Here is a 40,763-nt window from a genome sequence, read left to right on the forward strand (position 1 = left end):
ATGCATATCTAAAAAAGTTGAATGCCTTAGTTCAAAACAAGGAAAAATCACGAAACAAGACAAAGTAAAAGTTGTCTATGAATTAAGGCATGAGTTTTCGTTAAAAGAACTTCTACTGCTAGCCAGTATTCCGCGTAGTACGTTTTATTATTGGATGAAAAATCTAGAACGTCCTGATCCAGACGCAGAGTTAAAAGTGCTGATAAAAGAAATTTATGAGGAACACGAATTTCGTTATGGCTATCGTAAAATTCGAGACGAGCTTACGAATCGTGGTTATAAAGTAAATCATAAAAAAGTTCAACGACTTATGAAAGAACTAGGGATAAAATCACTTGTGAAGGTAAAGAGATATCGCTCTTACAAAGGTGAAGTAGGTAAGATTGCACCCAATATTTTAAATCGAAATTTTCAAGCTGAAAAACCAAATGAGAAATGGGTTACAGATATAACTGAATTTAAATTATTTGGAGAAAAGCTATACTTTTCACCTATGTTGGACTTATATAATGGTGAAATAATTGCTTATACAATTGGTTCACGTCCAACTTATTCACTTGTATCAAATATGTTAGAACAATCTCTTGAACGTTTAACAGATTCCGATACACTACTAATTCATTCAGACCAAGGGTGGCACTATCAAATGAAAAAATATCGTAGTGCTCTTATTAAACATGGAATCACTCAGAGTATGTCACGAAAAGGAAACTGTTATGATAACGCAGTAATTGAAAGTTTCTTTAGTATCATGAAATCTGAACTACTCTATCTTAAAGAATTTAACAGTGTCGAACACTTTAAACAAGAACTAGCTAAATATATAGATTACTACAATAACAAACGAATTAAGGCAAAATTAAAAGGCATGAGCCCAGTAAAATACCGAGTTCATGCCCAACAGGCTGCCTAATTGAAGTAACCAGTCTAACTTTATGGGGTCACTACAATACCTGTTTTAGGTGGTTCGATCGTTATTGGCTTTGGTTATACGCCATTATTTATAGCTTTAATCCTCCATATCATTACGCTCGTTTTAGCGAAAAAAGCTGGTGTCCCTGCTAGTGGAAATATTTTTGGGATTGTTACTTCTTGTCTTGCATGGATTCCTATATTAGGTATGATTATGCATATTCTATCAGCCATCTTTATTTTAATTGGTGCGGCGACTCAACGTTCAAAACAGACAGATTTTTAAGTTTATGTTTTTGAAAAGCACAAGACTAACTTTAGGTTAGTCTTTCATTATTTTTAAGAAAGAGTGGTAAAATTGGTCTTTTTCTTAATCAGTGGTTTTTTTATACTTCTTATTCTAGGAATTGTTTTAATTATAAAGGGTTTTTTAGTAAAAGGACTAATATTGATTAGTGCAAGTATCGTTTTTGGAATTATAATGATTATTTACTATGAGCGGAGAAGACAGAATAGGGGATTCGATTGGTGTGATTGTGGTGATTTTGGTTTTATACCAGATTGTGATCTCCCTGATTGTCATCATCACATGCCTGATTGCACACCAGATTGTGATTGTAGCCCAGATTGTCCAAGCTAACAGGGGGATTATATTTGATTTTAAATTGGATTCCATGTCATCGTAAGGAAGAAAGGTCATTTCATATAGGCTCTTATACTTTCCCACTTTGTGCAAGATGTACAGCCATACTTACGGGTTATTTGTTTCTTCCATTTGTATTTTTGATCTCATCATTTATATTTTGGTGGTATATTCCGATTTTAATGATTCCGTTATTAATTGATGGGTATACACAGAAATGGAAATGGAGAGAAAGTAATAATTTATTCCGTTTCATAACAGGATTCTTATTTGGAATTGCTCAAACAATATTGATTGTAAAGTCTGTTCTATTTTTGATAAAAATTCTTATGTAAATTCTATATCTGCTATTATGAATTTTTTCCTCTCTAGTTGGTTAAAGTAACATTTAGATTCTTTACTAAGGAGGATTAAAAAATGGAAGATACACATGAATTTGTCGAAAAATTACACGAAAAACAAAGAAAAGACCAAAAAAATAAAGAACATCAAGGTAATGGAACACCAAACGAAAAATTACCTACTAAACAGCATGGAACAAATAAATAAAAAGTTATATAAGTAGCCGTGGCATATGTCATGGCTATTTTATTTATTTTAGATAAGAAAGGAAGACAACTTAATGTCTTCCTGTACCTTCATTATCCTTTTTACCATCTATGTGCCTTAGCATTGCTTTTTAAAATGATTGTGTTCTGAGACTCCATAGTATGTCCATTGACTTGTGATTTAGCATGTTTAGGTCTAGTCCAATTGTGGTAAAACTTCTGAGAATGTGGATCTAAATGATTTTTTATTGTCATGTTTGATTCACCTCTAAGATAATTTAGGATATGATATTCAAGTTGAATATCGTAATTAGTATTTGAAAATTAGTTGAAAAAGATACTATTTTATATTACTAAAAATTAAATTGATTAATTTAACAAGATACCTTGATTTAGATGAATATTAATTAGCTCCAAGTATTTTTAAGTAAAAATAAAATTTCATTTTATATAAATAGATTAATCTAAAAATTAAACGATATTAATGAGCGTATTTATTGATAATCAATCGGATCGTTTATTATTATTTAAATAATAGAAAATACATTTTGCTGAAGTTATTTAGATTGATTGAAAAGTGAAGGCAATTTTCAAGATTAAATAATTCACATTTTTAAATAGGATATAAATACTAAAAAAATTATTGTATTTACAATGAGGAGATTATATAGGCATATTTAATTTAGAAATACTGTTTTTTCAATTTATTCAAAGGGGAAACCGTGATGGATATTCAAAATGAGGTCTTACAATTTAAAATGGATATTGGCGTTAAAAAACCTGATAGTATTAAAAATAAAGAGGTTAAATGCCCATTCTGTGATCGAGAAAACTTAACTGATATTATTGATACATCTGGCTCAATCATTTATTTGAAAAATAAATTTCCAACATTAGAAGATACTTTTCAAACTGTTATTATTGAAAGCGATGATTGTGAAGGAGACCCTTCAAAATATTCTTTAACGCATCTGAGTGAATTATTAGCCTTTGCAATTGATAAATGGGATGAAATGGAATCGACAGGGGAATTCAAATCTGTTATTTTATATAAAAATCATGGCCCATTATCAGGGGGAACACTCAGCCATCCACATATGCAAATAGTTGGCTTGAAAAATATTGATTACAACAAAAAGGTAACAGATGTATATTTCGAGGGGATTACGATTTCGTCGGGTCATGGTTATGAATTAAACATATCTACTCATCCAATTATGGGATTTAGAGAATTCAATATTCTAATTGATGATCAGAAATTTACTCCAGAAATGGCCGTTTACTTACAAACAGTTACACATTATTTACTTAACCATTTTTATAAAGGACTTCAAAGCTATAATTTATTCTTTTATAAATGGAAGGGGAAAATTATTTGTAAAGTTATTCCAAGGTTTGTTGTATCTCCATTATTTATCGGCTATTCAATTTCTCAAGTGTCAAATCAGTTAGAAGTACATAAAGATCAAATACTAAGCCTTTACAAAAAAGAACTAGAGGCAATTTCTTCAATATAAAAAAGAGCTTACAATTTGTAAGCTCTTTTTTATATTGTTGAGAGGTTTTTAGTAAAACCAAAAAGATTTAAACAGAAAACAATATAATCAAAAAACAATTTGTACAAAATAAAAGGAAATCGAATACATATTCCCAATTTCAAAATTTCTATATTGAGTTAAATATTTCATAATTCGTTTTTTAATTCTCTAATTTGTTCAATATGACGTTTTTCATGTATACCAATAAAAGGGATCCACTGTTTTAAATTGATTTGTCCGAATAATGGATGTGGCATGCCTTTTTCTTCTAAATTTTGCCCTTTTGTTAGTTCAACAAAATGAATTAAAGATTTTCTAGATTGATTCAATTTTTCAGTCATTTCCACTTTAGTAATGAATTGATCAGTAGGTTCAAAATGAGGTGGAGAGGTTACTTTTTTAGTACGATCAGTTGCTAGATGTATTGGTTTATCTTGGATAACTTCACTTGGTGCTTCATTAAATGTACGAGTCATTAGCTTTACTAATTTAGATTCCATTAAGTATAAATGTTCAAGTACTTGCATAATAGACCATTTTTCTTTATTTACCTTCTTATTTAACTGTTCATCTGTTAATGAATCAATAACTTCCATGAGTTCTTCACGAATTTGGATATTCTCTTTCAAAAGATATTCCCCATTTCTAATTTAATAATTGTAAACCAAAACTCTTTTTACCAACTCTATGAATCTAAATGAGTTCAACTTATTTAGATAAATATTATGGGTAATCATAAGAAATACTATAAAAAAACAAATATAAATTCTTATTTTTAGTTTAATGTACGGTGTGAATTTTTACAAATTTGAATGGGTTTGAACGGTTTTGAATGGTTAAGAATGTTTCTGAATGTTTTTGGAAGAAAATGATTGATTTTTTATTTTTTGTGTCTTATACTTGGTTTTATGAAGGGGATGAATTTTATGTTAACTCCGGAAAGACAACAATTCATTATCGATATGATCAAAAGAATGGGTATTGTGAAATTAAGGGATATCGTAGAAGCTACAAATACTTCTGAGTCAACAATCCGTCGTGATTTAGTTGAGCTTGAGTCTCTTAATCTCTTAAAAAGAGTTCATGGTGGAGCAGCTTCAATCAATAGCAAAGCCACTGAATTAAGTATGACTGAAAAAACATCCAAAAACGTTCAAAGTAAAAAATTAATCGCTGGGCTTGCAGTAACTCAAATTAATGAAGGCGATTGTATATATTTAGATGCTGGTAGTACTACTTTCGAAATGATTCCTTTATTAAAGGGATTAGATGTAACAGTCGTTACGAATGGATTAATGCATGTTGAAGCACTTTTTGAAAATGAAGTGTCCGCATATCTTATAGGTGGAAAAATGAAAGGGCATACAAAAGCGTTGATTGGGAGTATGGCTTCTGAAAGTTTAAAGAATTATCGGTTTGATAAATGTTTTATTGGAGCGAATGGAATCCATCCTCAATTTGGCTATACTACGCCAGATCCTGAAGAGGCGTTTGTAAAGAAAACAGCAATCTCTATTTCAGAGAAAGTATTTATAATTGCTGATTATAGTAAATTTGGCGAAACAAGTTTTGCAAAGATTGGTGAAATTGAAGATGCGATTATTTTAACGGACGAAATAGATGATGTGCTAGCTAAACAATTTGAGGAAAAAACATCTTTGATAAAGGTAGTGAAATCATGATTTATACAGTAACACTTAATCCTTCAATCGATTACATCGTTGAAGTAGATGATATAGGGTTAGGAAAAATTAATCGAATGAAAAGGGAAAATAAATTTCCTGGCGGTAAAGGAATTAATGTTTCTAGGGTTTTAAAAAGATTAGATGTTGAAAGCATAGCACTTGGTTTTGTCGGAGGGTTTACTGGAGATTTTATTAAAAATGTCTTGGGTAATGAAAGAGTGTCATCTGACTTTGTTCAAGTGGAAGGCGATTCACGAATTAACATAAAATTAAAATCTCAATTAGAAACTGAAATAAACGGACAAGGCCCTGCTATTTCAGAGGAAAAACTAGATCAATTTTTTTATAAATTAAAACAAATTAAAAAAGGTGATTATGTTGTATTAGCTGGTAATATCCCTAATACATTACCTTCTGATTTATATGAACAATTGACATTATGGGGACAAGAAAATGGGATTCATATCATTGTAGATGCAAGTGGAAAAGTACTTTTAGATGTAGTTAAACATCGCCCATTTTTTATCAAACCAAATCATCATGAATTAGGTGACTTATTTGATGTCAAAATTACATCAATTGAACAAGCAATCCCGTACGGTAAAAAGTTAGTTGAAATGGGTGCTCAAAATGTAGGAATATCGTTTGCAGGAGATGGAGCGATTCTAATAACTGAGAATTCTGTTTATGTTTCAAATGTTCCAAAGGGAGAAGTAATTAATTCAGTCGGTGCAGGTGATTCGCTTGTGGCTGGTTTTATTGGTACTTATGTAAAAACAAATAATATCGAAACTGCCTTTAAAGTAGGTGTAGCATCAGGTAGTGCTACCGCTTTTTCAGAGGATTTAACAAAAAGAGAGAAAATTGAAGAATTACTTAATCAAGTAAAGATTGTAAAGGATTAGGGGGGCGAATTATGAGAATCACAGAATTATTAAAAATAGATACAGTTCTCATTGATTTGAATTCATCATCAAAAATGTCAGTAATTGATGAATTAATACAAGTTTTAGATCATGCAGGGAAATTAAACGATAAACAACAATTTAAAGAAGCGATTTTAACACGTGAAGGTCAAAGTACAACAGGAATTGGAGAAGGTATTGCAATTCCACATGCTAAGACTGCAGCTGTTAAGACTCCTGCAATTGCATTTGGTCGATCAAAAGATGGGATTGATTATGAATCACTTGATGGTCAACCGGCTCATTTGTTTTTTATGATTGCAGCTAGTGAGGGAGCAAATAATGCGCATTTAGAAACATTATCTAGATTATCTTCATTATTAATGGATGAAGAATTCCGTGCCTCTTTATTAAGTGCAAAAGATGCAAATGAAATTATTCAATTAATCGATCAAAAAGAAAAATCGTTAAATGATGAAAATGAAGAAACAGTGATAGCAGATTCTTCACGTCCACTAGTCCTTGCAGTAACTGCATGTCCAACAGGTATCGCTCATACTTATATGGCGGCAGATGCTTTAAAAGCAAAAGCAAGGGAATTAAATATTGATTTAAAAGTTGAAACAAATGGATCAACAGGGATAAAAAATGAATTAACAAAAGACGAGATTAGTAGAGCATCAGCTATTATCGTAGCAGCGGATAAACAAGTAGAAGTAAATCGTTTTGATGGAAAACATGTCATCCAAGTACCAGTAGCAGATGGAATTCGTAAGTCAAAAGAATTACTTGAAAGAGCCGTTAAACAAGAGGCACCAATTTTTCATGCTAATCATAATGGTGGCGGAAGTTCTTCAACTAATCAAGGATCTGGTATATACAAGCACTTAATGAACGGTGTTAGTAATATGTTACCTTTTGTAGTAGGTGGAGGGATTCTAATTGCGTTAGCATTTGCTTTTGGAGGAATTCATACAAAAGGTCCAGTAGCTGAATTACTAATGAAAATTGGTGGAACTGGTGCTTTTAGTTATTTAGTTCCGATATTAGCCGGTTTTATTGCAAGTTCGATTGCAGATCGACCTGGATTTGTACCCGGGGTAGTTGGTGGATTTTTAGCTTCAAGTGCTGGCGCGGGATTCTTAGGTGGTTTAATTGCCGGTTTCTTAGCTGGTTATGTTGTACTTGGATTAAAGAAAGTGTTTTCTAAGTTACCTAAATCATTAGAAGGTATTAAGCCGGTTCTCTTATATCCTGTATTTGGATTATTAATTACTGGTATTTTAATGGAAGTAGTCGTAAATCCTCCTGTAACTTATTTAAATTCAGCTTTAACACATTGGTTAAGTAGTTTAAGTGGTGGAAACGCTATATTATTAGGAATCATTCTTGGTGGAATGATGGCAGTAGATATGGGTGGACCTATAAATAAAGCTGCATTCACATTTGGTATAGCAGCAATTGCAGCAAATAATTTTGCACCACATGCAGCGGTAATGGCAGGTGGAATGGTACCTCCATTAGGTATTGCATTAGCTACTACACTATTCAAATCAAAGTTTACTGAAATGGAACGTAAATCAGGTATTACAAACTATGTTATGGGGATTTCTTTTATAACAGAAGGAGCGATACCATTTGCTGCTGCAGACCCAGTAAGGGTAATTGTAAGTTCTGTTGTAGGTTCTTCAATCGCAGGTGGACTTGCAATGGCATTTGGTATTACATTACCAGCACCGCATGGTGGAATATTTGTTATTCCGTTAGTAAATAAACCGATATTGTATTTGCTAGCAATATTAATTGGCGCATTTATTACAGCGATCATGCTTGGGATTTGGAAAAAGAGAGTAAATGAATAATCAAGAACAATAAAAAGGCGACCTATTAGTCAACATTTTGACTTCTAGGTTCGCCTTTTTTTATTCGAATGTTAACATTTATACAAATACTGGAATTTCGCAATGAATAATAACCCTAATTTAACACAAAATAAATCTAATTATTGTATGAGTTTGGAAATTAGGTGAAATGCATAATGCGTTCAAATAAACATACCCAAAGTAATCAGAATTCAAAAATTGAAATTAGTGGTGATTTGGATCGTAATGTAGAGTATGTAAAGAAATCATTAATAAATACGAGTGATTTAACGGTTAGACATTTAATGTTTCAAAATAAAAAGATTGTAGTTGTCTATATTAGTACAATTGTAGGTAGAGAAGCTCTTGAAGTCCAAATCATTCAACAAATTATTAATAATCCAAAAGATACGATTCCAAATACAGTATCAATTAATGATGTTAAAAGTTCGGATTCATTTGATGAATGTATTCTCAGTATTGTAAAAGGCTACACGCTCATTTTCACAGAATTTGAAAAAAATGTATTTATTTTAGAAACGACTTCATTTCAAAATAGATCAATTCAACAGCCTAGTAGTGAACAAACAATCAGGGGCTCCCACGACGGATTAGTAGAATGTATACTGACAAATATTAATCAAATTAGACGAAGAATCAGTAGTCCTAATCTTGTTGTTAAAACTTTATCATTAGGTGTAGAATCTGACACACGATTAGCAGTCTTATATATTGATACAATTGCAAATGAGGAGTTAGTTAAGGAAGTCCATAGAAGACTTTCATATATAAATGTTGATTATGTATATTCACCGGGTAATCTTGAGGAATTTATTGAAGATGACCCATATTCACCTTTTCCGCAAGTATTAACAACTGAGAGATCTGACCGAATAGCTGGTAATTTAATGGAAGGAAAGATTGCCATCCTAACAGATGGTAGCCCTTCAGCACTTGTTTTACCAATTACTTTTTTCTCATTTTATCAATCACCTGATGACTATAATAGCCGATGGATGGTCGCATCGTTTGCACGTCTTTTAAGATTGGTTAGTTTTTTAATTTCTATATCATTGCCTGCTTTATATATTGCATTAGTTTCTTTTCACTTTGAAATTATTCCAATAGATCTAGTATTTAATGTAAAAAGTTCATTAGAAAACGTTCCATACCCACCGTTAATTGAAGCTCTAGGAATGCAAATAACGTTAGAATTGCTTAGAGAATCAGCAATACGGTTACCTAATCCAATTGCCCAAACAATAGGTGTTGTAGGAGGTTTAGTTATTGGAACTGCTGTTGTACAGGCAAATTTAGTTTCAAATACGATGATTGTCGTTATTTCACTTACTGCAATTGCATCATTTGTTGTACCGGACAATGAAATGGGAACCTCTGTCCGATTGCTTGGATTTCCACTAATGTTTGCAGCATCGTTAATTGGATTAATAGGAATTGTTTTTGGACTCAGTTTTATCCTAATCCATCTATGTAAACTTGAATCGTTTGGGTCTCCATATTTTGCGCCATTTGCTCCATTTAGAAAATCAGACCTAAAAGATACAGTTGTTCGTGCGCCATCATGGAAAATGAAAAAACGACCGTTTGCACCTTTACCAAAGAATTTTAAACGAGAAAATAATTCTAGAGGATGGAAAAATGATGAAAAATGAAAAGATGCTTTCAATAACGCAATTCACATTCGTCATCATTCAAGCTCAAATTGGTGTGGGATTACTTTCACTACCTTATGTAGTCCATAAACATGCAGGGCACGACGGTTGGGTTTCAACATTAGTTGCTGGGGTAGGAGTGTTTTTACTTTTACTAATAATGTGGTTACTTGGTACGAGATTTCCAAAAGATACGATCTATGAATATACAACGAAAATAGTTGGTAAATATATTGGGACTGTAATTTCGTATCTTTATATTTTATTTTTCTTTATTGTTGCGATTTTTTGTGTGATTATCACCATTTCTGTACTTAAAAAATGGATTCTTACATTTACTCCACCTTTTGTATTAATCATATTTATAGTTGGTACAGGGATTTATTTAGCAAAAGAAAATATGAAAGTAATCGCACGATTTTTTACTTTCGTTTGTATTTTAATTTTATTTTTGATTTTCTTTGAATTTTGTTCTTACAATAATGTAAATTACCGCTATTTATTTCCAATTGGACAGGCGAGTGTTAAAAACATCCTTCTTGGAGCACATGATGCACTAATCTCCATGATGGGATTTGAATTTATTTTAGTATTATTTCCGTATGTAAAAGGAAAGCCAAATAAAATATTAAAAGCTGGAACGATCGCAATTAGTTTTGTTAGCCTTTTATATACATTTTTTTTAATTACAAGTTATATGAGTTTTAGCAAAGTAGAAATTGAAATCATACCTGAGCCAATCTTATATTTACTAAAATCATTATCATATGAAGTGATTGAAAGATTAGACCTTGTCTTTCTATCTATTTGGGTTGTACCAATCTTAACTTCATTTGTGACCTACTTATATTTAACTAGTTTCGGAATCAGCAAACTCTTAAAGTTAAAAAGCCATAGTAAAACAACTATTTTTATAGGAATTGTCATCGCGATTATCTGTACTTTTTTACCAAATAGTGAAGAATTTATAATGAAATTTGGGACAATTCTTAATTTTACAAGTTATGTTTTTATTTTTGTATTACCTTTAATTTTATTAATTGTTTCGCTTATCAGAAAAAAGAAAGAACTCGGTAATTCATATGAAATATAAAATGGTATTGATCTCTTTAATTTGTATTTTGCCTTTAACTAGTTGTTGGGATCAAAGATTACTAAAGGAGTCTAGGCTTGTTTATAGTGCTGGATTTGACTTAGCAAAGGATAATAATATGCTAGTAACTGCAGTCATTAAAACAAATAGTCAAGGTGGAAGTGATCCTTCACAAATTAAAACAACAAATGTCATTGTTACTACTACTGGAAAAACAACAAGTGCTTCAAGAATAAAATTTACTCGAAAAGTAGCGGGAGATTATGCTACTAATAAAACAAGGGTTTTATTACTTGGAGATGAATTGTCTAAACAGGATATTTATCCTATATTCGATGTTATATATAGAGACCCAAGAAGTTCATTAGGGGCAAAAGTTATTATTACTAAGGGCCGAGCGGTAGATGTGTTAAAATTAAGCAAAGTAGAGGAAACCCTTGTAAGTGAAGAAATTTTAGATCTAATAACTAACGCAGAAAGCCATACGATGATTCCTATTAAAAATGTCCAAACGATTTGTACAATTATGTTCGACCCAGGTGAAGATATTTTTTTACCGCTAATTGAAAAAGATGATGATAAATTGATTGATATTTCTGGGGTAGCATTATTTAACGATCAAAAATATACAGGGTATAATCTAATAGGTGATGAACCTACTATGTTACTTTTATTTAAAGATCAAATGAAGAAGTACGCAAGATTTAATTTAGAAGTTATTCCGAAAGAAAAAGATATTAGGGAACGATATATAACGATTCAAGTGAAAAAAAACAAGCCAAAAATGAAAATTAAAGTTTCAAAAGACAATAAAATAACCGTAAATTTAAATCTTAAACTGGACGTTGATACACTTGAGTACGCACATGATGATTTAGCTTCCCAAAAAGAAATTGATATGTTAAATAAAAAAATTTCAAAGGAGTTAACCATAAAAGCTGAAAAAATCATTAAAACAGTTCAAGAATCAAATTGTGATGCTTTAGGAATTGGCAGACAGTTAATTTCATTTCATCCAGAAGTGTGGAAAAAACTGGATTGGAATAAAGACTATGCTAAAATTACAATTAAACCAAAAGTTGAAGTAAATATTGTCGGAACAGGTATCTTAAAATAATAAAAAACCATCCACTTGAGGATGGTTTTTAGCTTGTAGACAAAGTGGTATTTCTCTACTTGTCTACAAGTTTTTTTTTATATTTTAAATTACAAAGTAATAGACGCAGAAGAAATGACAAAGTGTTCCAAGCATGATAAAAATATGAAAAATTTCATGGAAACCCCAATTTTTAAAAGATAAAAATTTAGGCTTAATTCCATAAATCACGCCACCAACTGTGTAGAAAATTCCACCTAAGATTAGTGCGAACATTCCTTTCATACTAATCGCATCAGATAAAGGTGCCGAAGCAAGTATAATGACCCATCCTAAAGCTATATAAAGGGCTGTAGATAACCATCTTGGACAACTAAACCAAATCAATTTGAACAAAACACCACAAAATGCAATAAAAGAAACAATAGAAAAGATAATCCATCCTAATGTACCTTTTAGACTAATGATACAAAAAGGAGTATATGTACCAGCGATTAAGACAAATATCATTGAATGATCCATCCGTCTTAAAAAAGCGATTATTTTATCGCTAGCTTTTGCCATATGATAGGTAGTTGAAGCTGAATAGAGAAGAATCATACTTACACCGAATGCAATAACTGCAGATGTTTGTAAGATACTTCCACCAGAAAAAGTAGATTTAAAAACCATTGCTATTAACCCAAATAGTGATAATACCGCTCCAACTAAATGTGTCATGGAATTAATAGGCTCACGCATTAAGTTCCCCATTATAATCTCCTCCAACTATGTTATGTAGTTTTGGTAACTACATATAAAGTTATCACCAACGACGTTATATAGTCAAGTGTTTTAAGAACAATTTTTTTATGATAAAATTAGTCTGTAAATTTTATATAAAGAGGACGAAAAATGAAAAAGATTAATGAATTAATTGAACAAATCGATTTAGATAAAAAAATAGTATTAGATGATATTCCTAATCTTGATCTATATATGGATCAGGTAATCCAACTATTTGATAATAAATTTGCAAAATCGAATTCGAATGAAAAAGTCATGACAAAAACAATGATTAATAATTATGCTAAAGCTAAATTGCTTTTCCCAATCAAAAATAAGAAATACACAAAGAATCATATCATTTTAATCAGTTTAATTTATCATTTAAAAGGTGCACTTTCGATTAATGATATAAAAGAAACTTTAAATGGACTAAATCAAAGAATCCTTGAAAACAATGAAATAAATATTGATGATATTTATTCAAGTTTTTTACATTTAAATGAACTAAACCTCGAAAAGTTTAAAACTGATCTTCAACAATCTGGTGAAACAGTAAACAAAGAAATTAATCAGTTAGATGATGAAAGTAAAGAATATATTGAACAATTGCTCTTAATTACTTCTTTCGTTAATATGAGTAATTTATATAAAAATGCAGCTGAAAAATTAGTAATGGAAATGATTGAGAAGCAGAAATAAAATTAATTTTTGAACGTTGTCGATGAGTGAGGGGCTGTTTCATTTGTACGGTCAAATGACATAAATTGGCCCCTCTGATGTTTAATAGATTGTATGAGGTAGGTATTAAGGTATGATTGATTGACCTTCTCTCTTCCTTACAAGTTATTAGCTGATTGCGATTCTCAGGAATTTAATTGCGGTTTTGCTAGTTTTAATTGCTATTCTCTAATTTTAATTGAAGATTTGATATTTTTAAAATTCGATTTTCAGATTTTATTTGCATAAATAGACTCATCTATTTGCAGTTCTCGGGGACATATTTGCAGTTCATCCTTAAATATTTTCAAATTCTTGCTCTTTCATTCTCATAACAGTCCATTTTTCTTGATTAAGTCTATAATAGTATTTAAATATGACTAAGAAGAAATTAGTGGCAAAGGGTGATTTACATTGCAATCAACTGAAAAATTATATTGGACTTTAATTGAATATAAAGACTGGAAGATTCATATTGCTGCAACAATAAAAGGGCTATGTTTCGTAGGCTCACAGTGTGGAACCATTCAAGAATTACTTTTATTTAAGGATAAATACTTTCCTGGACTTGAAATGGAAGAAGATGCAACAATATTAGAAGATTATAAAAAAGAGATTATTGAATTTTTAGAGGGCGAGCGGACTAATTTTAATAGTAGTCTTGATTTTCGTGGTACTGATTTTCAAAATTCAGTTTGGAATGCACTATGCTCGATTGATTATGGAGAAACTAAAACTTATTCCGACATTGCGATTCACTTAAATAAGCCAAAATCTGTTCGAGCAGTTGCGAGAGCAATAGGTGCAAATCCAATATTGATCATAATTCCTTGTCACCGAGTAATTGGAAAGAATGGATCATTAACTGGCTATCGTGGTGGATTAGATATGAAGAAAAGTCTTTTAAAAATTGAAACTAGAAACTAAAGATGAAGATATTAATTAGGAGGTGTTTGGATGAAAAGTGAAATAGTTTATAAAAATCCAAAAACCATTCTAAATAAAGGTACAGGTTATCTATCTGGATATACTCACTCTTTAAATCCATATACTGGTTGCACATTTGCCTGTTCATATTGCTATGTAAGACAAATGCCTGTTTCACTTTTTCGGAAAAAAGAATGGGGTAGTTGGGTTGATATTAAACAAAGTGCACCTACAATACTAGAGAAAGAATTGAAAAGGGCAAAAAGTAAAGATAAAGTGACCATTTTTATGTCATCTAGCACAGATCCATATCAACCGATTGAATTTAAAGAAAGATTGACTAGAAGTTTATTAGAAGTCATGGTTCATGATCAGCCTGATTTTTTATTTGTTCAAACTCGGAGTCCGCTAGTAAAAAGAGATATCGATCTTTTAAAGCAATTTAAAGAGAAAGTACGTGTAAGCATGACGATTGAAACCGACTTGGATGAAATTAGAAAGTCTTTCTCACCAATTGCACCTCCTATTAATGCTCGACTTAAAACGTTAAAAGATCTTGTAGAAGCAGGAATTCCAGCCCAAGCTACAATTGCTCCTATTTTGCCTAGTAGCGAGGATTTCCCAAAAAAACTATCGGAAATTGTACAGAGAATCTGTATCGATGATTTTTTCATGGGTGATGGAAGCGGAGGGAAACGAACAGGGCGTCTTGGTATTGAAAAAAAATATACCGAACTAGGTTTAGAAGAATGGTATGGCCCAGAAGCTTATCAATTAGTTTATCAACGGTTTAAAAAATATTTTTCAGATGACCAGCTTTTCATTAGTCAAAAAGGTTTCGAACCATAAACAAAAAATTAAAAAACATCAATTCATAAAAAACGATAGAATATTAAGGTGTTTTATAGTAGAGCGTTTTTTGTGAATGGAGAGATAAAAGATGGCAGAAGTAAAACAATGGAAAGTAATTCAGATATTTTGAAAACGTTTCAAACAGTAAGTCAATTACGCCCTCATTTAAGAGAAGATGAATTTGTTAACACGATTAATAGATTAATCAACACAAATAATTATCATCTTGTGGCTGTGATCGAAAATGAAGAAGTAACAGCCGTTGCAGGTTATCGTATAACAGAATCATTAGCATGGGGAAAATATTTTTATGTTGATGATTTAATAACAAGTGAAAATCATCGAAAAAAAGGCTATGCACAACTTTTGTGGAATTGGTTAATAAAAGAAGCAAAACAAAATAATTGTGAACAATTCCATTTAGATTCAGGGGTACAACGTTACGATGCTCATAGGTTTTATCTTAAAAATAGGTTAAATATTACTTGTCACCATTTTCAAATGAATTTTTAAATAATTATTGTGATCGAATTGATACGAGGCTGTGAATACAGTCTTTTTTTTGTTAGTAAGTTTAAAACCACTAAAAAATATGTATTAAAACGCTAGAGTTGTAAACCAATAAAAAAACAGATTTTACTAAATTTGATTTCAGAAATAGATTAAAGGAATGATATACTATTTTCAAATAGATACAGGAGGCTTTTAGTAAATGAAAGAAAAGAATTCAAAACGGCTAGCCAATATTTCACTAATAGTGGCAACTTGTGGTTTCGCTGCAACAATGCCGTTTCAATCTAAATTATTTCAAATCCTTTCTGGTGGATTTGAGGCAGCATTAGTAGGGGGTCTTGCGGATTGGTTTGCTGTCACTGCAATGTTTCGTCATCCTCTTGGCATACCGATCCCACATACAGCTTTATTGCCTAAAAATAGAAAGAAGATTACTGAGGGGATTTTAACTACACTTAATAATCAATGGTTAAGTAAGGAAAGTTTAATTGAAAAGGTAGAAGAACGTGATTGGATTAATCAAGGTATAAATTCTTTTGAAAAAATGCTTGAAAATGAAGAATCAAGAAATAAAATGGTTTATTCAATCAAGCAATTTGGTGCATCTATTGAGGATGATACAATCAAAAACTATTTATTAAAAACTTTCAAGCCGACAATTGAGTCCATTTCATCTCAGAACTTATTAAGTAAGGCTGTCGATACGGTTATTGAAAAAGAATGGGATGCAAAGACCTATGAATTTTTAATTAATAAAATCGAAGAAACTGTTAGCTTACCACATATTAAGGAATTAATCGGCAAAGAGGTAATTCAGTTTATCGAGCGAAAGTTTTTTATGATTAAAGCTTTTCTCCCAATGATTGGAGAAGAGAAAATAACAGAATTTATACATAGTGGATTAATCGATTTACTATCGGAATTAAAACACCCGAATAGTGACAGGAGGAATTTCATTTTATCGTTTATTCGATTGGAAGCAGAAAAAAATAAATCGAATGAAAATATTATTCGTCAATTAGATGAATGGAAAAATAAAGGCTATGAATATATTGTAGATCAAGCCATTAAAATGTTTAGAACAAAAATTAATGATGAAGAGTTTATTTTTAATGCGATCCAAAAAATAATCAGCTTCATTAAAAATTCTAATTGGATTGATACTGTTGAGCAAAGTTTTAAGAAACTATTAACGAATACAGTTGAAAAATATCATCATAAAATTAGTGATTTAGTAAGATACAATATTGAAAAATTATCTACTGAAGAAATAACTGATCTATTGGAGAATAAAATTGGTAAGGATATTACTTGGATTCGTGTCAATGGAGCTGTTTGTGGATTTATTATTGGTTTAGTTCTGACAAGTCTAAGATTAATTTTTACATAATATTTAAACATACTTCCTACAAAAGCCTTAATTAACGTAAAAAGTTAATTAAGGTTTTTTTACATTATGAAAGGATAAATTGGCAGCAGGGAAGAAAAAACGACGTAGTTTCCAACTTTTGGAATTAATTATAAGTGCAACTACTTTTCTGTCTTCGCCTGAAGTGTCGCCAATAAATTAAAAAAATCCAATAAATAGAAACATAAGCATTTTATTGGAAAGAAAAATTTTTTTCATGTATTATAGGTTTGGGTAAAAAATATTTTCCGAATGAATAATTGGAATGAATTATTTGAACTAACTATAGCTCTAAATAAAAATTAAAGATCGTTTGAAAATATATTTTTTATTAACAACTATTTAAAAGCTCGACTAAGAGGAGGTTAAGTTAATGGATTCTATGTCATTTGTTTTGTTCGGAGCCACAGGCGATTTAGCAAAACGAAAAATCTTTCCTGCTTTATATAATTTATATATTGACCAAAAGATGCCTGAGTCTTTTTCAATCATTGGAATTGGTAGAAAAGATTTTTCAAATGACGAATTTCAGAATCAAGTAATGCAATCACTAATTACTTTTTCAAGAAGTTCTTTAGAAGATCAAAAAATGGTCCAAGAATTTCTAGATTCAATTCGTTATCAACAGCTAGATATCACGAATAAAGAAGGATTCGTTGATTTATTAGATTTAGTTAAAGAAAGAGAACAAGAATTACAGATTCCTGAAAACAGATTATTTTATTTATCAGTAGCACCAGAATTTTTTGAAGTTATTGCATCAAATATTAAAGAAAGTGGACTAGGTACGACAAAAGGTTGGAAGCGTCTAATCATTGAAAAACCTTTTGGACGTGACTTAAAGACTGCTAGAGATTTAAATGAAAAATTAAGTAAGTCTTTTAAAGAAGATGAGATCTTCCGAATTGATCATTACTTAGGTAAACCAATGGTTCAAAACTTAGAAGCTTTAGAGTTTGCTAATCCAGTTTTACAAGCATTATGGAACAATCAATATATCGCAAATGTTCAAATTACGGCAAGTGAAACAGTCGGCGTTGAAGAACGAGCGGGTTATTACGATAAATCTGGAGCTATCCGAGATATGTTCCAAAATCATATGTTACAAATGCTAATGATGTCAGCTATGCATTTAACTAACCAAAATTCTGCAAGTGATGTTAGAGCTGAGAAGAAAAAGGTTCTTGAATCTCTTCGACCATTATCAAAAGAAGAAGTAGTTTCTCATGTTATTCGAGGTCAATATGGTTCTGGTGAACAAAATGGTAAGAAAGTAGTTGCATATAGACAAGAACCAGGAATTGAGTTTTCATCACAAAATGATACTTATGTAGCAGCTAGAGTTTTAATCGAAAATGATTTTTGGAAGGGAATTCCATTCTATATCCGTACAGGTAAAAGAATGAAAGAAAAATCGACTCGAATCGTATTTGAATTTAAAAGCCCGATTCAAAACCTTTCAACAAAGAACAGTACAAATAATGGACCAAATTTATTGGTTATTGAAATTAATCCTAATGAAAGAGTTTCTTTCTATTTAAATAGCAAAAACGTAGATGGCAATATTGAACCTGTACAAGCTGAGTATTTCGCAAATAAAGAAGATCGTCCAGAAGCGTATGAGTTATTAGTATACGATGCTTTACGAGGCGATTCGAAATTTTTTGCTCATTGGAATGAAGTAGAATTGTCATGGCAATGGGTTCAACCAATTTTAGAAGCATTTGAAGAAAATTTAGTACCACTTCACACTTATAAATCCGGTTCATTTGGTCCAGAAGCTGCTGATCAATTATTAGCAGAAGATGGTTTCAAATGGTGGTTAGATACAGAATTTGTACAAGAAAATGAAAACAACAAAACAGATCTAAAAAGGAGTATTTAAATTATGAGTTCGATTTCTACATTATCAATTAATACAATCCGTACACTTTCTATTGATGCTATAAATAAGGCTAATTCTGGTCATCCTGGTTTACCGATGGGTGCAGCGCCAATGGCATATGCATTATGGGCAGATCATTTAAAGCATAATCCAAAAAGTTCAAAATGGTTTGACCGTGACCGTTTTGTTTTATCAGCTGGTCATGGTTCAAGTATGTTATATAGTTTACTACACCTTGCAGGCTACGATGTTTCAATCGAAGACCTTAAAGATTTCCGTAAACTAAATAGTAAAACACCTGGACATCCTGAATTTGGCCACACTGATGGTGTTGAAGCTACGACTGGCCCATTAGGTCAAGGTATTGCTACTGCTGTTGGTATGGCAATGGCTGAAGCTCATTTAGCAGGTAAATTTAACAAAGATAACCTTTCTATTATTGATCACTTTACTTATGCATTAGTAGGTGATGGCGATTTAATGGAAGGTGTTGCATACGAAGCTATGTCACTTGCTGGCCATATGAAACTTGGAAAGTTAGTTGTATTATACGATTCAAACGATATTTCATTAGATGGAACATTAAATCTTTCTTATTCAGAAGATATGAAAAAGAGAGCTGAATCATTTAACTGGCAATATTTAAGAGTTGAAGATGGAAATGATCATGTAGAAATTTCTAAAGCGATCGAATTAGCTAAACAAAATACAGACCAACCGACAATTATTGAAGTTAGAACAATTATTGGATACGGAAGTCCAAAAGTGGCTGGTACTAATAAAGCCCATGGTAATCCACTAGGTCTTGAAGAAGCAAAAGAAACGAAAAAAGCATATGCTTGGAACTACGAAGAAGATTTCTTTGTGCCAGAAGAAGTTAAGTTACATTTCAAAGATATACAAGAAAAAGGCAGTGAAAAAGAAGCTGATTGGAACCAATTATTTAATGCTTACCGTGAAGCTTTCCCAGAATTAGCAGCTCAGCTTGAAAAAGCAATTAAAGGTGAAGTTTTAATCGAAACAGAAGAATTATTAACTTTTGACGAAAATAAAACAATTTCTACACGAGTTGCAAGTGGAGAAGCGATTAATCACTATATTAAAACAGTTCCTGAAATTTTCGGTGGAAGCGCAGATTTATCTCATTCAACAATGACAGATATTAAAGATGAAAGTAAATTTGCTGTAGAATCATTTGCTGGACGTAATATTTATTTTGGTGTACGTGAGCATGCTATGGGTGCTGCTGCAAATGGTATGGCATTACATGGTGGAGTTAAGCCTTTCGTAAGTACATTCTTCGTATTTAATGATTATTTGCGTCCATCAATTCGATTAGCAGCATTACAAAAATTACCAGTAACATATGTATTCACACATGACTCAATTGCAGTAGGTGAAGACGGTCCTACACATGAGCCAGTTGAACATTTAGCTGCTTTACGTGCGATCCCTGGTTTAACAGTTATTCGTCCATCAGACGCAAATGAAACAGCTAACGCTTGGGCATATGCGTTACAAAATACAAATGGACCAATCGCTTTAGTATTAAGTCGTCAAAATTTACCAGTATTTGAAGAAACAGCATCTAGAATAGATAATCTTTCAAAAGGTGGATATGTTTTAACTGAAACGAACGATCAACCAGACTTAATTTTAATCGCTACTGGTTCAGAAGTATCGCTTGCAGTGAACAGTAAAAATGAGTTAGAAAAAGAAAACTTATCTGTTCGTGTAGTAGCAATGCCAAGTTGGGAATTATTTGATAAGCAATCCGATGAATATAAAGAGTCTGTTTTACCATCACATATATTAAACCGTGTTTCAATTGAAATGGGGATTTCACTTGGATGGGAACGCTTTGTTGGTTTCAAAGGTAAAAAAATCTCAATTGAGACTTTTGGAGCATCTGGAACAGGTAATGAAGTAATGGAATTATTTGGTTTTAGTACTGAAAATGTAGTAAACGTAAGTAAAACTTTATTAAATTCTTGATAAAATAATATTTAATTTATTTTTTTATCATAAAAATTTTTTCTTAGAGAAAAACATTAATATGTAGATAATATGGGAGGATAACGTAATGAAAGTTGGTTTAATTGGATTAGGAAAAATGGGACTAAACTTAGGTCAAAATTTAATGGATCATAATCACGAAGTAGTAGCATTTGATTTAAATACTGCTGCAGTTGAAGAAATGAAAGGCTTAGGTGCTATTGGTACTTCAAGCTTAGAAGAATTAGTTAAAAATCTTGATACTCCAAGAGTTCTTTGGATTATGGTACCACATGGTGTAGTAGATTCTGTTATTAGTGAAGTAAAACCATTCTTATCAGATGGGGATATTATCATTGAAGCAGGAAACTCACATTATAAAGAGTCTATTAGACGTTATGATGAATTAAAAGAACATGGTATCCGCTTCATGGATGCTGGTACTTCAGGCGGTATGGAAGGCGCTCGTAATGGTGCTTGTTATATGGTTGGTGGAGACCAAGAAGCTTGGGAAATCGTTGAACCAATCTTTAAAGATACTTCAGTTGAAAATGGTTTCCTATACGCTGGAAAAATTGGTAGTGGACATTTCCTAAAAATGGTTCATAATGGAATCGAATATGGTATGATGGCTGCAATTGGTGAAGGATTTGAAGTATTAGAAAAAAGTGACTTTGATTATGATTATGAAAAAGTTGCGAAAGTATGGAATAATGGTTCTGTAATTCGTTCTTGGTTAATGGAATTAACTGAAAATGCATTCTCAAAAGATGCTAAGCTTGATGAAATTAGAGGCGTAATGCATTCATCTGGTGAAGGAAAATGGACAATTGAAACAGCTCTAGACCTTCAAGCTGCTACACCAGTTATTGCAATGTCATTATTAATGCGTTACCGTTCATTAGATAACGACACGTTCACTGGTAAAGTTGTTGCGGCTCTTCGTAATGAATTTGGTGGACATGCAGTTGAAAAGAAATAAATAAAGTATAAAATAGGAAATATCCCTAAAAAATGGAGGAATTTAAAAATGAAATTTTTTATTGACACAGCTAATGTAGAAGACATCCAAAAAGCTTATAAAATGGGCGTATTATCTGGAGTAACAACAAATCCATCTTTAGTAGCTAAAGAAGGCGTTAAATTCGAAGACCGTATTGAAGAAATTTTAAAATTAGTTCCTGAAGTAGAATCAGTTTCTGCAGAAGTAACGCCAAACGCTGTTTCTGCTGAAGAAATGATCGCTGAAGCGGACGAGCTAATTAAAATAAACGGTGGAGATAAAAATATTACAATTAAATTACCAATGACACTTGCTGGTTTAGAAGCTTGCCGCTACTTAACGAAAAAAGGTGTTAAAACAAACGTAACATTAATCTTTACCGTTAACCAAGCATTATTAGCAGCTAGAGCCGGTGCTACTTATGTATCTCCATTCTTAGGTCGTTTAGACGATATTTCTGAAGATGGCGTATTATTAGTTGCTAAAATTGCTGAATTATTCAAAGTTCATAATATGGATGCTCAAATTATTGCTGCGTCAGTTCGTCACCCAGACCATGTTACTCGTGTAGCATTAGCTGGAGCTCATATCGCAACAATTCCTTACAGTGTTATTGAGCAATTATCTAAACACCCATTAACAGATCAAGGTATTGAAAAATTTGCTGCTGACTGGGCAAAAACTTCATTATAATTTGTAAGAAACTTTAAATTAAATAAGTATAAAGCCCCCATCTTCATTGAAACCTAGGTTTGTAGCTATGAAATGGGGGTATTTACATAAAAACAAGGAATAGAGGAGGAAATAGGAATGAATTCGAATCAGAAATTTGTTGGTTATGTAGGTACATATACAAAAAGTGAAAGTAAAGGTATTTATCAATTTACGCTTGATACAGAAAAACAAAGAATAACTGATGTTAAAGCGGTTGCTGAACTAGGAAATCCTACTTATTTAACAATTAGTGAAGACAATAAGAATCTATATACTGTTGCAAAAGAAGGAAACTTAGGTGGAATTGCTGTTTATGTGATTGATGAAAACAGTGGTGAGCTTAAAAAATTAAATGAACAGCTTAATGAAGGCGCTTCACCTTGTCATATTAGCATTGATACAGGAAAGCAAAATATTGTTACAGCAAATTATCATAAAGGTACAATCGAATTATATAAAATTAATCAAGAAAATGGTTTTGCTAGTGAGGTTAAATCAATTATGCAACATGAAGGTACTGGTCCAAATAAAGAGCGCCAAGAAAAACCTCATGCCCATTATTCTGGCTATACACTAAATGAAAAATATGTAGTTGCAATTGATTTAGGAATCGATCAATTAATTACATATAAAATCGAAAATAATTCTTTAATTGAAGTAAGCAGTCTTTCTGTTAAACCTGGAAGTGGGCCACGCCATATCACATTCCATCCAAATGGAAAGTTCGCTTATATAATGACTGAACTTAGTTCAGAAGTAATTGCTCTTCAATTAAATGAGGACGGAAGCTTTACAGATTTACAGTACATTTCTACAATTCCTAGTGATTTTACTGAAAACAATCAAGGTAGCGCCATCCATATTTCAAAAGACGGTCAATTCGTCTACGCAGGAAATCGTGGTCATAACAGTATCGCAGTATTTAGTGTAAATCAAGATACTGGTAAGCTTGAATTAGTGGAAATCACTTCAAGTGAAGGTAATTGGCCAAGAGATTTCGTTTTAGATCCATCTGAGAACTATTTAGTTGGTTCAAATGAAATGTCAGGGAATTTAGTTTTATATACAAGAAATAAAACGACTGGAAAATTAACAGTGATTCAATCAGACGTACAAGTACCAGAAGCAGTATGTGTGAAATTTTTAAACGCATAATCTAAATTAGGAGACTTTTAAGATGGATTTTAAAATAACTGATGCAGCTAAAGAAATACTTGGTGCAGTAGATCAAAATAAAATACTTCAATTAGAATTTGACCGAGGGAGCTGTGATGTCGTTAATAACATTTATGAGATAAAAGTTATTGATAAAAGAGAATGTGGTCCTAATGAAAAAATGATAATTGGAGACCAATTTGAATTTATGGTAAATAAAAATTTTGAAGATGTATATGAAGACCAACTAGTAATTGATTATGTTGATGGATCATTTGTTTTCAAAAATCGGAATCAAATTTTTAATAATCGAATCGGATTAACTTATATTAAGTAGGTTTAAGATTAAATAAGGATCTTGAATGATTACAAAAGAAGAATATTTTTTGAGATGCGATTCTTTGATGGATTAGCGTCTCTTTTTAATGATTATGTCTATTTTAGAATCAAAAAAAAAGAGAGGGGGTAATTGCAAATACAAATGTTGGTGTAATGGTTGGGAGTCGAACCCATTCCTGCCAATTTAAATTGGTTGTTCTACCGTTAAACTACCCTTACATATAAAAATCAACTCTTTAACATTAATTCTTATGGCTTACATCATTTTTTTTAATACAATTAGCAAATTACATTGTTCTCATTCCTTTCTCTTAACTTATTGTTTTTAAAGTGAAAAGTATTCGCTTCTATTCTTTTTTAAGTCGATTTGCTTGAATCTGTTTGGTCATCCAGTGTTTATCTGTCTGAACATGATTTTCTCGAACAAACTTTGCAACCGAATGTTTAAAATCATTGTATTGAAATCCATCAGTTAATCGTATAACGTATCCTTCTTGTTCTCCGCCTAAATTAGACTTCTTTGTATAGCAAGCTTTTATAGCTTCTTCATTAAATACATCCTTGTATAAAACCGGTGCTGTTTTTAGTCCTAATAATTCGGACCATATAATGGTATCTTCCCAGGATAGACACTTATTTTGTTCGTCCCATATCGAAAAGACATAAAAATAACTTTCTAGTTCCTCATAAAGGATCGAATGCATTGCAAATACATTTTCCCCACAAACTCGCCAATTTTCAGGGATTTGATAACCAATCGTAGCTTGTAGCATTTTAACCCAATGCCTGGACGGATGGTCTTGGCTATCAGTTGACCTTGCATGAATCGAATCTCGATAAATCGAGCAATTTTCACCATCTATTTTTTCCGTTACAACAACTTCTTTTCCAATAAAATTGTCAACATTATGAAGTGTTTTATCATCAAAAGTTTTAGATTCTGACCAAGGTAAGTGAAATGTCTTTGGATACTTAATTTTCATATTCTAATACCTCACTTCGCAAACGTATCTGCTTCACGAAAGAAATAAAGTTTTGCGAGTAATTCATCCCCAAGTAAATGATAAATTTCAGTCGCTCCGACGTTCCCACCGTAGTTAATTAACATGTGCATTTCGATGATCCCAACAACAGCTTGAATCATCTCATCTTCAAAACCTAGCTCTGTTAAAAAATGAAATGCAATTTGTGAAGAAACTTTTTCATGACCAAAGTAAGAATAATACCCTTTGGTAACTTTATACGTCTTACAAAATACCTTCCCAACATCATGAAACAGGGCCGCCATTTGCAGAAGGAGTTTATCTTTCTCTTCGTACATTTCATTAATGTACTCAATGAGTCCGTATGTGTGTTGACATAACGTCATTGAATGAAAAGGATTCTCTTGGTCAAAACCCTTCATTTCTTTAAAAAACGGTACAGTTTTGAGCTTTTCGAATAACTCTTCGTACGAAACTTCACTTACTAATAGATTTGTTAATTCTTCTTTCGTCATTTCATAAGAAAATGGCTCATGAATTGTGTGGATGACATCCCATCCTTCATTCTTTAAAGGAAAATCTAGGTTCTTCCTCATCTTAACAAGTATTCGATCTTCTACTACTCGTTTTCTCTTGTTATTACGATCTACACAAACCTCATACGGCACATCCATGTAATAACACTCTTTGTGAACGTTAACAAATTTATTTAATGCTTTCATTCGTCTTTCACGTTCAATATTTGTTGCATCAATGAGAACACTTTTCCCTTCAGCAAGTAAACGATTGGCTCTTTTGTATAATTCCATATACAAAAGATTCGTTCTTTTTTGCTTATTCATATTAAAGAATAGTGTTTGACGTAACTCATCGGTGGATAAAATAATAGCTTTTTCTTTTTTGGCGATTTGTTTAGCCATTTCACTTTTTCCACTACCAGGAATTCCAATCATATAAATCAATTTTTGCATTTTACTTCCTCCCTTTTCAAAAAGGCAGAACAGTAGGGTATTACGATTTGATGGAGCGAAAGTTCAAATTGAACAATTCCGCACTTTATATTATATATTCAAATGAAAGCTGCTGATAGTAAAACTTCCATTAAATTGAACGAATTACCATATTTCGAGATGAGGTATTTGTAACAAAAATTTTTTATATGCACAGAAGAGTGGAATAAATATAGTTAGAAGTAAAAAATAACCCAATTGACGGAAAATTATGTGTAATGGATAATTAAGAACAATAGAATCAAAAAAAGTCAATGGAGGTCGACTGTGTTCAATCAGAAAATAAAATACAAACTATTGCTTTTGTTGAGTTTTGCCTTCATCAGTTGCAATATCATTAAGCCTACTATACAAATGAATGGAAACAATAAAAAAAATATCATATCAACAATCCAATCAGTATCCAATGGGGAAAAGACTATTGATATTATTAAAACTTTTGATTTTGGAAATGATCGATATGTTGCCTATTTGCAAAACGATACTCCGTCATACATTCACTTTAAAAAAGACAAAATAGGAAACTATAGATTTCTAAATGCTGAATATGAATCGAACTATGAAGGTGACAGTAATAATGAAAATACAGTAAATTCAAACTTACAAGACTTTGCTTTGCCTATCAAATATAAAGATGACAAGCCTTTACCATTGAAAATACTAGTCATTTCAAATCATTATAATACTGTCTCTAAATTGAGTGTTTGCCTTGTGAATGCTACTGGAAGCACTGAAAAAGTTGAGATAAAAGTTGGTAGACCGAGCGCTAAAATCATTACTTTGTACAAAGCAACAAATGCATTTAGTATAGAAAATCGGTATTATGATGAACATGGAAAACAGATTGATTAATTAATAGATTAGGAACGATGAAAGGAGTAGATTATTATTTCTTATAACCAATTATTAGTAGAAATCTATTGTTTACATAGTAGTAAAAATGAAGAAAGTTCAATAATTCCAGGATTTAGTAAACAAGTTAAAAAACCAGGTTTTCATTGTATCGAAAATATTGTCAACATAAGGCTTAACATATGTTCCAAATGAGATTGCCTAAACAGATGAATTGGGTCTAGTTGCGCATGTTGATTCGCATATAGGTTTTGGCGGTGAGATGGAGCCAGAACATGCTAGTGAAGAAAAAGTTAATGATCTTAAAACAATGTGAAGTGAGATTTGTAAAAAGAAAATAGATAAAGCATACGAAGAATATATGGTAAAGAGTGGACTTAAAAGTAAGTAACTCTTCCACTCAAAAACTTGATTTTTTAGAGGCGCGAAGTTTCTATAAAGGGTAATAAGCACTGCGAAGGCAGGTGAAGTAACGAAACGAGCGTTTGGCGGGTGGACTAAAGAGTTACAATAGTGGACCTTATTTTATTTGAAATGCTTTTTCCATTAAGGTGTAGGATACAGGATTAATTGGATTGTTTGTGATATGATTTAAAATAAAAACATACACTCTAGTGATGTATATTTTTAACACTTTAGGGGATGGAGAAATGAAATTTGAAATGCAAAAAGCGAATATGTTGGCTGAAGATATAAATGATTTTGTCAATTTAGTACATAATAGTTATGAAAATAGTAAATATACATCTACAAATAATAAAGACAAAATATATCAAATAAAACTATTAATTGAAGAATTTAGATTCCAAGTATTGGCAGATGAACTATTCAGAATTAATCGGTTCGCATGGGATGGAAAATATACATATTTATTGATCGAGAACTTTATAAAAGGAATAAGCGTTATTGATGAATATGTGGAAAATAATTATAATGAACTTTATATTTTCACAGCAAAACTCTACACTTTAAAAAATTCAATCATTTCATTTAATAATAAATAATTTATGCGACAAAAATATTTCATTAAAAATTAAAAATGCTATTTCCTTTACAAAAGGTAATAGCATTTTATATTGAAGTTATTAAAGCTTTTTAAACCTGATTGGACTAACCATTAAGAATGCAAGGATTAAAGTAATCCATGCATTACTATAAAAAAACATTCCCATACCAGCTAGTGGTAATCCAGCGGCAGGGATCGGCAAGCCCTTAAAATAACCTATCGTTGGTTTAGCACTAAATTTTGCTAATCTTAATGCCCCCATTGTAGGAAAAAGGATAAATGCAAGTGATGTTAAGATGGATGGTGCCGAAATGGAATGAAACAAAAGAGCAGGGGCAACTCCGAAACTTACTATATCCGCTAAAGAATCTAATTCTACCCCGAATTCACTATTCACTTTTAATTTCCTTGCAACTCTTCCGTCAAGAAGATCAAAAAAAGCAGCAATGAAAATAAAAATTGAAGAAATCATTATTAAACCACTCATATTAAACTTAATCGAGAGAACACCGCATAATAAATTTCCGATTGTAAGTAAATTAGGTATAGATTTTACGACCTGACTAAACAAAGAATCACCCCAGAACATTAAAAACCTTTCAATAGTATTTTCTATCTATTTACACTTTATTCCTTAAAAGAAGCATTAACCTTGTGATTTGAAAAGTGCGTACAAATAAAAAGGATGGTATTAAAACGTCCTTTAGTAAATTTCCACTGAAAATTCATATTGCAAGTTTTGAAAATTTAAAGCTAATGCTAAAATGGAGTTATTATTCGGGTATACTTCGTATGTTACATTTAATTTTTACCGAAAACGTTAAGATATTGGTCTCTTAAATAGAATAAAAAAGGTGAAAATTACCAAATATCGAATATTTATTAGATGGGAACTATTCTAAAAAGCAATTAAATCATTTATGGAGGCTTTAAATGAAGACAATATCAGCTTCAATGGGATTAATATTAGAATTGATTAGAATTATAGTAATCTTTGGGGTATTAGGTGCTTTATTATCAACAGTTTTATCAGTAGTATACACAAAAATAGGTGTGAATCTATCTAATTCGGGATGGTGGAGTTCGTTTGGAATCCTTATTTTAATATTTGTCTTATATCGAAACAAATTCCAATTCAGTGGATGGTACAATGGGAAAGGTAAGGAGAAATTAACGAATAAAGTCACTGGACTTTTAGTTTATTGCTCAATAGTATTGATGTTACTTCCTGGATTAATTGAATTATTTAATAGGTTTGTAAAATAATCAGAAACAAAATTATTTGATTAGCTATATAAAAAGATCGACTTCTCGTCGATTTTTTTATTTAAAAATCAAGAAGATAAAAGATCTATTTAAAAATGGTTCATGAGTAAATTACCAAGAAAGTAGAAGAAAATATCTTTAAATTATTGGAGGGGTTGAATTGACACTTTTTGGTTATTTATTTTGGGGATTTATAGTTGTCGCAATTGCATTTGGTTTCTTTATGCAAAAAAAATTCGGAACTAAAGCACCAGATAAAACGGAAAGTCAAAAATTGCATGAAGAAATTACTAGACAGACACATAACAATGATCGACCAAGATTTTAAATCACAAGTGTGGTTGTTGTATGGAAAAAAAATACACCCAATTAATTCTATTTCCAAATGAAGTTAAAGCTTGAAAAAGTTAATATAATAGAGAAAGTAGTTTTTTTACCAAGAAAGGAAAATAGCATGAAAAAGATTGATGAATACTTTGAAACAGCAATGGAAGCTTGGAGCATGATGCAAAAAACGACTGATGATGAAGGAGCAGAATGGGCAGAAAGATTTGAACGCTATTTCTATGAATTTATTGATGAATTGAAGAAATGGTGGGAAACGCTTGATCCAAAACCAACAAATATTGAAGATGCAGAAGAGTTACCTGAAGTTAAAAAGTGGTTGGAACAAATTCCTGGTCCAGTACAATTAAATTTTTTAACTGAATTAGAAGATATAATGGACGGTTTTGATACAGTACGCTTTGATTAAGGAGGAATACATATGTCCGAAAAAGATTTGGATACTAGATTTAATGTAACTTATAAAGAAGCGAAAATGACCTCTGGCGTAAAAATAATAGAAGATAAAGAGACAGGAATACAATATTTATTTAGTTGGCATGGCTATGCTGGAGGGCTCACTCCATTATTGGATAAGAACGGGCAACCGGTTATAAAGGAAAAGAGCGAAGAGGAGTAAGAGCTGATTATGAATCAGCTCTTTTTCATTTCAAAGGAGTGCATATTAGTTTATCAACGTTTTCAAAGAAAGTTATCGTATTAAAATTTGATGTCAATTCTAAATACTATTTCAAAAAGTCACATCGAAAGTATGATGTGATTTTTTGAATTTATTCAGTATGTAATCCAGCGAATATTACCTTTAATCCATATAGAAATTGTTCTTCAAAGTCAAAACTATAATGATACTGTTCACCAAAAAATGAAGTAAATGCAGTTATTTCTTCATGAGTGTATGTGAACTGTTTTGCACGATGTTCGTCTGCTACAAAAGATAATACATAATTGTTAAATAGGTTACCCGCAACAAGACAGTTTTGATCAGATACCCCGTATTTAGTCAAATTTTCTAAAGTGAATTTGACTGCTTTTAATCTGCTTGGTGTAGTTGGCATAGACTGCGCAAAAACATCTACTGCATCTCGTGTCTTTAATAGAACTCTTCGAACTTCAAATGCTAGAGCTGTTAAAGCTTCCTTGGCATCATCCAATTCTTCAGGTAGGACAATTTCATTATTTAAGTGCTCAGCAATTAAATCATACAAAGCTTGTTTATCTTTAATATGCCAATATAAGGATGCGGCTTTGATCTCAAGTTCCTTTGCCAATGTGCGCATCGATAAATTACTGATTCCGTCACGATTTAAAATATCAAGGGATGCTTTTACAATTGCTTCTTTCGTTATAGCCATAAAATCTCTCCAAAAATTTAATAATTGCCATTGACTCTAACAGTGTTAGATGTTAATCTAACGATGTTAGATAACTAACGTTGTTAGACGTTTTGTTCTCTTATTGTACTAAAAATATAAATTAGTTTAAAGTTCAAACAAATTACCTACTAGTTAAATCAAATAAATTTAAATATAAGACTTGAACAATGAGTGATAACATAAAAAAAGAGATCGGGTGGATATGATGATGAAAAATAAGCGTAAGAAAAAAGATATTGGAATTTACGGATATACAGCAAAATGGTATGACAAAAACTCACGAAAAAGTCGTTTAACACAAATGAAAGAATACGCAAACGAAATTAAATCTTTAGTTAAAGAGGGAGCAAGAATTTTAGAAGTAGCACCTGGACCAGGATATTTGTCTATTGAACTAGCGAAAATGGGCTTTGATGTTACAGGAGTAGAGTTAAGTCCAGATTTTGTTAGCATCGAAAAAAATAATGCGAAGGAAGCAAATGTTTTAGTAGATTTTAAAGAAGGTAATGCATCAAATCTACCTTGTGATGATAACACATTTGATTTTATTGTTTGCAGTGCAGCATTTAAGAACTTTATGGATCCAGTCAAAGCACTATCAGAAATGTATAGGGTATTAAAACCGGGTGGAACGTCGCTTATTATCGATATGAATTATAATGCAACTGCTGAAGATATTGAAGGTGAAATAAGAAAAACTGAAATGAAGGGTTTTGATAAGTATTTTGTAAAATTTGCATTTAAAACTTTCTTGAAAAAAGGTGCGTATACAAAAGAAAATTTTGAGATGTTAATAAATGAAACTGAATTTAAGAATTATAACATTAAGCAAGAAGGTATCAGTTTATATGTTTATCTTTATAAATGATAATGTTTATTAATTGAATTATATAAGTATTCGAGTTTCAAGACTATTAATCTTAAAGAATATTTTGGCATGTAAGTTGAAGAATTTTTGTTAAAATTCCCCATTTAAATTCTAGATTGTTATAATAAATATAGATAATTATAGAAAGTTGGGACCTGTTTGAGAAAATTTCTTCTATATATTTTGTATTTCAAGCTAATATGGGATCTCATTCATTTAGTATATAAGGCTTGGGGAACGTATACACCACAAAATCTAGTTTTTGATTCTATTTCAATATTCATCGATTTATTTATAATTGTGATTATACTAAAAATAAAAAAGTCTAGAAAAAAATTAACAAAATTTGAGCACTTCCATAACGAGGCTTTTAATTATGATGAAAGAAAAGAATATGAAAAAGCTCTTCAAGTAAGAACAGAAGGTCTGAATTTACAATCACTAACTGATTTACAACGTGCAGAATTACTTGTGGGTAATGGTGGAACTTATTCTTATTTAAATGATTATAAAAATGCTACCAACAGCTTCGATCAAGCTTTTGAGCTAGTTAAACAAGAGAAAATTCCTTATGATGAACAATATAAAGTAATAATTGAATGTTATGTAAAAGCAAACCGAAAAGAAGATGCCATAAAATTAGTTGAGGAATTGTTAGAGAGACAATCTTACAATAAAAAATTCAAAAGATTACAACCAATAAAGGATCAATTATTAACTTAATCTTACTAATGGTTATTATAATGATTCCGTTTTAATAGTGAACAATATAAAAAGTCGATTCCTCAAAGGAAATCGACTTTTTTATTGTTAATAATCATTTATTATTCATAAAATTTTGTTTCTCTAAATATTCTAGAACTGTTTGAGAATATTCATGGTGAGATTCTTGTGTATACTTTGCGATTGTATAAATTTGAGCTAAATTCTTTAATCCTAGTTTTTCAGTCATTTCTTTAAGCTTTGGAACGTCCATATAACGTTGCCAACCTTTTTCATTTCTTTCTTTATAGATTTCAAGAATATCTTCATCTGAATAATCATTATATTGTTCATAATGAACTAGACCATTTCTTGGAAGTCGGTCACGTAATGCAGGGTTTTCTTTAGGATAGCCTAATGAATAACCTACAATTGGAACGACATTTGGTGGTAAGTTAAGAATCTCTCCAATTTGATTACAATTTGCAAGTGTAGAGCCCATATAACATAGACCAAGGCCAGCATTCTCAGCTGCTAATGCACAGTTTTGTGATGCCAATGTAGCATCAATGGCACCAATCATAAAGCTCATAAAATTATCAAAATGTACAGGTGCATCATTAAGCGTAAGCCATTTTCTCATTCGATTAAAATCCACACAAAAAGTTAAAAGAATAGGGGCATCAATAACCATTGATTGCTCCATATGAGCAGAATATAATTTTTTTCTAATCTCTTTGTCTTTTGTGACAATAATCGAATAAGATTGCATATTGCCACTTGATGAAGCACGAATACCTGCATCTAATATTTGATCTAGCAGTTCTTGACTTACTTCCTTATCCTCGTATTCTCGAATTGATCTGTGCCCGTGTAAAACATCGTTAAATTCCAAAACTTTCACTCCTCATATTAAAAAGATTTCATTAGAAATAATAAGAAATATACAAAAGTCGACATATTATTTAAATTTGTAATTATTTCTGAATAATCAAATTATAAAGTAAACATATCATAAAAAAACGTTACCGTACACAAATTTGTACTTTTCAATAAATTTTAGGGAAAATTACTCAGTTTAATATTATTTTAGAATAGTATATTGTCTAAAAATGTCAAAAAATTACAGAGTAGTAGTTGTTAAAAATAAATGAATCTAACAAAATTGGTAGAATATAGTAAAAGGCGAGACTAAAAACAGGGAGTCAAAGAGGTGAAATAGTGAAAAATTTACTCTCGGGAAGTATTACGTTTATAATCTTGATTCTGACACCTTTTGGATTTTCCTATGCAATGGGTTCTTCTTGGACGGATTGGCTTTTTGTTAGTTCGTTGTTCATTACAGCTATTATCGTTTTTTTTAATACTAGTGGGGATGGATTGATTGGGAGATTAGATAAATCTACAGTTCAGGGGAAAACAGGTATCATAGCAGGAATAGATAATAAAACGGAAATATTTAAAGTTCCATTTTCGTTTTACATTTCATCAATCTTTACAATTGGTAGCCTATTTCTAACACAAATAAATTGAATATAAATAAAAAATAAATTAAGCTCAGCATCCTATTTTAGACTGAGCTTAATTTTCTTTTTTATTTAAGTTTTTAGTGTCTACTTATCAACTAAGTTTATTATTCTAACTTTAAATTCTTAAATTCAATTCGATATAAATCACGACGTCGATCGCGTAATTGACGAACTGATCCCGTATTTCGAGAACGTCTTAATTTTTCAAGGTCTACATCTCCGACTACGACAGTATCAACATTTGCATCACATTCACCAACAATACCATCTCTTGCAAACCCAAAATCAGAAGGGGAGAAAATACCAGATTGTGCATATTGAATGTCCATGTTCTCTACATGTGTTAAGTTTCCAACTGTTCCTGCGATACAAGTATATACTTGGTTCTCAATCGCTCTTGCTTGAGCACAATAACGAACACGAAGATACCCTTGACGATCATCCGTACAAAATGGAACGAAAATAATATTTGCTCCTTGATCAACGGCAATACGAGCAAGTTCTGGAAACTCGATATCATAGCATATTTGAATAGCGATTTTTCCACAATCTGTATCAAACACATGGATTTCGTTACCTTCTGAAATTCCCCACCATTTTCGCTCATTAGGAGTTGCGTGAATTTTTAATTGCTTTTCAATCGTACCATCGCGTCTAAATAAATACGCAACATTGTATATATTGCCATCTTCCTCAACGAAATGAGATCCCCCGATAATATTGACATTGTAACGTACAGCAAGTTCTGTAAAAAGTTCGATGTATTGCTCAGTATAAGTTGCAAGCCGACGAACAGCCTGATCGGGGCGTTTTTCTTCTAGAAAGGACATCAATTGTGTTGTAAACAACTCTGGGAAAACAGCAAAGTCCGAACCGAAGTCAGCGGCGACGTCAACATAATACTCGATTTGCTTTGTAAAATCAGAGAATGAATCGATTTTTTTCATCATGTATTGTATTGCGCATATTCGAACTGGGAATGAAGCTCGATAAACACGTTTAGATTTTGGCAGATAGTCAATATTACTCCATTCCATCAAAGTGGCAAAGGAATCTGACGCTTTATCATCCGGAAGGTAACGTGTATTAATTCGTTTAATTGTAAAACCTTCCATCAACTGGAATGACAAAACAGGATCATAAATACTATGTTTCTCTACTGCTGATACATACTCACGTGGTGACATTTCATCTCTATGTTTATGATAATTTGGGATTCGACCACCAATGATAATGCTCTGAAGATTTAGCTGTCGAGCCAATTCCTTTCGCGCTTCGTAAAGACGATGGCCAATTTTCATACGACGGTATTCAGGATCAACCATTACTTCAATTCCATATAAATTAAACCCATTCGGATCATGATTTGTAATATAACCATTATCAGTTATGACGTTCCAAGTGTGTTGATCATCATATTCGTCAAAGTCAACCATTAAACTTGAACAAGAACCAATAATTTTATCCTCATACTCAACGCAAAACTGACCTTCAGGAAAAATGCGAATATGACTTTCTAACTGTTCGCGTTTCCATCCTTCCATGCCAGGAAAACAACGGTTTGATAACTTCATAATTTCACTAATATCTTCCATCCGTATATTTCGAACTTCAATTTTCTTTTCGTATTTTGACATATCTGTCTCTGACATAATCTCACGTCCTAAATATAAATGTCTCACTTACTAAGGGTCCAGCATAAAAGGTCTATGGCATTTCCGATTCTTACAGTTAGGATACCCACAATTTACCTTTTCAATATGATCTAAAAAAGAGATTTCTATTTACAACAGATTTTATGAAAATAAAAAAAGCCATATTTATTGGCTCCTTTATTAATTACATAGAATTGTTTTACTTAGTACGATTATTTCGAAATGCATTCGGAGTAACACCTACAATTTGCTTAAAAACTTTACCAAAATGGTTTTGATAGTTAAACCCAACTGCGACCGCTATTTCTAAAATAGACTTATCACTTTGAAGTAGTAATTTTTTACTTTCGTTTATTCTTATTTTATTTAAATTATCATTAAAAGACATACCTGTTTCTTTTTTTAATTTTTTGGAAAGATGAGAAGGGCTTATATTAAATTTTTGAGCTACATCTTGTAATGTAATACTTTCATAAAAGTTTGTATTTATATAATGAATAATTTTTTTTATAAAATTAGAGTAACTCGGATTTGAAAAATGGATGATGCATTCAGAAAACTTTACAATCATTTCTTTCATTAGTTTAAAAATATCAAGCTTCGAAGTTAAACTTTCTACTAAATTTATATATTTATCTGCTAATGTTCTTGCATATTCATTATCTGTACCAGAATCAATTGCGTATTGAGAGATTATTCCACAGGCAGCTATAAAGTGATTTTTCATTGATCTTAAAGAATCTCCTTTTGCCAACTCAATTTGATCGAATGATTGAAACATCTTAGTAAAATCAAATTTTTTTTCTAATTCCCCAAATTTTCCTTCTATTAAAATCGCTTTAAATTCTTCAAATTCCTCGTAAGTAGCATGTAAAGATTCATTCTCATAATAAAGTTCAATTAAAGATACTTCAGGAACGAAAGGAGATTGATTTTCTTTACCTTCAAGTTGATAGTGTTCTGGTTCAGTGAAGGCATTATTTGAATACGGCTCAATCATCCATTGAAATAATTTCAAAAAATGATCTGATTTATTATAAAGATCTGATTCGGATGTTGCGTCTAAACGATTTAATCCCATATTTGAACCAAACATAATAAGCAAATTTTCATCTTTGTTTTTGATTAAAAAAACATGATATAAGAGAGTTTCTTGCCAATAGAGTTTAAAATAATTATGTTTAGATTCTAATATAGAATCTAATTTCACTTTAATTGTTTCAAGCGTTTCTATGAGAAAATTCTGATGGTCATTTTTAATAATAGGTGAAGAAAAAGAAAAAACGATATTGAAATCAAGATCAATTCCTATAATGTCTAATCCAGAAACAATCTGGAAACTGTTAATCTTGATTTTTATTTCTTGTATATTGATGTGTTTATAATTTTTCAAAGATAGATCCTCACAATTTTAAGCGTTTTTTATCAAAATGAACAAAAAATTATCAAAATACTCTTTTCAATTATTATATATTTTAGTCACAACAATATGTAAGGGTTTTCATTAAGTTTAATAATCTAAATATTTTAAAAATGGATTATTAAAATATGGTGAACTTCCCAAAAGTTTTAAAAAATGATGAGAGTAGGGATCTATATGAATTTAATACCAAAAATCAACGGTAAAATCGAAAAGAAAGAAAAAAATTGTTTCGCTATAAAAGAAGCTCTTTCTATTAGAAATAGTGAATTCATTGATGCTGGAATTGAGGTATTTTCGGACAGATTAAAATCTAAATGTGACATTTTTGTTTCGCAAACAAATTTAAATACAGAGGCCGATATTGAGTTAATAAAAGATCCTACAGTTGAAAAAAATGGTTATAAGATTGATATTTCTCAAGAGCAAATTAAATTATTCTCAAATGATGAAGCTGGTATAAAAAATGCTCTTACGACTCTATATGTATTGATTGTCGAGGCAGTCAAAACTTCTAATCGAAAACTAGACGGCGTTATTTTTTCAGATTATCCGAAATATAAGCATCGAGGATTACTTGTAGATGTTAGTAGAAATTTCTTCGACGTAGATGTATTGAAAAAGATAATCGAAGAAATGTCGTTAAATAAATTAAATGTGCTTCATTGGCATTTATCCGATGACCAAGGCTGGAGAATTGAATCAAAAGTATATCCTAAATTAACTGAAAATCAAGAATATTATACGCAAGATGAGATAAAAGATGTAATCAAATTTGCCGAAGCAAGAGGTGTTGAAGTTATACCAGAAATAGATATGCCAGGACATGTTACTGCCATGTTAATTGCCAACCCAAGTCTTAGCTGTATTGAAGAAAATGTAAAATTAGCAAGTAGTGCTGGTGTGTATAAGACAGTTCTTTGTCCGGGAAAAGAATCAACATATACTTGGATATTTGCTCTATTAGATGAAATCGTTCAGCTTTTCCCTTCATCTAAATTCCACATAGGTGGAGATGAAGTTCCAAAAACAAATTGGAAAACCTGTCCTCATTGTTTAGCACTTATGAAAAAAAATAACATCGATAATTTTGATGATCTACAATATGCATTTAGTAAACGAATAACCGATCATTTAACTCAACATGGTAAACAAGTCATTTGTTGGAATGAAACATTAAGAGCTAAAGATGTTGAAAACAAATTGGCGACACAATACTGGGTTGAATTTACTGAGGAAAGCTATTGCAAACCATACTTTGAAAATGGACAAGAAGTCATTTTCTCTGACTTATTTAATTATTATTTCGATTATCCATATTCAATTGTAACTTTACAAAAGACTTATGATTATCATCCAAATCCTGCCTTAAATGCTTCAAACGTGTTAGGGATTGAAGGAGCAATTTGGACTGAAAGAGTTACTACTCCCGAAATATTAGAATATATGATTTCACCTAGAATCAATGCACTTGCAGAATCAAGTTGGACAATTGAACGAAATTATGAGGATTTCTTAATTCGTTTAAAAGCATATATGGAAGAGTTAAACTTAATTACTTTAAATCATGCCCCATTTGAAGCAGCAACAATTAACGGAACGGCTGCTCAGGAAGAGGCTAAGCAATTCTTAATGATGATGTTTCAATTTCTTCAAAATAGCGATATTGACATGGGGTTAGATGAAAAAGAAAAACAAGTAATGATGTCTAAGTTTTTAAATAATATTTTTGACGAAGAAACAGCAACGGAACTATTAAAGCAAACATTGTAATCATTAGGATATGGGGAGCGGAATTATGGGGAAAAATTCAGTTTTAAATGAACGAATCGTTATAGAAAAAAATGCGAAACCAAAAAATACTTTTGTTACAAAAAAATCAGAGCGTTTCATGTACAGCTCATATTTCTTTGGTCAAAATATAATTTTCTTCATTGTATCTTCATTTTTAGCAGTTTATTATACAAGTGTTTTAGGAATTAGTGCAACAACTGTAGGAAGTATACTTTTACTAGCAAGAATTTGGGATGCATTTGTTGATCCAACGCTCGCTACAATTATCGAACGATTAAATTTAAAGAGTGGTAAATTTAAACCTTGGGTAAATATAGCTTCAATTACTGTGCCTATTATGACTTTTCTTTGTTTCGGATTTAGTGATCATTTACTTGCAGCTTCTGAAGGTGTACGTATTGGCTATGCAGCATTCACTTATTTAATATGGGGTACACTTTATGCTGCAGCAGATGCTCCTGCTTTCGCATTTTCGACGGTTATCACTCCTAATCCTGAAGAACGAACAGTTCTACTAGCAAACAATCAAATTACAGGGATTGTCGGTATACTTGTAGCAGTAGCTGCATTCCCAAGCGTTTTAAAGGCTACTAATAATAATTACATGATTTCTGTGTTAATCTTTTCAATCATTGCATTTCTAGTTATGTCAATGACGAGATTTGTAAAAGAACGAGTAAAATCAAATAAAAAAGAACCAGCAATTAAAGAAATCTTACATTCACTTTTAAATAATAAATATTTAAAAACAATCGTAATTGTAAATATCATTGCAAATGGAGTTAACTTTACAAACACTTTAGCACCATTTGTAGCGACTGATATCTATAAAGATGCAACTAAAGTTTCACTGATTCTTGGAATTGGTATTCTACCAGTAGTTCTTGTTGCACCTTTTGTTCCAAAGTTAGTAAACAAATATGGAAAAATTAAACTTATGTCTTTTGCTTTAGGGGCAAATGCATTACTATCAATTGTCACATACTTTGTTGCATATGAAAATTTCGGATTATTTTTAGGAGTTTCAGTTCTTAAAGCAATGTTAATCGCACCACAGCTTGTTATTTATCCAATGTTCTTTGCTGATTCAGTTGAATATGATTGCTATAAAAATGGTACACGTTTTGAAGCAGTTATATTTTCTACACAAACATTCAGTTCTAAAATTATTGGAGCAATTTCCGGAGGACTTGGTATGTGGATCATAGGTATTGCAGGCTATAAAGCCGCAACAAATGGACATGCCATAACTCAAACTGCTACTACTCTAAAATCCTTATGGGCGACATTTAATCTAGGTGGAGCAGTAGGATGTATAATTGCATTATTTATCTTCCTTAAGTTCTATGACTTATCAGAAGAACAAGTTAAAGAAATGGCCCTTGCTAATCAAAGTAAAATCTGAGAGATTGATCGGTAAAAGATAGAGGTAGAAAGGACATTTTTTAATCAAAATGTCCTTTTTATTTTTATTGCTTTTGTATGGAGCGATCGAATTACTTTTTTTCTTCTTATTGGAGTAACTGGAAAGGTATGAGTAAGTAAATAAACAAAAACGTGAAATATAGTTACTCATAAGAGGTTCATGAGGAAGTAAAACAGCGAGAATCTGAAATGTAGTTACTCATAAAAGGTTCATGAGGAAGTAAAACAGCGAGAATCTGAAATGTAGTTACTCATAAAAGGTTCATGAGGAAGTAAAACAGCGAGAATCTGAAATGTAGTTACT

Annotated in this window: 44 protein-coding genes; 34 read left to right on the forward strand and 10 right to left on the reverse strand. The window is 31.3% G+C overall.

Annotated elements, in window-relative coordinates; genetic code table 11:
* From ACFWM3_RS17335 to ACFWM3_RS17355, 5 genes are all read left to right on the forward strand, one after another.
* Window positions 1–913, forward strand: a 913-nt coding sequence (locus ACFWM3_RS17335) for an IS3 family transposase (protein WP_390312234.1), incomplete at its 5' end; no start/stop codon positions are given.
* Window positions 914–949: 36 nt separating this feature from the next.
* On the forward strand, window positions 950–1,198 hold the full coding sequence (locus ACFWM3_RS17340; protein WP_390312294.1) for a hypothetical protein: 249 nt from the start codon (window positions 950–952) through the stop codon (window positions 1,196–1,198).
* 162 nt (window positions 1,199–1,360) lie between these two features.
* On the forward strand, window positions 1,361–1,552 hold the full coding sequence (locus ACFWM3_RS17345; RefSeq protein WP_156339589.1) for a hypothetical protein: 192 nt from the start codon (window positions 1,361–1,363) through the stop codon (window positions 1,550–1,552).
* A gap of 14 nt (window positions 1,553–1,566) precedes the next feature.
* The gene (locus ACFWM3_RS17350) at window positions 1,567–1,890 is read left to right on the forward strand and encodes a DUF2085 domain-containing protein (RefSeq protein ID WP_390312235.1); all 324 of its coding nucleotides are present in this window, start codon (window positions 1,567–1,569) and stop codon (window positions 1,888–1,890) included.
* An 82-nt stretch (window positions 1,891–1,972) separates the two neighbouring features.
* Window positions 1,973–2,104 (forward strand): DUF4023 domain-containing protein, encoded by a 132-nt coding sequence (locus ACFWM3_RS17355; protein WP_056466015.1) that lies wholly within the window; start codon window positions 1,973–1,975, stop codon window positions 2,102–2,104.
* A 101-nt stretch (window positions 2,105–2,205) separates the two neighbouring features.
* On the opposite strand, the gene ACFWM3_RS17360 is transcribed toward ACFWM3_RS17355, so the two are convergent.
* A complete protein-coding gene (locus ACFWM3_RS17360) occupies window positions 2,206–2,358 on the reverse strand; it encodes a YpzG family protein (protein WP_387359814.1) in 153 nt (50 codons plus the stop codon).
* Window positions 2,359–2,834: 476 nt separating this feature from the next.
* Here ACFWM3_RS17360 and ACFWM3_RS17365 point away from each other — a divergent pair, with 476 nt between their 5' ends.
* On the forward strand, window positions 2,835–3,620 hold the full coding sequence (locus ACFWM3_RS17365; protein WP_483867273.1) for a DUF4931 domain-containing protein: 786 nt from the start codon (window positions 2,835–2,837) through the stop codon (window positions 3,618–3,620).
* Between the two features lie 167 nt (window positions 3,621–3,787).
* On the opposite strand, the gene ACFWM3_RS17370 is transcribed toward ACFWM3_RS17365, so the two are convergent.
* Window positions 3,788–4,270, reverse strand: coding sequence for a DinB family protein (locus ACFWM3_RS17370; protein WP_390312236.1), 483 nt, complete (start codon window positions 4,268–4,270; stop codon window positions 3,788–3,790).
* A 297-nt stretch (window positions 4,271–4,567) separates the two neighbouring features.
* Here ACFWM3_RS17370 and ACFWM3_RS17375 point away from each other — a divergent pair, with 297 nt between their 5' ends.
* The 6 genes from ACFWM3_RS17375 (at window position 4,568) to ACFWM3_RS17400 (ending at window position 11,976) form a co-directional block, all read left to right on the forward strand.
* Window positions 4,568–5,323, forward strand: a complete 756-nt coding sequence (locus ACFWM3_RS17375) for a DeoR/GlpR family DNA-binding transcription regulator (RefSeq protein WP_335412706.1) — start codon at window positions 4,568–4,570, stop codon at window positions 5,321–5,323.
* A complete protein-coding gene (gene pfkB / locus ACFWM3_RS17380) occupies window positions 5,320–6,231 on the forward strand; it encodes a 1-phosphofructokinase (RefSeq protein ID WP_056466005.1) in 912 nt (303 codons plus the stop codon). Before ACFWM3_RS17375 ends, pfkB begins: the two co-directional genes overlap by 4 nt.
* Window positions 6,232–6,242: 11 nt before the next feature.
* Window positions 6,243–8,093, forward strand: coding sequence for a PTS fructose transporter subunit IIABC (locus tag ACFWM3_RS17385; RefSeq protein ID WP_390312237.1), 1,851 nt, complete (start codon window positions 6,243–6,245; stop codon window positions 8,091–8,093).
* Window positions 8,094–8,269: 176 nt separating this feature from the next.
* Window positions 8,270–9,766: a spore germination protein gene (locus ACFWM3_RS17390; protein ID WP_390312238.1), complete on the forward strand. Its 1,497-nt coding sequence runs from the start codon at window positions 8,270–8,272 to the stop codon at window positions 9,764–9,766.
* Complete coding sequence (locus ACFWM3_RS17395) at window positions 9,756–10,859, forward strand: GerAB/ArcD/ProY family transporter (protein WP_390312239.1); 1,104 nt, start codon at window positions 9,756–9,758, stop codon at window positions 10,857–10,859. Before ACFWM3_RS17390 ends, ACFWM3_RS17395 begins: the two co-directional genes overlap by 11 nt.
* Window positions 10,849–11,976 (forward strand): Ger(x)C family spore germination protein, encoded by a 1,128-nt coding sequence (locus ACFWM3_RS17400; protein ID WP_390312240.1) that lies wholly within the window; start codon window positions 10,849–10,851, stop codon window positions 11,974–11,976. Before ACFWM3_RS17395 ends, ACFWM3_RS17400 begins: the two co-directional genes overlap by 11 nt.
* An 84-nt stretch (window positions 11,977–12,060) precedes the next feature.
* Here ACFWM3_RS17400 and trhA read toward each other — a convergent pair whose 3' ends face one another.
* Window positions 12,061–12,708 (reverse strand): PAQR family membrane homeostasis protein TrhA, encoded by a 648-nt coding sequence (gene trhA / locus ACFWM3_RS17405; protein ID WP_056465989.1) that lies wholly within the window; start codon window positions 12,706–12,708, stop codon window positions 12,061–12,063.
* A 141-nt stretch (window positions 12,709–12,849) separates the two neighbouring features.
* Here trhA and ACFWM3_RS17410 point away from each other — a divergent pair, with 141 nt between their 5' ends.
* The 11 genes from ACFWM3_RS17410 to ACFWM3_RS17460 all read left to right on the forward strand — a co-directional run bounded on the left by ACFWM3_RS17410 (window position 12,850) and on the right by ACFWM3_RS17460 (window position 24,229).
* Window positions 12,850–13,422: a DUF1836 domain-containing protein gene (locus ACFWM3_RS17410; RefSeq protein WP_056465986.1), complete on the forward strand. Its 573-nt coding sequence runs from the start codon at window positions 12,850–12,852 to the stop codon at window positions 13,420–13,422.
* Window positions 13,423–13,854: 432 nt separating this feature from the next.
* Window positions 13,855–14,367: a methylated-DNA--[protein]-cysteine S-methyltransferase gene (locus ACFWM3_RS17415; protein ID WP_390312241.1), complete on the forward strand. Its 513-nt coding sequence runs from the start codon at window positions 13,855–13,857 to the stop codon at window positions 14,365–14,367.
* Window positions 14,368–14,397: 30 nt separating this feature from the next.
* Complete coding sequence (locus ACFWM3_RS17420) at window positions 14,398–15,216, forward strand: SPL family radical SAM protein (RefSeq protein ID WP_390312242.1); 819 nt, start codon at window positions 14,398–14,400, stop codon at window positions 15,214–15,216.
* Between the two features lie 72 nt (window positions 15,217–15,288).
* Window positions 15,289–15,732, forward strand: a complete 444-nt coding sequence (locus ACFWM3_RS17425; RefSeq protein WP_390312243.1) for a GNAT family N-acetyltransferase — start codon at window positions 15,289–15,291, stop codon at window positions 15,730–15,732.
* Between the two features lie 199 nt (window positions 15,733–15,931).
* A complete protein-coding gene (locus ACFWM3_RS17430) occupies window positions 15,932–17,122 on the forward strand; it encodes a DUF445 domain-containing protein (RefSeq protein ID WP_390312244.1) in 1,191 nt (396 codons plus the stop codon).
* Window positions 17,123–17,513: 391 nt separating this feature from the next.
* The gene (gene zwf / locus ACFWM3_RS17435; protein WP_056465975.1) at window positions 17,514–19,025 is read left to right on the forward strand and encodes a glucose-6-phosphate dehydrogenase; all 1,512 of its coding nucleotides are present in this window, start codon (window positions 17,514–17,516) and stop codon (window positions 19,023–19,025) included.
* Window positions 19,026–21,020, forward strand: coding sequence for a transketolase (gene tkt / locus ACFWM3_RS17440; protein ID WP_390312295.1), 1,995 nt, complete (start codon window positions 19,026–19,028; stop codon window positions 21,018–21,020).
* 88 nt (window positions 21,021–21,108) lie between these two features.
* A complete protein-coding gene (gene gnd / locus ACFWM3_RS17445; protein WP_390312245.1) occupies window positions 21,109–22,002 on the forward strand; it encodes a phosphogluconate dehydrogenase (NAD(+)-dependent, decarboxylating) in 894 nt (297 codons plus the stop codon).
* A 48-nt stretch (window positions 22,003–22,050) separates the two neighbouring features.
* Entirely contained in the window at window positions 22,051–22,716 is a 666-nt protein-coding gene (fsa, locus tag ACFWM3_RS17450; protein ID WP_056465967.1) for a fructose-6-phosphate aldolase, read from the forward strand.
* 117 nt (window positions 22,717–22,833) lie between these two features.
* Window positions 22,834–23,892 (forward strand): lactonase family protein, encoded by a 1,059-nt coding sequence (locus ACFWM3_RS17455; protein ID WP_390312246.1) that lies wholly within the window; start codon window positions 22,834–22,836, stop codon window positions 23,890–23,892.
* Window positions 23,893–23,914: 22 nt separating this feature from the next.
* Window positions 23,915–24,229, forward strand: coding sequence for an iron-sulfur cluster biosynthesis family protein (locus tag ACFWM3_RS17460; RefSeq protein ID WP_056465961.1), 315 nt, complete (start codon window positions 23,915–23,917; stop codon window positions 24,227–24,229).
* A 349-nt stretch (window positions 24,230–24,578) separates the two neighbouring features.
* On the opposite strand, the gene ACFWM3_RS17465 is transcribed toward ACFWM3_RS17460, so the two are convergent.
* Window positions 24,579–25,214, reverse strand: coding sequence for an RNA ligase family protein (locus ACFWM3_RS17465; protein ID WP_056465958.1), 636 nt, complete (start codon window positions 25,212–25,214; stop codon window positions 24,579–24,581).
* An 11-nt stretch (window positions 25,215–25,225) separates the two neighbouring features.
* Window positions 25,226–26,185 carry an AAA family ATPase gene (locus ACFWM3_RS17470; protein ID WP_056465955.1) on the reverse strand — a complete coding sequence of 320 codons (960 nt, stop codon included), beginning with the start codon at window positions 26,183–26,185 and terminating at the stop codon, window positions 25,226–25,228.
* Window positions 26,186–26,491: 306 nt separating this feature from the next.
* On the opposite strand from ACFWM3_RS17470, the gene ACFWM3_RS17475 reads away from it, so the two are divergent.
* A complete protein-coding gene (locus ACFWM3_RS17475; protein ID WP_390312247.1) occupies window positions 26,492–27,076 on the forward strand; it encodes a hypothetical protein in 585 nt (194 codons plus the stop codon).
* A gap of 650 nt (window positions 27,077–27,726) precedes the next feature.
* Window positions 27,727–28,080: a hypothetical protein gene (locus tag ACFWM3_RS17480; protein ID WP_390312248.1), complete on the forward strand. Its 354-nt coding sequence runs from the start codon at window positions 27,727–27,729 to the stop codon at window positions 28,078–28,080.
* Window positions 28,081–28,161: 81 nt separating this feature from the next.
* Here ACFWM3_RS17480 and pssA read toward each other — a convergent pair whose 3' ends face one another.
* The gene (gene pssA / locus ACFWM3_RS17485; RefSeq protein WP_390312250.1) at window positions 28,162–28,653 is read right to left on the reverse strand and encodes a CDP-diacylglycerol--serine O-phosphatidyltransferase; all 492 of its coding nucleotides are present in this window, start codon (window positions 28,651–28,653) and stop codon (window positions 28,162–28,164) included.
* A gap of 362 nt (window positions 28,654–29,015) precedes the next feature.
* On the opposite strand from pssA, the gene ACFWM3_RS17490 reads away from it, so the two are divergent.
* The 4 genes from ACFWM3_RS17490 (at window position 29,016) to ACFWM3_RS17505 (ending at window position 30,312) form a co-directional block, all read left to right on the forward strand.
* Window positions 29,016–29,348, forward strand: coding sequence for a hypothetical protein (locus ACFWM3_RS17490; protein WP_286131549.1), 333 nt, complete (start codon window positions 29,016–29,018; stop codon window positions 29,346–29,348).
* Window positions 29,349–29,508: 160 nt separating this feature from the next.
* Window positions 29,509–29,676, forward strand: a complete 168-nt coding sequence (locus ACFWM3_RS17495) for a hypothetical protein (RefSeq protein ID WP_156339587.1) — start codon at window positions 29,509–29,511, stop codon at window positions 29,674–29,676.
* Window positions 29,677–29,802: 126 nt separating this feature from the next.
* Entirely contained in the window at window positions 29,803–30,102 is a 300-nt protein-coding gene (locus ACFWM3_RS17500; RefSeq protein WP_056467032.1) for a hypothetical protein, read from the forward strand.
* Window positions 30,103–30,114: 12 nt separating this feature from the next.
* Window positions 30,115–30,312 carry a DUF6440 family protein gene (locus ACFWM3_RS17505; protein WP_056465943.1) on the forward strand — a complete coding sequence of 66 codons (198 nt, stop codon included), beginning with the start codon at window positions 30,115–30,117 and terminating at the stop codon, window positions 30,310–30,312.
* 151 nt (window positions 30,313–30,463) lie between these two features.
* Here the strand turns inward: ACFWM3_RS17505 and ACFWM3_RS17510 are convergent, their stop codons facing one another.
* The gene (locus ACFWM3_RS17510; RefSeq protein WP_056465940.1) at window positions 30,464–31,045 is read right to left on the reverse strand and encodes a TetR/AcrR family transcriptional regulator C-terminal domain-containing protein; all 582 of its coding nucleotides are present in this window, start codon (window positions 31,043–31,045) and stop codon (window positions 30,464–30,466) included.
* Between the two features lie 229 nt (window positions 31,046–31,274).
* On the opposite strand from ACFWM3_RS17510, the gene ACFWM3_RS17515 reads away from it, so the two are divergent.
* On the forward strand, window positions 31,275–31,934 hold the full coding sequence (locus tag ACFWM3_RS17515; protein WP_286131547.1) for a class I SAM-dependent methyltransferase: 660 nt from the start codon (window positions 31,275–31,277) through the stop codon (window positions 31,932–31,934).
* Between the two features lie 159 nt (window positions 31,935–32,093).
* Window positions 32,094–32,657 carry a tetratricopeptide repeat protein gene (locus ACFWM3_RS17520; protein WP_056465936.1) on the forward strand — a complete coding sequence of 188 codons (564 nt, stop codon included), beginning with the start codon at window positions 32,094–32,096 and terminating at the stop codon, window positions 32,655–32,657.
* 94 nt (window positions 32,658–32,751) lie between these two features.
* On the opposite strand, the gene ACFWM3_RS17525 is transcribed toward ACFWM3_RS17520, so the two are convergent.
* The gene (locus ACFWM3_RS17525; protein ID WP_056465933.1) at window positions 32,752–33,531 is read right to left on the reverse strand and encodes a nitroreductase family protein; all 780 of its coding nucleotides are present in this window, start codon (window positions 33,529–33,531) and stop codon (window positions 32,752–32,754) included.
* A gap of 326 nt (window positions 33,532–33,857) precedes the next feature.
* Here ACFWM3_RS17525 and ACFWM3_RS17530 point away from each other — a divergent pair, with 326 nt between their 5' ends.
* The gene (locus ACFWM3_RS17530) at window positions 33,858–34,169 is read left to right on the forward strand and encodes a hypothetical protein (protein WP_390312251.1); all 312 of its coding nucleotides are present in this window, start codon (window positions 33,858–33,860) and stop codon (window positions 34,167–34,169) included.
* Between the two features lie 100 nt (window positions 34,170–34,269).
* Here ACFWM3_RS17530 and ACFWM3_RS17535 read toward each other — a convergent pair whose 3' ends face one another.
* The gene (locus ACFWM3_RS17535; RefSeq protein ID WP_056465927.1) at window positions 34,270–35,817 is read right to left on the reverse strand and encodes a bifunctional GNAT family N-acetyltransferase/carbon-nitrogen hydrolase family protein; all 1,548 of its coding nucleotides are present in this window, start codon (window positions 35,815–35,817) and stop codon (window positions 34,270–34,272) included.
* Between the two features lie 202 nt (window positions 35,818–36,019).
* The gene (locus ACFWM3_RS17540; RefSeq protein ID WP_390312252.1) at window positions 36,020–37,213 is read right to left on the reverse strand and encodes a helix-turn-helix domain-containing protein; all 1,194 of its coding nucleotides are present in this window, start codon (window positions 37,211–37,213) and stop codon (window positions 36,020–36,022) included.
* Window positions 37,214–37,417: 204 nt separating this feature from the next.
* Here ACFWM3_RS17540 and ACFWM3_RS17545 point away from each other — a divergent pair, with 204 nt between their 5' ends.
* Both ACFWM3_RS17545 and ACFWM3_RS17550 read left to right on the forward strand, forming a co-directional pair.
* Window positions 37,418–39,013, forward strand: coding sequence for a beta-N-acetylhexosaminidase (locus tag ACFWM3_RS17545; protein WP_390312253.1), 1,596 nt, complete (start codon window positions 37,418–37,420; stop codon window positions 39,011–39,013).
* Between the two features lie 25 nt (window positions 39,014–39,038).
* Window positions 39,039–40,439: an MFS transporter gene (locus tag ACFWM3_RS17550; protein WP_390312254.1), complete on the forward strand. Its 1,401-nt coding sequence runs from the start codon at window positions 39,039–39,041 to the stop codon at window positions 40,437–40,439.
* Window positions 40,440–40,763 lie beyond the last annotated feature (324 nt).

The organism is Gottfriedia sp. NPDC058432, assembly GCF_042721555.1.
Lineage (GTDB): Bacteria > Bacillota > Bacilli > Bacillales > Bacillaceae_G > Gottfriedia.

What these genes read in the sequence shown, in the direction of transcription:
- ACFWM3_RS17470 (WP_056465955.1), bottom strand. Translation starts at nt 26,185, where the DNA reads ATGCAAAAATTGATTTATATGATTGGAATTCCTGGTAGTGGAAAAAGT.
- ACFWM3_RS17455 (WP_390312246.1), top strand. Translation starts at nt 22,834, where the DNA reads ATGAATTCGAATCAGAAATTTGTTGGTTATGTAGGTACATATACAAAA.
- ACFWM3_RS17430 (WP_390312244.1), top strand. Translation starts at nt 15,932, where the DNA reads ATGAAAGAAAAGAATTCAAAACGGCTAGCCAATATTTCACTAATAGTG.
- trhA (WP_056465989.1), bottom strand. Translation starts at nt 12,708, where the DNA reads ATGGGGAACTTAATGCGTGAGCCTATTAATTCCATGACACATTTAGTT.
- ACFWM3_RS17355 (WP_056466015.1), top strand. Translation starts at nt 1,973, where the DNA reads ATGGAAGATACACATGAATTTGTCGAAAAATTACACGAAAAACAAAGA.
- ACFWM3_RS17465 (WP_056465958.1), bottom strand. Translation starts at nt 25,214, where the DNA reads ATGAAAATTAAGTATCCAAAGACATTTCACTTACCTTGGTCAGAATCT.
- ACFWM3_RS17375 (WP_335412706.1), top strand. Translation starts at nt 4,568, where the DNA reads ATGTTAACTCCGGAAAGACAACAATTCATTATCGATATGATCAAAAGA.
- ACFWM3_RS17550 (WP_390312254.1), top strand. Translation starts at nt 39,039, where the DNA reads ATGGGGAAAAATTCAGTTTTAAATGAACGAATCGTTATAGAAAAAAAT.
- ACFWM3_RS17545 (WP_390312253.1), top strand. Translation starts at nt 37,418, where the DNA reads ATGAATTTAATACCAAAAATCAACGGTAAAATCGAAAAGAAAGAAAAA.
- ACFWM3_RS17400 (WP_390312240.1), top strand. Translation starts at nt 10,849, where the DNA reads ATGAAATATAAAATGGTATTGATCTCTTTAATTTGTATTTTGCCTTTA.
- ACFWM3_RS17500 (WP_056467032.1), top strand. Translation starts at nt 29,803, where the DNA reads ATGAAAAAGATTGATGAATACTTTGAAACAGCAATGGAAGCTTGGAGC.
- ACFWM3_RS17510 (WP_056465940.1), bottom strand. Translation starts at nt 31,045, where the DNA reads ATGGCTATAACGAAAGAAGCAATTGTAAAAGCATCCCTTGATATTTTA.
- gnd (WP_390312245.1), top strand. Translation starts at nt 21,109, where the DNA reads ATGAAAGTTGGTTTAATTGGATTAGGAAAAATGGGACTAAACTTAGGT.
- ACFWM3_RS17385 (WP_390312237.1), top strand. Translation starts at nt 6,243, where the DNA reads ATGAGAATCACAGAATTATTAAAAATAGATACAGTTCTCATTGATTTG.
- ACFWM3_RS17360 (WP_387359814.1), bottom strand. Translation starts at nt 2,358, where the DNA reads ATGACAATAAAAAATCATTTAGATCCACATTCTCAGAAGTTTTACCAC.
- ACFWM3_RS17420 (WP_390312242.1), top strand. Translation starts at nt 14,398, where the DNA reads ATGAAAAGTGAAATAGTTTATAAAAATCCAAAAACCATTCTAAATAAA.
- ACFWM3_RS17535 (WP_056465927.1), bottom strand. Translation starts at nt 35,817, where the DNA reads ATGTCAGAGACAGATATGTCAAAATACGAAAAGAAAATTGAAGTTCGA.
- ACFWM3_RS17390 (WP_390312238.1), top strand. Translation starts at nt 8,270, where the DNA reads ATGCGTTCAAATAAACATACCCAAAGTAATCAGAATTCAAAAATTGAA.
- ACFWM3_RS17410 (WP_056465986.1), top strand. Translation starts at nt 12,850, where the DNA reads ATGAAAAAGATTAATGAATTAATTGAACAAATCGATTTAGATAAAAAA.
- fsa (WP_056465967.1), top strand. Translation starts at nt 22,051, where the DNA reads ATGAAATTTTTTATTGACACAGCTAATGTAGAAGACATCCAAAAAGCT.
- ACFWM3_RS17515 (WP_286131547.1), top strand. Translation starts at nt 31,275, where the DNA reads ATGAAAAATAAGCGTAAGAAAAAAGATATTGGAATTTACGGATATACA.
- ACFWM3_RS17460 (WP_056465961.1), top strand. Translation starts at nt 23,915, where the DNA reads ATGGATTTTAAAATAACTGATGCAGCTAAAGAAATACTTGGTGCAGTA.
- ACFWM3_RS17395 (WP_390312239.1), top strand. Translation starts at nt 9,756, where the DNA reads ATGAAAAATGAAAAGATGCTTTCAATAACGCAATTCACATTCGTCATC.
- pfkB (WP_056466005.1), top strand. Translation starts at nt 5,320, where the DNA reads ATGATTTATACAGTAACACTTAATCCTTCAATCGATTACATCGTTGAA.
- ACFWM3_RS17480 (WP_390312248.1), top strand. Translation starts at nt 27,727, where the DNA reads ATGAAATTTGAAATGCAAAAAGCGAATATGTTGGCTGAAGATATAAAT.
- ACFWM3_RS17490 (WP_286131549.1), top strand. Translation starts at nt 29,016, where the DNA reads ATGAAGACAATATCAGCTTCAATGGGATTAATATTAGAATTGATTAGA.
- ACFWM3_RS17505 (WP_056465943.1), top strand. Translation starts at nt 30,115, where the DNA reads ATGTCCGAAAAAGATTTGGATACTAGATTTAATGTAACTTATAAAGAA.
- zwf (WP_056465975.1), top strand. Translation starts at nt 17,514, where the DNA reads ATGGATTCTATGTCATTTGTTTTGTTCGGAGCCACAGGCGATTTAGCA.